The sequence below is a fragment of the Bremerella alba genome (genome assembly GCF_013618625.1).
GTDB classification, from domain to species: Bacteria; Planctomycetota; Planctomycetia; order Pirellulales; family Pirellulaceae; genus Bremerella; species Bremerella alba.
Genome location: NZ_JABRWO010000002.1, coordinates 230,686 through 288,356 on the forward strand (window position 1 = coordinate 230,686; position 57,671 = coordinate 288,356).

The window sequence follows — 57,671 nt, forward strand, 5'->3', positions numbered from 1 at the left end:
GGGCACTCGAACTGCACCGGCATCCGCACGTCTTGCGTTTCGGTGGTTAGATAAGCCAAACCGAAACGGAGCGAGTCGACACCAAACTTGTCGATCACGTCGAGCGGATCCACGCCGTTCCCCTTCGACTTGCTCATACGCTCGCCCAGACCATCTAAAATGGTCGGGTGAATGAACACTTCGCGGAACGGCACTTCGCCCATATTGTTGATACCGGCCAGCACCATGCGAGCCACCCACAGCGTGATAATATCGCGGCTGGTGATCAGCGTGCTGGTGGGGTAATAGTACGCCAGCTCTGGCGTTTGTTCTGGCCAACCGAGGGTCGAATGGGGCCACAGGGCCGAACTAAACCAGGTATCGAGCACGTCTTCTTCGCGCACGAAGCCCATGGCCTCGTACTTCTTGGCGAGGGTCTCGTCTTCGTCGGCGATGCACACATGCACCTGGGCGTACGGCATCGTCACGCGCACCGCGCCTTGGATGGTGCCGGTCTTTTCGGCGACTTCCAGCTCTTCGTCACGCTCGACCTGGAAGTTGGCCTTGCCGCTTTGAATGTCAGGATCGGCTTCCAACTTGGCGACTAGGGCGTCGTGCTCGTCTTTGTAAGCACATTCCTGCGACCAGATCGGAATTTGATGGCCCCACCATAGCTGACGACTGACCGGCCAATCGCGTTTTTCGCTCAACCAGTCGAGGTAGCCGTTGGCGTACCGCGTTGGGAAGATCTTCACGCGGCCGTCTTTCACAGCGTCCATGGCGCTCTGGGCCAATTGGTCCATCTTGATGAACCACTGATCGGCCAGGTACGGCTCGATCGGCGTTTTACTGCGATCGGAATAGGCCAGTTCGATCTTGCGATCTTCGACCTTTTCTAACAAGTTCAGCTTGTCGAGATCTTCGACCACAGCCTGTCGGGCCTTGGGGATGGTCAGCCCGATGTATTCGCCGGTCGTCTCGTTGAGCGTGCCGTCGGAGTTCAAGATGTTGATCATCGGCAACTCCTGACGACGCCCGACTTCATAGTCGTTCGCATCGTGGGCCGGGGTGATTTTCACGCAGCCTGAACCAAGCTCAGGCTTGGCCCATTGATCGGCCACCAGCGGAATCTCACGATCGATCAGCGGCAGCATGAGCTTGCGACCATCCAGGGCCATATCGCGCAGCTTGATCAACTGCGGCAGCATCGTCTCGCGGCGCTGAGTAATCTGGTCCAGCTGTTCCTGGATCGCTGGCTTATCTTTGCCGGCGGCTTCCTTCAGCTTCTCTTTCAGTTCGGCTTCGATGGTATCGAGCGCCTTGGCCGGATCGGGGTGCACGGCCACGGCCGTATCGCCGAGCATGGTTTCGGGCCGGGTCGTGGCGATCGTCACAAACTTCGGTTCGCCTGGCTGCGGGTCGATCACCGGGTACTTGAAGTGCCAGAAACTACCGTCGGTCGATTCGTGGAAGACCTCGTCGTCGCTCACGGCCGTTTGCAGGAACGTATCCCAGTTGACCAGCCGTTTCCCTTTGTAGATCCACTGCTTGGCGAACAGATCGTAGAAGGTCCGCCGCACAGCCCGGGCACACGTGTCGTCGAGCGTGAACCGGGTCCGCTCCCAGTCGCAGCTACTGCCCATGCGTTTAAGCTGGCCGAGAATGCGGGTCTCGTATTGATCTTTCCAATCCCAGATTCGCTTGACCAGTTCGTCGCGGCCCAGGTCGTGTCGGCTTTTCTTTTCCGACTCGAAGATCCGGCGTTCGACCACAGCTTGGGTGGCGATACCGGCATGGTCGGTACCGGGCATCCACAGCGTGTTGAAACCCTTCAGGCGTTTATAGCGAATCAACACGTCTTGCAGCGTGTTGTTGAGCGCGTGTCCCAGATGCAGCGCGCCGGTCACGTTCGGCGGTGGAATGACAATTGTGAATGGCTCGCGGTCTGGGTCGGGCTCGCTATGAAAGAATCCCTGCGATTCCCAGTATTCGTAGATTTTGGGCGAGATCGAAAAATCAAATCGGTTGGGAATATCCTGAGCGGAGAACGCCACCAGTATGACTCGCTATGCAATTAGTTTTCAGTGTTCAGTTTTCAATCCTCTCGCCCGCAGACGGGGGCGAGGGGACATGACCGGAAGTGGAATCCCTTGCCGATTCCAGCTCTGTATTGCTGACGTAACTTGTTCTATTGGTTCGTGGCTGCGACTGCGGAATCAACCGGCTTAATGCTTGCCACTTCGTCTTTGTGAAGCTTGTATTCAACGGCATCAACCAGGGCATTCCAACTGGCCTGAATGATGTTTTCGCTGACGCCAATGGTGCCCCAAACATCTTGCTCGTCGCTGCATTCAATCTGCACACGCGTGCGGGCAGCCGTGCCAGCTTCGCTGTTGACGACACGCACCTTGTAATCGACCAGTTTCATCTGGTCGAGGTTCGGGTAGGTCCCGAGCAGGGCCTTACGCAGGGCGGCACTCAACGCGTCGACCGGGCCATCACCTTCGCCCACCTCGTGCTTGATCGTCTCGGCAACTTCTAGCTTGATGGTCGCTTCGGTGGTCAATTCCAGGTCTTGATAATGAACGACATCTTCCACCTCGACATGGTACTTGAGCGTACGAAAGTGCGGGTTGAAGGTTCCCAGCGTCTTGCGAACCAGCAACTCGAACGACGCTTCAGCCGCTTCAAACTGAAAGCCTTGGTTTTCTAGTTCGACCACATTGGCCAGTACCTTATCCATGACCGCGCGGTCTTGCTCGATATTCATCTTGTTGGTCAGGGCCATGATGTTCGAGCGTCCGGAAAGCTCGCTGACCAGCACGCGGCGTTCGTTGCCGACCGCTTCCGGCGAGATATGCTCGTAGCTGGAAGCTGCCCGGTTAACCGCGTGCACGTGCATCCCACCTTTATGGGCGAACGCACTTTGGCCGACAAACGCCTGATTGTTGCGGCGATTGACGTTCGCCGTGTCGTAAACGAACCGCGACAGTTCCGTCAGATGCTCTAGGCCGTCACCGCCGAGGACTTCGTAGCCCTGTTTCTTCAGTGCGAGGTTCGCCACGCACGAGATCAGATCGGCGTTGCCACAGCGCTCGCCAAACCCATTGATGGTGCCTTGGATCTGCTGGGCTCCGGCATCGATGGCGGCCAGGGCATTGGCCACGGCCAGGTCGCCATCGTTGTGCGTATGAATGCCCACAGGGACGCCATATTCGCTTAACGCGTCGATCGCCGCTTTGGTCAGCTCGGCGATTTCTTCCGGCAGGCTGCCGCCGTTGGTATCGCACAGCACAACCATCCGTGCCCCGGCCTGAGCGGCGGCTTGAATCGTTTTGGCGGCGTACTCGGGGTTTGCCTTCCAGCCGTCGAAGAAATGCTCGGCGTCGTGGATTACTTCGCGCCCCTGGGCCGCGACCAAGCCGACCGAGTCCGCGATCATCGCCAGATTTTCTTCCAGCGTCACGCGAAGCACGTCGGTCACGTGGAAGTCGTGCGTCTTGCCGACGATTGTCACCACCGGTGCGCCCGAGTTCAGCAGGGCCTGCATGCCGGGATCGTCTTTGGCTTGCATCCCTTTGCGACGGGTCATGCCGAAAGCACAGACCTTAACCCGCTTCAGATCCATCTCTTGAACGCGGCGGAAGTACTCGGCGTCTTTCTCGTTGGAAAGAGGATAACCCCCTTCGATGTAATCGACCCCAATTTCGTCCAGACGCTCGGTAATGGCTAGTTTGTCCTGAAGAGAGAAGCTGACGCCTTCTCCTTGGGCACCATCTCGCAAGGTTGTGTCGTAGATTTCGATCTTTTTCATGGGGCGATCCGCTCTAGTGGCACCGACGCACGTGGCAAGCCTGCCGCATCGGTTCAACAAAAAAGCCCTGAAACCATTGTGGCGTCAGGGCTTACCTTTGAATCATTCGTGTTCGCAGTCCCTACGCCAAGGTTGTGGGGTCTCCCACAATGCTCATCATGCTTACTACGGTAATGACAGTAACGGGCTGCGACATGGTGTCCCCGAAGGGCTATTTGTAAGTTTATTGAAGTCGTAAGTTTAGGTGTGGCAATAAGAACTGTCAAGTTGTGCCCTGTCGAGAGTCCTCCGCCAGAAATCACCCAATCCCCGGAAGACACACCTCGATCACTTCAAGCTCGTTTCCCTCTAAAAAACGTCAGTAGGTAACAGTGTGTCGACTCTACGACCAGTTCCCAGTGAAGCACTTAGGCTTCACTGCCAGGCGGGCAGAATCACGCCATAAGTCCTTTAATACATTAACCTTAGTGATCAACCAGATTTTTCAGCAACGCATCATTCAGTGCTTCCGCCATACGCTTAGAAGTCGCACCGCCATTTACTGCCAAGGAGCAATTAACTATAAGTAGTATACTAATTGTTAGGTTATGCCCCATCCGTACAGCACCTACCCTTTGCCTAGCTGACAGGAGCCCCCCATGCGTTCCCTTTCCCCATCTTTCTGCGTACGCGGTGCGCGCCGGCGGGCTTCATCTCGTCGCTATGCTTTCACCCTGGTCGAGTTGTTGGTGGTGATTGCGATTATTGGTGTATTGATCGCGTTGCTTTTGCCAGCAGTTCAACAGGCCCGCGAAGCCGCTCGCCGGATGCAGTGCTCTAACAATTTCAAGCAAATAGGCTTAGCCCTGCACAATTACCACGATACGTACCAAGCGTTCCCTAGTGGATTCATGTACGACTCGACCAGCAACGTCCGCTGGTCGTGGGGTGCGTTGATTCTGCCGTTCATCGAACAAGGTTCGATGCACGATCAGATCGGCGTTACGAAACAGCGACTGACCGACTGCATCGGTGACGCGGACTGCCTGGCTTTGGTAAAGACACCTATCGACGGCTATCGCTGCCCTTCCGATACGATGCCTGACCAAAACCCATGGCCTACCTATGGCAGCAACAGCGAGAACATCGGCACGTCGAACTATATCGGCAACGAAGGCTTGGTCCACATCATGCAGGCCGAGAAGTCGCATGGCATGTTTCACGGTAACAGTGGAATTAAGATGCGCGACGTGACCGACGGTACCAGCAACACGATCTTCGTGGGTGAACGAGACGGAGCCGACGTCGATCTTACGGCGAGTTCGACTGGCCGTAACGCTCGCCGTGGAGGTGTTTGGGCTGGCACGATGAATGCATCGCGTAAATGGCCCAAGGGGGTCATGGACGTTCTAGCCAGCTTCGCCCAACCGATGAACCGCTCGACGGTCGCCGGTGCCGATCACAACGGCAAAGGGTTCGGCAGCCTGCACCCAGGTGGTTCGCAGTTTCTGATGGTTGATGGTTCAGTACGCTTTGTGCCGGAAACGATCGAATACCGCACAAGCGACTTCTACTGGGACAACCCCGATCCGACCCACTACAACACAGCGAACCTCGGCGTTTACCAACTTTTAGGCGTTCGCAACGACGGCCAACCGTTTGAACTTCCCTAAATAACAAACCCAAACATCCTAAGTTAGGAAGCTCTATGATATCTCGTTGGATAACCTTGGTGGCCTGTGTTGCCCTGCTGGGCAGTGTGGGTTGTGTTGGAAGCGATCCTTCTTTCGCCACGGTGGAAGGAATCGTCACCGTCGACGGACAACCGGCCCAAGGGCTGGAAGTCACCTTCGAACCTGAAAGCGGTCGACCGGCAATCGGTTTCACCGATGACCAAGGGCACTATGAACTTCAATACACGGCCAGCCAAGAGGGTGCCTCGCTGGGCAAATACCGTGTACGGATTGACGTTCCTTCCGGATCGGAAGCGAAAGTCAGAATCCCGATCCGCTACAATGCTAAGACCGAACTGAACGCAGAGGTCTTGCCCGGCAGGAATGAACTCAACTTTGAAGTTACGACGAAGCGTTAGTTCCGTTTAACCATAAAATAAGGCTACCGAAGAGACATCCTCGGTAGCCTTTTTTTGTTTCTTGATCCGTGTCGAAGCGGCGAATCTAAGCACTCTCTTCGTAGTACTCTTCCTCTTCGTCGTCTTCCTCTTCGTACTCCTCCTCTTCACCCTCTTCGTATTCCTCTTCCTCGTACTCGACTTCTTCCTCTTCGTATTCCGCCTCTTCGTCTTCTTCAACCTCTTCGTACTCGGCTTCTTCGCCGACTTCCTCTTCGTCTTCAACTACGTGAGGGCGGATCTTGTTCGAGCGTTTCGTCTTGGGGGCTGGGGGTTCTTCTTCGACGACGACCGTTTCTCCGCCGGCTGATTGCCCCGACTTCATCAGCTCCCATTCTTCTTGGGTGATCACAACCTCGCGGGCTTGCGATCCGTTGTACGGCCCCACGATCCCGTCTTCGGCCATGAAATCGATCAGCCGGGCACCACGTCCGTAGCCCACACCCAAGGCTCGTTGCAGTAGCGACACACTGCCGCGTTGTTCGGCGATAATCACGTCGACGGCTTGCTCGTACAGCTCGTCGCGTTTCTTCATTTTGGCCGGATCGGCGGTCGCGCCGTCTTCGACCTTTAGCTGCACAAGCTCTTTCACGAAGTCTTGTTCGCCCGTGCTGACGAACTCGACCACGCGGTTGATCTCTTCATCCGATAGATACGTACCTTGACCACGCATCAGGGTCGAGGTGCCTGGCCAGAGGAACAGCATGTCACCATTACCCAGTAGCTTGTCGGCCCCCATCTCGTCGAGAACCACACGGCTGTCCGTTCGGCTGGCAACCTGGAAGGAAATACGTGCCGGCAGGTTCGACTTGATCAAACCGGTGATGACGTCGACGGTTGGTTTTTGCGTGGCCAGAATCAGGTGAATACCGACCGCACGCGACTTTTGTGCCAGGCGAATAATGTGCTGCTCGACCTCTTTGCCGGCCGTCATCATCATGTCCGCGATTTCGTCCGCCACGATCACGATGTACGGCAAGTGGGTCGCGACGTTGTTGCGTTCGCCCTCGTCTTCGGCCCCCATGCGTTCCCAGATCTCTTCTTTTTCGAGCGCATTGAATCCGCTTAAGTGCCGCACGCCTACCTGGGCCAGCAACTGGTATCGCTCTTCCATCTTCTCGACCGCCCAAGCCAAAATGGCTTCGGCCTTCTTCATGTCGGTCACCACCGGGTGCATCAGGTGCGGCAGCGTGCGATAGCAAGAGAGCTCGACCATCTTCGGGTCGATCATCAGCATTCGCACTTCATCTGGGCGACGCGTCATAAGGATCGAGGTAATCAGCGCGTTCAAACAGACCGACTTACCGGTACCCGTACGACCGGCGATCAAAAGGTGAGGCAGCGAAGCCAGGTCAACCGCCAGCGAATTTCCCGAAACGTCCTTACCCAGGAAGATCGGCACCTTCATCTTGGCGATGCGGCCGCTGGCTTCTTCCATCACCTCGCGTAGGCGAACCATCTGGCGTTCGTCGTTAGGCACTTCGATGCCGACGGTATTCTTACCGGGGATCGGGGCCACAATACGCACGCTCGGTACCCGCAAGGCAATCGCCAGGTCGTCGGCCAGGCCGGTGATCTTGGAAAGCCGCAGGCCTGCTTCGAGTTCGACTTCGTACTGAGCGATGACCGGGCCAGTCTCGATTTCGACCACCTTCACATTGAAGCCGAAGTTAAGGAATGTCTTCTCCAGGACCTTGGCCTTCTTGCGAACTTCGCGTTCTTGCTCGTCGAACGAGAAGTCATCGCTTTCAATCAATAGTTCAATCGGCGGAAGCTCGTAGTTCTTCGGATTCGCCCCGCCATTGGCAGCGCTATCCAGTTCGCTCATGACGTTCTTGCGTGCCTCGTCCTGCTGCTGCTTTTTGCTGCTGCGGTTTCGGACTGAAAGAGGCGACTCTTCCGGCTTATCGACACGCGTGATGGGGACCTCTTCGTCGGCTGCTTCTTCGTCCTGTTCCTCTTCGACTTCTTCTTCGTACTCTTCTTCCTCTTCAACCTGATCTTCTTCGACTTCCTCGTCGCCGGCCGCTTCTTCTTCGAAGACCTCTTCACCGTCCTCGAACGCAATCTCTTTGTCGACATCGGTCTTGATCTGACGGCCGCCAATCTTGATGCGTACGCCTTGTTCGTCGTATTCGGCTTCTTCTTCGTATTCCCCTTCTTCACCATCAAGGCCGAACTCAGCCATTAGCTTGGCCTTGCGTTCTTCCTTCAGACGCTCGCGACGCGACTTCCAGGCAACGGCTCCGGCCTGGGTCTTTTCCTTGGCTTTAAGAAAGCTCCACACGGTGAGACGGACCAGCTCGTACTCGGTGCATAGCAACAAACCACATGCCGTCACGGCCATGCACAAAATGACTGCGCCAGTGGTGGCGAAGTGTTCGCTTAGAAACTGCTGACCGACCAGGCCCAAACGTCCGCCAGAGCTGCTGATCGGGCCTGGCGATGCCCCCGGAATGACAATCGTCACCAGCGTGGTAATGCCGGTGAGAGTCATCAGCCAGCCTATCAATCGTGCGGCCGGCGACGTGATTTCTTTTCGCATCAGCAAAATAACATCAAACGCGGCCAGGCTGACCACGGCAAAGTAGGCCCCGATCCCCAAGCTTACCAGCAGAAAGTCGGCGACCAACGCGCCCACGCCACCACACAGATTGTGTACTTCATGCGGTTGCGGATAGGCGACCTGATCGGGCTGATAGATGGCCGAGAAAGGTGCCGGCAGTTCGCCGATCGCATCATCCGCGCGATACGACAGCAGCGACAACACCAGAAAGATTGTCATCGCTGACAATCCAATGGCGAACAAGTCTCGCTGGATACTTCGTTCTTCGAACATGCACGGTGCCGGAAAACTGGGAGAGAACGATAGCGACCGGCCCAAGTTCACACTTGAGTAACAGCGCTCCACTGTCCTCCTTCGGCTTTGCTAGCGATTGAGCCGCAGTTCGTTTTGCGAACCTAAGCGCGATTCGCTAACACTCAGATCCGACATCTGCCGTAGATTCGATAGAATCGTTACAGATAGTCGTTGGCGAAGTTGCGAATCGACCGCCACCCGCCTTCTTTGCCAGGTACCAGCACCGCCACCAGATCGCCTGACTCGGTCATCGCCGCGACCTGCTCTGCCTGGTCAGGCGCGGTCACCTCCAGCAATTTCCCCTGGACCAACCGCACGATCGCCTCTTGATCGACGGTCACCTGGGCCAGTTGCGTGACCGCCAACGAGGTCGGTTGAAGCGCACTGACCAGCGTTGCTTGGCTTAGCTGATCGTCGGGGTGAATCGCATCCTCGATCTGAAAGTGCCCGATCGCCGTGCGTACCAGCTCGGACATGACCGCTTCGGTTCCCAGGTTGCGTGCAATGTCTCTTCCTAACGAACGCACATAGGTTCCGCTGCCGCACTTGATCCGCACGCGAAGCTGTGGATAGTCGTACGCCAGCACCTCAATGGCATGCACTTCAATCTCGCGGCTGGCCAGTTCCACTTCTTTTCCCTGGCGAGCCAGGTCGTAGGCTCGCTTTCCGGCAACTTTCAATGCCGAGAATGCCGGTGGCACCTGTTGAATGGTTCCCACATAGTTGGGCAACACGGCGTCGATCTCGTCGCGCGTGGGTTGTGGAGGATTGTCGAGCATCTGCACGGCGCCTTCGACATCTTCGGTTTCACTTTGCCTTCCCAGTAGAAAGCACGCCTCGTATGTCTTGGGCATTCGTTGGACGAACTCGATCAGCTTCGTCCCATGACCCACCGGGCAAACCAGCACCCCGGTCGCCAGCGGATCTAACGTGCCGGCGTGGCCTGTCTTGGCCGGCCGCACCAACCGCTGAATGATATTGACCACATCACGCGATGTCTTACCGGCCGGCTTGTTGATGTTTAGAATTCCGTGCATGCGCCTGGTACGCTCCGTCTTGCTGCTGGGGTGCGCTGTGATTTCTCTACCCATAGCTTATTGAAATGTGGCCCGGCGGTAAGGTAGCCAGCGTGCCGGGCAGCATGATCGGCCTGTTTTAGTCCGCCTCGATGCCGAATTGCCGTTCGGCCAGCTCTTGCAATTGATGCCGATTGAACTTGCCGGTGCCTGTCCGCGGCAATTGCTTGAAAAAGAGATAGTGAACCGGGTTCTTGTACGCAGCGAGATGCTGCCGCACAAACTGGCCGATCGCTTGTTCGGTCGAATCCTCGTGATCGTTCAACAACGCCACGCACGCAACCGGGACTTGTCCATCGTGCACATCGCTTACGCCCACCACAATCGACGCATGCACGGCCGGATGCTCGTCGAGCACGTTTTCGACTTCTGCCGGAGCAATGTTTGAACCGCGGCGAACGATCATCAATTTCTTGCGTCCCACAAACCACACGTACCCATCGGCGTCTTCGTAAGCAAGGTCGCCCGTATGGAGCCAACCGTCGCGAAAGAGCTCCTGCGTCGCGTCTGGATCGTTCCAATAACCGATGGTCGCCGAATTCATTCGCACGACAATCTCTCCGTGCTGGCCCACTTCACAGTCAGCGCCGTCGTCGCCTACGATCCGCAGTTGCGTTCCAGGCGTGGGAACCCCTAACGATCCCCACTTGCGATTGCCGTAGCGAGGATTGGCCGAGTAATAGCTGCCCACTTCGGTCATGCCGGCACCTTCCATGACTTCCCAGTCCAGCAGGTCGCAAAAGCGGTGATGCAAATCGGCCGGCACACTATCGCCGGAACCGATCGCGTTGTTCAGCGTTGGCAATGCTGTCCGGTTTTCTTCCAGGTACTCGATGAAATCAAGCAAGTCGCTGGCCAGCATGCCATACTCGGTAACGCCATGCTGGGCGATCATTTCAACTGCCTGAGCCGGCGTCGGCTTGCTTTCCAGAATGACTTCGCCGCCGGCTAACAATGCTGGCAGCATCTGCGTTTGCAGCCCACCGGCGTGACTGATCGACTTGCCAACCAGGACGATATCGGCGGGGGTGAAATCAAACAACCGTCGCGATTGATCGATCGCGCTGAAGGCCCCTTCGTGCGAGTGCACGACCCCCTTAGGATGCCCAGTGCTGCCGGAAGTAAATAGGATCAGTGCGGGGTCTTCGGCGGCAACCGAGGCCTCTTCGTCCAGTGAGCCTGCGGAAAGCAGCGACGCAAATAGCCTGCCCTCTTCGGCTGGCCCACTGGCAACAACCGACGCGATGCGCTGAGACTGTACTACCGGCCTCACCACATCGGTACGCTCGGCGGCATAGACCAAGAGGCTGGCCTCGGTGCGGGCCACGACATCAGCGATATCTTCGGTGACGTAACGATAGTTCAAAGGAACGGCGATCGCCCCCACGCGGTAGCAGGCCAGCGTCATCAAAACGGCTTCGTGGCCATTGGGTAGAAGCCAGGCTACGCGGTCACCTTGGACAATCCCCAACTCGCAGAGCCCTGCCGCTACCATCCGTATCTCGTGATCTAACTTTTCGTAGGTAAATACACGTTCGCCAGATCGCAGGGCCTTCTTCCCTGGCGAATTGTGAAGAGCCGTCGAAAGCAGTTGCTGAAGTGCGCGGTATCTAGCCATTTTCACTCCCATAATGGATCGCCGTGATGGCACTCGCGAGAATTGCCCTTAAGATAGCCCTGCCAGCAACCCGGTGCGAACAAATTTGTTGTAACCTAGTTACGCCGATGTCATCGTACAGCCCAACACGGGACTGCGCGCCCGCACCACCAACAACCTATGCCATACGAGAGATGCCATGCTAAGTAGCGCCGTTGCGATCAACCAATTTCAGCTCGCCGGATTTCAAAAGATCGCGGCCGACATCCCCGAGGCTGCTCTCTATCAGCCAGGGGCCGGGCACGCCCATCCGCCGGTCTGGATCATGGGTCACCTGGCACTGACTGGCGAAATGGGACAACAGTATTTTGGTGGTTCGGTGCAGCACTCTGAATGGATGCCGCTGTTCGCCCCAGGCAGTTCTGGCGAAGTCCCCGCCGAAACCGCCTTCACCAAGCAAACGCTCGTCGACGCCGTCACCAACGCCTACACGCAGCTACAGAAGTTTGCCCTCGACAACGCCACGCCCGAGATTCTTGCCCAGCCACACGGCATCGGCCTGTTCGACGGCACGCCGATCAAAACGGCCGGGGATACAATCACCCTGCTGCTGACCAACCACTTCGGTTTCCACCTGGCACAGCTTTCCAGTTGCCGCCGCGAAGCGGGCTTCGCTCCGTTGTTTTAATCACGGCGTGCCAAAACCGAAGCAAATTCAATGGGGTGCGAATCAAAAAGTGATTCGCACCCTAAGTCTTTTTCCATTCTCGTGCCGTGATCACTCGTCGTCTTAAGCTTGCTCAGTAATTGTCCTGCATGCTAAAAATAATTTCTAACCATCGCGACCAAGGTTCCTCGTTTTAACTCTTCTGTACGTGTTAGGTTTGCTTTACTCTCTGCGGTATTGTCTAAAATACGCCTTGTCACCGCTCCCACGATCAACCCGCACGCCTGAGGACGCATTCGCGCGATCAGGCAATTCAATTCCACCCCAACAACAGGCACCCGGGAGACATTCATGTCCAGCAACAAGCCGAAACCAACCACCACCGACGCCGGCATTCCCGTGCCCAGCGACGAGCACTCGTTGACCGTGGGCCCCGACGGCCCCATCTTGCTGCACGATCACTACCTGATCGAGCAGATGGCCAACTTCAATCGCGAACGCATCGCCGAGCGGCAACCGCACGCCAAAGGCTCGGGCGCGTTCGGCCACTTTGAAGTCACCCACGACGTCAGCAAGTACACCAAGGCCGCCGTCTTTCAGCCAGGTACCAAGACCGATACGCTCATTCGCTTCTCGACCGTGGCCGGCGAACGAGGCAGCCCCGACACGTGGCGAGATCCACGTGGTTTCGCGCTGAAGTTCTACACCACCGACGGCAACTACGACATGGTCGGCAACAACACGCCGGTCTTCTTCGTCCGCGACCCGCTGAAGTTTCAACACTTCATTCGCTCGCAGAAACGCCGCGCCGACAACGGCCTGCGAGACCATGACATGCAGTGGGACTTCTGGACCCTCTCGCCAGAATCGGCTCATCAGGTCACGTGGTTGATGGGTGACCGGGGCATTCCCAAAACGTGGCGACACATGAACGGCTATTCCAGCCATACCTACATGTGGGTCAACAACCAAGGAGAACGCTTCTGGGTGAAGTACCACTTCAAAACCGACCAAGGCATCGACTTCTACACCCAGGACGAAGCCGAAAAAATGGCCGGGCAAGATTCCGACGTCCATCGCCGCGATCTGTTCAACTCTATCAAAGAAGGCAACTTCCCCAGTTGGACGTTGAAGATGCAGATCATGCCGTTCGAGGAAGCGAAGACTTACCGCTTCAATCCGTTCGATCTGACCAAGGTCTGGCCGCACGGCGATTATCCTCTGCACGAAGTCGGCAAGCTCACGCTCAACCGCAACCCGACCGACTTCCACACCGAGATCGAGCAGGCCGCTTTCGAGCCCAACAACATCGTCCCCGGCATCGGCGTTAGCCCCGACAAGATGCTGCTAGGCCGCATGTTCGCTTACTCGGACGCCCACCGTGCCCGGATGGGGGTCAACTATAAGCAGATCCCGGTCAACCAGCCGCAGTGCCCTTTCCATAGCTACAGCAAGGATGGCGCGATGCGAACGCAAAACGTAACCGACCCGGTCTACGCCCCGAACTCGAAAGGAGGCCCCGCCGCCGATCCTTCGCGTAACCCAGAAACCGAAGTCTGGAGCGCCGACGGCGAGTTCGTCCGGGCAGCCTACACGCTCCGCAAAGACGACGACGACTGGGGCCAGGCTGGTACCATGGTCCGTGAAGTCTTGGACGACGCGGCTCGCGACCGGTTGGTCTCGAACGTCGTCGGCCACCTAAGCCAAGACGTCACCGAGCCAGTACTCCAAAGGGCGTTTGAGTATTGGAAGAACATCGACCCAGATGTTGGGGCCCGGATTGAAAAGGGCGTGAAGGGCAATTAGCTCTTCCGGCACCAGATGATTTCAACCCCTGGTCGTCTTGTTCGGCCAGGGACGGGGCGACTCCGCAATAATGCGGGCTACGTTCGCTTTCTTTCCAGAGCGATCATCGCGGTTTCAAGACGCTTCGCGTTTGTACCGATCGAACAACAGGATGCTCGCAATCAACGCCAGCATTCCACCACAAAAGAGAAGGCCGCCAAAGACCTGATTGTTCTTGTCGTTGGCTACAACTGAAGCAACCAACAGGGAACCAATGCAGATGGCGAACAGAAACCAAGATTCAACCATGGCCCATGCTCCAGGCTGAGACATATCGATCGAGCGTTGGCGTGGTTGGTTTTTCATTGGCGTTCTCGATGGAAGAAAACAAAGGAGGCGAAAGGGCTCTGGTGAAAACTTGAGCCTACTGAAGAATCATAACACGGGGAACTGAGCCAGCGTGTGGCACTGCCGCCCTCGGCAGTGTGGTGCGGCCGTCTCAGCATAATGCTCAACCAGGTCGATTGAAATCATTCCATGCGAATGAGATACTGACATCCGCTTCGTCTTCGCTTATCAAACGTTGACGCGACGTTTGTTCAGGCTCCCTGCTTCTTTAAGGTTCGTTTTGCTGCATGTTATTCTCCTGGTTCAAGAGTCGCTCTCGTCGAAGGATTAAAGAAGCCGCGTTTCCTGAACCTTGGCGGCAAATCTTAGTCGACAACTTGTGGCAATACGCACGGCTGACCTCCGACGAAAAAACGAGCCTGCACCAATCGATGGCGGTCTTGCTGCAGGAAAAAAACTGGGAAGGCTGCAATGGTTTTCATGTCGACGAAGAAACCAAAGTGCTTGTCGCGGCGCAAGTCGGGCTGCTGACCCTGGGACTAGAAGACGAGTATTTCGACAATGTCTTATCGATTCTTATCTATCCCACTGCCTACCGAGCGACGTCCCAAAGTTCGCCTGGTGCTGGTATTATCATCGAAGGGCAAAGCGATCGCCTGGGCGAAGCCTGGTACCGCGGCCCTGTGATTTTGACCCACCCCGATATCGTGGACGGAGCCCAGAGTACCCACGGAGGGCGCAATCTCGTCATGCACGAGTTCGCCCATCAAATCGACATGCTCAATGGTCGTGTCGCCGACGGTATTCCGCCCATCGATTCTCATGAAGAGGTCGAACGCTGGAACCACTGCTTTGAACATACCTACCAGCAATTGGTTGAAGATTGCCAGCGCGGCAGATCGGCCTTGGTCGACTGTTATGGAGCCACCAATAAAGCAGAGTGCTTCGCCGTCCTTTCCGAAACCTTCTTCCAACAGCCCCAGCGAATCGCTCAGAACGACCCCGATATGTTCCAAGCGTTATGCGGCTACTACCGACAAGACCCCCAACGTTGGCAAAACTGATTGCCAAACAACCCCTCCTGCCCTGCCTATTTAAGGAACTCGCCGCATGGTTCGTTGTTTGATTTTATGCCTGACCTTAGGGTCTGTCAGCCTCGCCGTTTCCCCGCTGTTCGCGGCAGATAATCCTCAGGCCGAAATAATCAGCGTCGAGAAGATCTGGGACCAAGCTCCTCATAATGCATTCACTGATTTGGTCCGTTTCCAAGACCGATGGTTCTGTGTCTTTCGTGAGGGCCAAAAGCATGTTTCCAAGGATGGTGCTTTGCGTGTTCTAAGTTCGGTTGATGGAAAGAACTGGAAATCGGCGGCGCTAATAACCTCGGACACTGCCGACCTACGCGATGCGAAGATTTCCGTCACTCCTGATGGGCGACTATGCCTTGCCGGTGCAGGTGCCCTGCATCAACCGGCCGCCGCTAAGCACCAATCGTATGTTTGGTACTCGGATGACGGCACAGACTGGAGCACTCCGACCGAAGTCGGCGACCCGAACTTCTGGCTTTGGCGAATTGCCTGGCACAATGGCAATGCCTACGGAATTGGTTATGGCACCTCAGGTGCCCGAGCCGCTCGTTTTTACAAGAGCACCGACGGAAAGACTTTTGAACAGGTTGGCCAAGACTTTGAGATCGACGGCTACATGAACGAGACCGGACTCGTGTTTCTTGAGGACGATACGGCCCTCTGCCTTATTCGCCGAGATGGCAAGCCCAACGATGCGTTACTGGGCACATCCAAACCACCCTATTCTGACTGGCAGTGGAAGAGCACAAACACCTACGTCGGCGGTCCACAACTCGTAAAGCTCGACGATGGCCGTTTCATCGTTGGCGGACGAAGCCGTACTCATGGAGCGAAAACTACTGTCTGGGAACTCGAACCCAAAACAGCCACGCTAACCCCCCTGGCAGACCTTCCATCCGGAGGCGATACGAGCTACCCCGGAATTGTCGATCACGATCGCAAACTGTGGGTTAGCTACTACTCGTCTCACGAAGGCAAAACGTCCATTTACCTTGCCAAACTAAAGCTGCCTGAAACGCCTTCGTCGAAGTAGCGAGAACCAAGGGTCAGAAGGTGTTCCTCGTCTCTTTTCGATTTCTCTTGACTCACTTCTTGGATGTTGTTGATAATATGGGCAATCGACGAAGCCTTTGTCTGCGCTCATTCCTTCTGCGAAAGGTTCTTTCTGATGAAAACGCGTTTTATGGTTGCCGGTTTGGCCTTACTGGCGGTTGCGGCGGTTTCCCTGGTCGCGGCTGAAATCGACCTCGAAGGGGTTAAGTGCATCATGAACCCCAAGGCGGCGGCTAAGGCCGACAAGTCGCTTGAATACAAGGGTGGCGAAGTCTTCTTCTGCTGCAACAATTGCCCCAAGGGCTTTACCAAGAAGCTGGAAGCCAAAGACAAAACCGTCATGGCTAAGGCCAACCATCAGCTGGTCGCCACCGCACAAGCCAAGCAGGAACATTGCCCCTTCACCGGCGGCCCGATGAACAAGGAACTGACGGTCGATGGAGCCACGGTTAAGTTCTGCTGCAACAACTGCAAAGGCAAAGCCGAAACCATGGACGGGGACGAGCAGCTGACCGCTTTGTTCGGTGAAGAAGCCTGGGAAAAGGCTGGCTTCGAAGTCGCCGAAGCGAAAAAGTCGGATACCAAGTAGTTGGACTTTCGCTGGCAACGATGCTACCCAATCGGTAGCATCCGGCGGAACTTCCAGGCCGTGCTCAGCACGAACACGACAAAGAACCCGATGGTTCGCACCGGTAAATGTGCGAACCACGGAGGCTTGGTCCCGCTCACCACGTTGCCATATTCGTCTTCTTCGTACTCGATCATCACACCGCAGTGCGAGCAGTGATCGCCCACGCCAATGCTGGACGAGAGGGCCCCGTCGCAGCCGGTACAATAGTATTGAATGTTCTCGTTTTTGCGGGGCGGTTGGTATAAGTCCGCTCCGCTCAAGTCCTTGCTCGGGGACTTACTCTCAAGCTCTTTGACTTCTGCTGGTTCTGACACCTTGTCAGGCATCTGCTGGCGAAGGTACTTTCGATCGTTCTCGGAAAAGACCGTCAGCGGTATCGAAACTTCTTCGTCGTCTATTCGCAGCACGACCATTTGATCGGCGGTCACATCAACCAGTTCGCCAGGCACCTGATTGCCGTGTGTATCCACCCAGGCTCTTGGCTCGTCTGCCTGAACGACGGCGTTCAAACCTACCCCTACCAAACCCAAAACAACCAGCGCACGGATGACACCCATCGATAGGCTCCGTTGTGAAGAAAGTCGGAAGACAACGACCCGACCGCCCTAGCAACAGGCGAAATACTTAGGCCACCAGAAGCCTATACTACAAATGGTGGGGGTGTCGCCAACTTGCAGGAAAGTGGCAATGGACGTGACTCACTGCCCGAGAAACCTTCCCAGCACGATGGCCGCTGCGGCCAGCAAGTCCATCGTTTTTGGTGTGTTAGCATTTCTTCACATCAACAACTACCGGGCATTCTCCGGCGCTAATATTCGCTCGCTTCGAGCTTCTGGTCGCGAGACGTTCCACGCCAAGCCCACGCGTTCCAACAAGCAGATCAAGCGGTACGACAAATCGAGTTCCCACCACCTTCGCCCGTGGGCTGCGGCAGTAGGCAAGGCATGGTGGTTGTTGTGCCATCCTTCGCCGTGCGACAAAAGGCCGACCAGCCAGTTATTGCGGCTGTTGTCGCTGGTTGAATAAGTTTGGTAACCCCACATGTGCGTCAGCGAGTTTACCGCCCACGTGACATGCCATACAAAGACTGTCCGCACGGCCACGCCCCACACAAGCAGGCTCAATCCCATTCGCCAAACCTCGGCCGGACCGCCGCTCAGCCAACCGATGAATGCTCCGATGGCGAAGATCACCACAACGTGGGCCATGAAAACAATCGTCCAGCGCTGCGATCGTTCTAACCACATATAAAACGGATCACGCATTAAGTCCTTCGCATATCGTTCCAAGTGCGAGAGCCGCGCGACGTCTCGGTTGGTCACCATCAGCCAGCCCATCTGCCCCCACATGAAATTGACCAGCGGGCTATGCGGGTCGTGGGTTTGGTCCGAGTGTTGATGATGCAGCCGATGCGTGGCGACCCAGCGGGCCGGCGTATCCTGCAAACAGCACACGCCCAGCACGGCAAAGGTATGTTCCAGCCAACGCGGGCATTGAAAACTTCGATGCGTTAACAAACGATGGTACCCCACCGTCAATCCCAGCATGCCAAACAGGTGATGTCCGATCAGCACCGAGGCCACCCCTGACCAGCTAAACAGCCACGGCCAGAAAGCCAATAGCGCCAGCATATGCATCCCGCCAATTCCGAGGACATACGGCCACCAGATTTTCGACGGAACAGCACCAGGCGGCTTTTCCTGACGCAAAGTCAAACGCGACACGCTGGCCATGGGCACTCCAATGCCATTTAAAAAGGGGATCCTCCCCCGCAATCGTCGCCCAAGATTGAATCTTGTGGATTACGACGGTACGAAATCGAAACTCGATCGAGCCGATGCCCGGAAATGAGAAGCAAGGATTCTAACCGCTGCGAAAGTATCCTGATAGCCAAGTTTATGCCAACCGCTTACCAAACCGGCCCATTCTTCCAAACCTATTGGCTCTCTCCTATCTTTCTGCCGTAACGGACATCAAAACCTTTTCGCACGGCTGGCAGTTCCTTATGATCGGGGCCAACCCATCGCTGGCCATCTTCACTGTCGACCCAGGACTGAACCTTGGACCCCAATCATTTACCTGTCGATGATTCCTCTGCTTATCATTACGCGCTAGACCAGTGCGTCGATCACTGGGGCCTGGTCCTCGAAAAGACCTCGCTCATTCGCGATGGCATCAATCATGTCTATGGCAGCGAAACCCGTGACGGGGCCCCGGTCATCGTGCGGATTTCCAACGGGGCCGTACGCACTCGGGCCGAACTTTCAGGCGAGCTGCTGTGGCTAGCCCATCTGCGGAAAAACGGCTGCACGGTAACCAACCCAATCGCGTCTCGTCGTGACGAACTGTTGGAAACCATCGAGCTCGACGACGCCGTCTTGCACGTGGCCTGCTTCGAGCGTTTCCCCGGCAAGCATCTCGAGAAGACCTCGACCGACCAGTGGAACGACGACCTTCTGCTCGACCTGGGTCGCCAAATTGGTCGTATCCATCGCATGTCCGACGCCTTCCAGCTGCCGCCGGATAAGGACCGCAAGCAGTGGTACGAAATCGACGAGACCACCTTCCCCGATCCCCTGCCGTCGGCATACAACCGGGAAGTCGTCGAAATCATGCAGGCCTTTCTCAACAACATCCGCCAGCGACCGGCGCAGCCACGGCATTACGGCCTGGTGCATCGCGATCTGCACGCTGGCAATTTCCTGGTCGACGCCGGCAAGATCGAGATCATCGATTTCGACCTCGGCTGCTACGGCTGGCGAACGATGGATTTCGCCACGCTTCTGTTTGCTCGTTATTACTTCCCCAGCATCAGCGTGCCGGACGCTTCGCCGAAAACAGCCGGCAAGTGCCTGGCCCTCCTCGTTCAAGGCTACCGCGAAGAGTACACGCTCGACGACCAGCAACTGGAAACGGTCGCCGACATGATCTTGATCCACAGCACGCTTAACTACGTCATCGTCCGCCCTGCGATCGAACACTGGCAAAGCGCCATCTCCGAATGCAAAAGCTCGGTCGCCGAAAGCATGACCTGGCTCGAACAGCTTTGGCTCCACGGACATCCGTTGGAACTCGATCTCAGCGAGGTCTAGTCGAAGCTACCGAAGCCCGTTCACCACTGCGCAGCACAAACCCGTCCCCTTTCCAATGTCTGCGAAGGAAAGGGGACGGGTTTGTGGGAAGTTTGCATCTAGGAAGCGCACGCGCGATCAAAGTTCCGATCGACACAGAACTTCAACAGACGATGCTTATCGGATATCGCTGCATAAAGGCACTCACCCTAGCCCTCTCCCGGCAAGGGAGAGGGGACAAAGGGGGCGCCGAGATCTCATGGGGGCCCGCGTTCTCTTGCGATCTTCGCCCCCGGCGCTACCTTCGCACTCGGTATGCTCGCGTCCGCAGGGGCATGCCCTTCGGCTTCGCGGCGCGTGCGATCAGGCGTCATACTCACGTCAACGTGGGCATGGCTGCGCCCGGTGCGTACCGGTTGACCGACCGGTTTCAGCATCGGCATTGGCTTCTTCTTCACCATGCTGCCGGACTGGTCTTCACTGGCGTGAAGCGTTTCCGGCACAAGCCGTGCCTGCCGCTGACGCCGCTTAAGCACCTTTTGCAGCCGCTTCATTTGGCTGCCTTGCAGGCCGAGCAATTTGAGGTGAAACGAAACCCACGCAAACGCGCGTTCCATTTCGTCGGCTGCAGGAACCTGGAGCCCGTCGATACGCCTACGCTGGGGACCGACCTGCGAAGGTTGTTTCCGGCGTTTCGTCCGCAGCGGCGGGGTCTCTGGCGAAATAGCCACGCCTGGCGAAGCTTCGCCCGAGACCAATTCGGCCTGCGTGGTGCCAGCAGAAGCCCCCTCCCCACCATCGCAATGGCGAGGAGAAACGTCCGAGGCCAGCAGCCCCGGCCTCGATGGTTCAGCCTGAGAATCACCGGCCTGCGGCGACTCGGTCCAACCCGGTACTTCCTGGGCAACGGCTGAGCCGTCCGGCTCATCGCGTCGCGAATGATCGACCAGAATCACCTTCCGCCCGACCACCTGGGCCGGTACTTCGACCATCGTCCCACAGGCCAAGCACGCCAAGGTTTGACCAGCGCGCAGCACCCCCTGCGGAGCATTCTCGGTCGAGAACGATCCACTCAGATCAGGTTGTGCGTTGGCTTGGAACATGGCAATACGACTAACAATTAAGGGTTCCCTAGCCGAAGACGGCGTGGGCATGAATCTCGGTTTCAAGAGAAGAGAGACCGAGGTAAAGAAACGACATTTGGGGAAGCGTCCCCGTGATGTACTTATGTATACCACACAGGGTGCGCCTATGTAAAGCGCGAAAATCATTTTTTTGAGCAGGAACGTGAACCGGCCTGGAAAAGAAAAGGGTGCCAAATCCGCATGGGCATCGTTATGCCGTTCCGCCACTGATGCCCTTGGACGACGATGACCCCAACTCGAAATTGTGGCATGGAACGGTTTGGGTTCTGAGATCCGGGGCACAGTTCTTTTGGGTTGCGATGCACCCCCTAGCAATTTGACTAAATTGCCCTGCCAACCTGGGGGATCTTCTAAATTCCCCCTTTTTTTCTGATTTGTCATAGTAAGCTTGCAATGAACCGTACGAATTCTTAACGAGGCATTGTCCCACGATGCGCTGTTTGAGAGCTGGATTTCCCGATTCGGGTCGCTCGTAAAGCAGGAAGTGGTGATCGATTATTTTTATGTGATAAAAATTCACTTTTTCCTTTCCCGGAAAATCAGCCGGACATTCCCTCATTCCCCCCTCCATCATCATTCCCTTTTAGGCAAGTTTCTTATGTCGCCCCATGAACCCCGCCGTGCCAGAAATGGCTTTACGTTGGTTGAACTGTTGGTTGTGATCGCCATTATTGGCGTCTTGATTGCGTTATTGCTGCCGGCCGTGCAGCAGGCTCGTGAGGCTGCCCGCCGCATGCAATGCTCGAACAACCTCAAGCAGTTGGGCCTCTCTCTGCACAACTATCACGACACGTTCGGCTCGTTCCCTTCTGGCTATATCGACATCAGCGACCGGGCTGACGTGGAAGACAACAAGGGACATTGGTCGTGGGCCGCGTTGATTCTTCCATTCTTGGAAATGGGAAATGTGCACGACATTCTGGACGTCGGCCCAACCTCCCCTTCCGTCGCCATGGATACGTATCAAGAGATCATGCAGGCACGCTACGACGCATTCCGTTGCCCTTCGGACACCGGCCCCGACTTCAGCAGCACGACCGAGTGTGCCGGCTGCTGCATTGAAAATAGCGGGTCGACCAACTTGGGCCACTCGCTGTCCAACTACCTCGGCATCAATAGCTCGGCTTTAATTCGTGCGCACCAGGCAACGAACTTCGGCAATGGTACTACCGGGGCGACCGGCATGTTCTATCGAGACAGCGACACACGAATGCGTGATATCACCGACGGAACCAGCAACACCGCGATGGTGGGCGAACGCTGTTATCGCATTGGCACGACCGACTATCTAGCCGGGGAATTGTTCGCGGCTCGCGACTATGATGGTGGCGGTCCGGCTCACCGAGACCGCGGGGGCATGGCCGATCAAGGGGCGTGCAGAATTCTGCTAACCACTTATTTCTCGCCGAACAAGATTTGGCAACATGCCGACAGCTATCCGAAAATGGACGAGTCTGGCTTAAGTAGTCAGCACCCCGGCGGAGTCCAGATCTGCATGGCGGATGGCTCGGTTCGCTTCCTTCCGGAAACCACTGCCAGCAATATCAGTGGAGAAACCGATACGATCATGGATTATCTCGGCAACATGGCCGACGGAAACGTGATCGGCGAGTATTAATCTTTGCCCAATCTGAGGCCCCGTGCCGGCATCTAAAGTGAACGATGTCGGCCCTTCCCAGAAATGACTTAGCTCACATCGCCGGACGCAGACGACTGCGTTTCGCGCCTGACTCGGAGACTGTAACACTTGAACGCCATTTGCCAAGAACTTTTGAAATCTTACGCACGAACGTCTAGCCTTATTCTGCTTGTGTTGGCTGCACTGACCATGGGCTGCTCTAAGCCGCCAGGCCCAGAAACGGGTTACGTATCTGGCGTCGTCACGCTCGATGGCAATCCTGTCGGAAATGCCATCGTGAACTTTGAACCGGTCGACGGACGTCCCTCGGTGGGCTTTACCGACGCCAATGGAAACTATGAACTGATCTACACCGCCAACCGAGATGGTGCCCTCTTAGGGAAGCATCAGGTTCGCATCACATCAGCCGAAAGTTCCGGTGGCGGCGAAGGGGATCAACCATTGGTCGTGGCAAGCAAAGAAACAATTCCGGCCAAATACAACCTAAAGTCGGAGTTAACCGCCCAAGTCGAATCCGGCAGCAACTCGATTGACTTCGAGCTGAAGTCGAAATAGCCAAGGTGGTTTACCTTGGCGGGTTTTTAAACTCGACTTAGAGATCAGCCATGCCCATCAAGTCGTGGGCATGGTACCTGGTGCCGCTGATCTCCCCTCTGTGCCATTCTGGCAAATCGTTTCTTTCTTACCCGTTATCCCCCGCCCCTTCTCTCTGCTAAAACATAGGGACACCCAAACCCCCAAGGACTTCAGCCACAGGAACCAAGCCATGTCGCGCACTAAGAGCCACGAAATTTTTGCTCGAGCCAAGCATTTGATGCCGGGTGGGGTGAATTCGCCGGCTCGGGCCTTTGGGGCTGTGGGGGGCGAGCCAATCGTATTTGAGCGCGGCGAAGGGGCGTACCTGTTTGATGTCGATGGCAACCAATACATCGACTATATCGGGTCGTGGGGACCGATGATTTTGGGGCATTTACACCCGGCGGTCCGCGAGGCGTTGCATGCGGCGGTCGATCAGGGGACCAGCTTTGGGGCTCCGACCGAACGCGAGAACGGGCTGGCCGAACTGATTATCGAGTTGGTCCCTTCAGTCGAACAAGTCCGCCTGGTTAATAGCGGCACCGAAGCAACCATGAGCGCCATTCGCCTGGCGCGTGGTTTCACCGGACGAAACAAGATTGTCAAATTCAGCGGCAACTATCACGGGCACGTCGATAGCCTGTTGGTGGCGGCCGGAAGCGCGGCGGCCACGCTGGGCGTACCGAACTCGCCAGGCGTAACGCCGGGCACCGCCGAAGACACGATTGTCTTGCCGTACAACGATATTGCTGCGCTCGACCAACTCTTCGAGCAACACCCCGACGCGATCGCCGGGGTGATCTTCGAGCCGGTCGTCGGCAACATGGGCTGCGTGCCACCTATGCCAGGCTTCCTGGAAAAGATCCGCGAACACTGCACGCATTACGGCGCCGTGATGATCATGGACGAAGTGATGACCGGCTTCCGCGTCGCGATGGGCGGAGCTCAGCAGTTGTACGGCATTACGCCGGACCTGACGACGCTCGGCAAGATTGTCGGTGGCGGGCTGCCGATCGGGGCTTATGGCGGCCGGGCCGATATCATGGGGCACATTTTGCCAGCCGGCGAAGTCTTTCAGGCAGGCACACTAAGCGGCAACCCCTTGGCAACCGCAGCTGGGATTGCGACGTTGAAAACGTTGAAAGAGACCGATCCATACCCCAAGCTCGACGCGCGAACCAAAACGTTGGAAGAGGGTTTCAAAGCCGCCGCAGCCGAAGCAGACGTGCCGACGGTCACCGCGCGGGTGGGCAGCATGCTGACTCTCTTCTTCCACAACGAACCGGTCCGCTGCTGGGACGACGCCGCGAAGTGCGACACGGCCCGCTACGGGAAGTTTTTCTGGGAGATGATCGAACGGGGCGTCTACTTGCCGTGTAGCCAATACGAAGCACTGTTTATCTCGGCAGCCCATACCGACGCAGATATTACCAAGACAATTGAAGCCGCGAAACAATCACTCGCTGCGTTGAAGAAGTAATCAACCTATTAGGGGTGGTAAGCCTGCTCTTTGCTGGGATCAAATTTCCAAGGGGTGGCCCAGAGTTTTATCTCTGGGTGGCCGAAGGTCACAAGCGGCTAGTGTTGCGTGCTGGATACCAGTGGCCGGACGCCTTTTTCATTCGAGCCGGGTCCATGAGCCGCTTGTCGGCGATGCCGACCCAGAGATGAATCTCTGGGCCAACCGGTGCCTGGTTAGATCTTCCCTTGGCTTTAAGCAGATGCGGTTCCAAGGGGTGGCCCAGAGTTTTATCTCTGGGTGGCCGAAGGTCACAAGCGGCTAATGTTGCGTGCTGGAAACCAATGGCCGGACGCCCTTTTCATTCAAACCAGGTCCATGAGCCGCTTGTCGGCGATGCCGACCCAGAGATGAATCTCTGGGCCAACCGGTGCTTGGTTGGATCTTCCCTTGGCTTTAAGCAGATGCGGTTCTAAGGGGTTTCGCTTTCCAGCTTTTCTTCTGCGGCGCTTTTCCGGTAGTAGTTGGGGCTCAAGGACCAGAAATCGTCGAATCTGCCTGCTAGGAAGTCGACGATGCCGACGCGGCCGACGGCCTGGGCGGTAGGAGCCCATTCGTTTTCGTCGACGACTCGCACCCCTTCCGGGAGATAGGCGAGCTTGTTTTTCAGGCCAGGTCCGGTAATCGATTCGCCGGGGCTCAACGAGGCCAAAAATGCTTGATCATCCACGATTTGCGTCGACTGCACCTCGACGTAATTGCCATTGTCGTTACGGTCGTAGGCGGCGTGAAAGAGTTGCTTCCGCTGGGCGTCCATGACCACGTGCAAGCGCGAGACGTTGTCGTCGCAGCGCTGGGCAATGGCCCTCAAAGTGTTTACGCCGACGGTCGTTGCCCCTGAAACGTAAGCGATGGTCTTGGCAGTCATTACGCCGATGCGAAGCCCCGTAAAAGAACCAGGCCCCTGGGCGACGATCACCAGCTGTAGCTCAGCTGGCTTCCAACCCACCTCGTCGACAAGCTCCTGAAGAAGCGGTGTGATGGCCTGCGTGGTTTGCAAGCTGGGGTCAAGCCACTGTGAGGCAACCAAATCGCTGCCCATAAACAAAGCGAGCGAGCTTTGCCGAGTCGAGGTATCGATAGCAAGCGTCTTCAAGCGTTGAATCCCTGAACTGATTCGTGGAACGGATCGAATGGGTCGGGCGGTCTATCTTACCGTGGGAAACTCAGAAATTATTTTCTGAATGGCCAGATGTCACAAGCGGCAAATATTTACTGCCGAAACAGCTGTGGCAGGTCACCCTTTTACCCCAAGCTTGGCTGACGAGCCACTAGTCGGCCATGCCAGATGCCCACGGACGAATCTTTGGGGCACCCACATCTTCCGGTTTTCGACCTCGGACCGTCAATTCCTTCATGCCGCCGGCTGGAAACCAGCACCATTCTTGGTTTAAAAATGCGGATTACCTGCATAATAGGCTCCGTAGCAAAGTTTTTGAGACGGAACCTATCGTGGGTACCATTGCATTGGAATGGTTGGCGACCGAAGGTTGATTTCGCCGATCTTACCTGATGACGGTCCGGCAATCGAGCTGGCAGGCACTTTGGGGCAAATGGGGGGAGGTGCCACCATTGTTTTTTGGTTATCTTGACCGCCGGTCGCTTGCCACCTAAATTTATATCCTATATCAGGTTGCGACGGCTTCCCTAGAAACTGACCCGTTGTCAGGCAAAACCCGAATGTTTTGCTTGCAGACGGCGGGATCGACTCCAGACCTTGAAAATCGGAAAGGTAGTCGGGCGTGAAACGTGCCCTCATCAGCGACATCCACGGTAACTTGGAAGCCTTGAACGCGGTCTTGGACGACATTCGCCAACAAGGAATCAGCGAGATTTATTGCCTGGGTGATGTCATCGGCTACGGCCCCAACCCGGTCGATTGCTTGGACATGGTGCGCCGCAAGTGCGCTATGTGCCTTTTAGGCAACCACGACCAGGCCGCTTTGTTTGACCCAGAAGGTTTCAATCCGGTCGCGTTCCGCGCTATTTTGTGGACACGTGACCAGATCGATAACTCGTCGGGCGGCGCTGCCGCAGTGAACGAGCGGTGGGACTTCTTAGGGGAACTTCCGCGAACGCACGTCGAGCCGAATCGACTTTATGTGCATGGTTCGCCGCGTGATCCTACAAACGAGTACGTCTTTCCCGAAGACGTTTACAACCAGCGGAAGATGGAAAACCTGTTCGAGCGCGTCGAGCAGTTCAGTTTCCAAGGCCATACGCATATACCTGGCGTGTTTACGCCGAGCCTAGAGTTTTTTGGCCCGGACGAGTGCGATCACGAGTACCGCTTTGGCGACGAGAAGGCATTATTTAATGTCGGCAGTGTCGGCCAGCCGCGCGATGGCGATCCGCGGGCCTGCTATGTGATCCTCACGGATGAATCGATCGTGTTCCGTCGCGTCGGATACGATCCCGAGGTTACGGCCAAGAAGATCTACGACACGCCTCAGTTAGACAACATGCTAGGTGACCGGCTGCGAGACGGTCGCTAACGATGTTCGGCCCTACTGCTTGGCCGAACGAGCATTCAGCAAGATCGAGACAACGATGAAAACAGCAGTTGTCAGCGACATTCATGGCAACCTCGATGCCCTTCAGGCCGTTCTGAAAGATATCCAGTCGCAAGAAGTCGAGCGTATTTATTGCCTGGGCGATGTGGTCGGCTATGGGCCGAACCCGCGCGAATGCGTCGACATCGTCCGCACGTTCGACCTATGCATCTTGGGCAACCACGATCAGGCCGCTTTGTTTGACCCGGAAGGTTTCAGCCACGGTGCCGAACAAGCGATCTTCTGGACCCGGAAACAGCTTGAAAGTGGCGAGGACCAAGATTCGACCCTTGGTCGTTGGCATTTCCTGTGTGGCTTGCCGCGAACGCATTCCGAAGATCAGCGTTTGTTTGTTCATGGATCGGCCCGAAATCCGCTCTGTGAATATGTTTTCCCGGAAGACATTTACAATCCGAAGAAGCTCGAAAAGATCTTCGCGCTGATTCCGAATGCTTGTTTTCAAGGACACACGCATGTCCCTGGCGTGTTTTACGAGTCGGCCCAATTCATGAGCCCGACCGATTTCGAGAACAGCACCTATCGCTTTAACGGCGATAAAGTGATGATCAACGTGGGAAGCGTGGGCCAGCCACGCGACGGCGATTCGCGTAGCTGCTACGTGATTGTCGACGAGAAAACGGTCGAGTTCCGCCGCGTTGAATACTCGATCGATACCGTGGCAAAAAAAATCCGAGCCATCGACGAACTGGACGACTCCCAGGGAGAACGTCTCTACGAAGGGCACTAGTTCGCCTTCTAAAGGTGCTTGAGATTCGTGTGCGGATGCCTGCCACCAAGGTTCGTTCTGTTCGCAGAGTACCTCTGTCGCCAAGGGTGGCCCAGAGATTCATCTCTGGGTGGCCGCAGGCCACAAGCGGCTAGTGATTCAAGCCGGAACCCAGTAGCCGGACGCCTTTTTCACTCCAGCCCAGTCCATAAGCCGCTTGTCGGCGGTGCCGACCCAGAGATGAATCTCTGGGCCAACCATCAATCGGCAAAACCATCAACCGTTTGATTGGCAAACCACCCGTTGATTGGTAAACCCTTCTCAACGGGGAACCACATCTTTTTGATGCATCACCTGCCCCAGTTCTCGATTTTCTTTTCGCAATAAACTGCCTAACTCGCCCGTTTTTCGGCAAATGTCGCGTATCTGCCGGCGAAGAAGCCTAGTGGCGTTTCCAAGACCGCACTTAAACGTGAGAATAGGGCGGATTGGCTGACCCCCGACACTGCGCGGACAAGGAGGGAATCAACCTCTTTGAAACAGGCTTTCCGCAGGTTGTCCCCGTCCCCTGTCATTTCCGAGTGATTGGGTAGCTTCATTTTTGGTATTCATCGCAAGGACCTTCGCTCGTGGAACGGCGCCACATTACGTTCATCTTTCTTGCCGCTTCGCTGCTGCTGACTTTCAACCTCTTGAGCAATATGAATCAGCCGGAAGAAAAACCGGATGATGGCCGAGAAGAGATTGTCGAGGTCGATGCCGACGCGAATGCACCCAAGGAAGGTAACCCCGGGGACGCGAACGGTCCTCCCGTGGAAGAAGACAAGGTCGCCTACGACCGTCAGTTTGCCACGCTTGGCTCGGTTAATCCGGAAGACGGATATCGCATGCTGGTAACGCTCGATTCGAAGGGGGCTTCGGTTCACCGCGTTGAATTGAGTAACCCCAGCTATCAAAGCTACGAGCACGACGACGACGGCGGCTACCTCGGTCAATTGGCATTCGACGAGACCGACGGCAACGGCGTGAAAGTCAACGTCATTGGTCCCGGAACGCCGGCTGCTCTGGCAGTAGCCACGACCGAAGGCGTTGAAAATGGCTTGAAAATCGGGGACACGATTGTCGCCGTCAACGATCAGCCCATCAGCGATATCAACAGCTTTCAAGAAGTCATGCGGGGTACCAAACCGCGCGGCGAAATCCAGGTGACCGTTAAGCGTGCGGCGGCGACCGAAGGGGAAGAACCCCAGAAGATCACCTTTACTGTCGCCCTTCGTAAACACCCGATCGAGGTGATCAAGCCTGACGTTTCCACCATCACCGGTGGCAATGGCCTACCGCAGGAATTTGTGCACCCGCCGGCGTATCTCACGACGCTCGCCCAGGTTGGTACGCTGACGGCTCGTGAAGGTTCTGCCCAATACAAGAGCCTGGCCGAGATCAAAGGGTTGCCTTCGTTGATCCACGGCAACTGGCAGACAAAACAGATTTCAGAAAACGAGGTTCACTTCGAGATCACGATTTTCCCGAGCGACCTGAAGCAACTGGGCGATAACCGGAAGCTTCGCCTGGTCAAGAAATTCAAGCTGACCAAGATCACCGACGAGATGACCGACGCGGATGGATTTCATATCGACTACGACCTCGAAATTCATAACGATTCGGAAGACATACTCAGCGTTGCCTACAAGCAGCTAGGTCCTACCGGGCTGCCGCTAGAAGGTTGGTGGTATGCCCACAAAATCAGTCACGGCTTCGGAACCGCTGGCGTCCGCGATGTGACTTGGGAATCGGAAGACGGCAGCGATTACAAGTTATTCACCGTCTACAACCTCGTTGAACAGGCCCAGAAGGAAGGCGCCGACCCGCAGACGCCGCTGTACAACTCGGACAGCAACATCAAGACGAAGTACGCTGGCGTTGATGCTCAGTATTTCAACAGCTCGCTGCTTTTAGATCACGAGCAAAGCTCGACCTCGATCGACCTGGCCCAGGCTACCGGTGCACCGATTGCCCCAATCAATGAATCGTACGAACCGAAAACCGACTGTACGTTCACACTGCAAAGCCGCGCCTATCCGATTGGCGGCGGCCAGATGGTCAACCAAAAGTTCCGTATCTTTGCCGGTCCTAAGAAGACGGAAGTGCTGGCACACTACGGGCTCGGTAAAGTTGAATACTACGGGTGGTTCAGCCCGGTCTCCTCGGTCTTGCTGATCGTGCTGCATGCGTTGCACTCGGTGCTGCATAACTATGGTTTGGCGATTATTGTGCTGACGCTGATGGTTCGTGGTGCGATGCACCCGATCAGCCGCAAGCAGGCCAAGAACATGCAGATTCAACAGGCCCTGGCACCTGAAATTAAACGCATCAGCGACCAGTACAAGGACGACCCCGAAGGTCGTCTCAAAGCCCAGCAAGACCTGTTCAAGAAGCATAAGTTCAACCCGGTAGGTGGCTGCTTGATGATGTTCATCCAGTTGCCGATCTTCCTGGGGCTTTACCGAGCTTTGGCGGTCGACTTCCAACTGCGGCAAGCGCCGCTGATTCCCGGCCTGGCGTGGTGCTCGAACTTGGCTGCTCCGGATCAACTGCTGTACTGGGGCGACTGGATGCCAGAGTTCCTCTCGCGTCCGACCGGTTTCCCGAGCTTGGGGCCTTACCTCAATATCTTGCCGCTGATCACCGTGGCATTGTTTTTGGTGCAGCAAAAGTTGTTCATGCCGCCACCGCAAGATGAACAACAGGCGATGCAGCAGCGAATCATGACCGTCATGATGGTCTTCATGGGCGTCATGTTCTTTAAAGTCCCTTCGGGCCTGTGTCTTTACTTCATCACTTCCAGCCTCTGGGGCATCGTCGAACGGAAGCTGCTTCCCAAGCCGAAGAACATCCCCGTGGTGATCGAGGCGAAGAAAGAAGCCATCAAACAGCCGAAGATCCGTCAGGCGAAAAAGAAGAAGTAGCTTTCAGAGGGTGCCACTGTTGGACGAACCAGCAGTGGCACTGAATCACTTTATTTATGGGTGTTCATCGGTGCTGTCCGTGGTCACTCTTCTTCTCGGGGGCTAATCCGACTTAAGTCGAAAGGACAGAGTCGTTGGACCTGGAACAAACGATCGTTGCGATTTCGTCCGCGCCGGGCATTGGCAGCCGATCGATCGTCCGCTTAAGTGGCGAGGACGCCGTCCGCATCGCGTTGAGTATCACGACACAACCGAACGAGACGTCATTCAATACCTCGCAGGTCGTGCCTCGCGAGATCTGCCTACCTGGCGAGCGAAAACTGACAGCCGACTTTTGGATCTGGCCCACTTCGCGCAGCTATACGAAACAGCCGCAGGTCGAGATTCACCTGCCGGGAAGCCGAGCCATCGCCGATCTGGTACTGCTCGACTTGCGCCGCGCTAACGCCCGCCTGGCCCAACCGGGCGAGTTCACCATGCGGGCCTTTCTGGCAGGCCGACTCGATCTGACCCAAGCCGAAGCCGTGCTGGGTGTGATCGACGCCAACGGCGAGCAGCGTTTTCAAGCGGCGCTGCGGCAGCTATCCGGCGGACTGTCTGGCCCGCTACAAGCCGCGCGCAACGACTTAATCGAACTGTTGGCACTGTTGGAAGCAGGTCTCGATTTCGTCGAAGAAGACATCGAGTTCATCGAGATGGAAGAACTGCGGATGCGTGTTACCCAGATTCACGATTCGCTGGCAAAGCTCCGCGATCAAATCCGATCGCGGACGACAAACCAGTCGATTCCCAAGGTGGTGCTTCTCGGTCTGCCCAATGCCGGCAAAAGTAGCTTGTTCAATGCGCTGGCCGGATCGGACGAGGCCATCACCTCTCCAATCTCTGGGACGACGCGTGACTTCATCACCCGGAAGGTCTGTTGGGAGAACATCGATCTCGAGTTAGTCGATACGGCCGGACACGAAGCGTTCGAGGATGGTGATGTAATCCGAAAATTCATGGCCGACCAAACCCGATTTGCCACTGAAGATTGTGACCTCGGAATCCTATGTGTCGATGCCGAAGTAGGAATAACGGATCAAGATCGTGAACTCTGCGCAAGAATCCCGGTCGATCAGTCCCTTATGGTCGCGACGAAGTGTGATACGCCCGAACCAGTAAGCCCAGAATTTGCCGCGCATGCGACCAGTGCCAGAACAGGTAGTGGTGTCCCAGGCCTCCAAAAGGCAATCGTAGCGAAACTTACGGAGCTACAGCTTACCGCAGACGCAATGGTGCCCAGTTCGGCAATCCGCTGCCTGGGGGCCATCGAACAGACGCTTGGGGCGCTTACCACCTGTTTGGATGGCATCTCGGGATATCAATCTGAAGAGTTGATTGCTTCTGAGATTCGTTACGCCATCTCGCAGCTTGCCGAAGTGGTAGGTGCTGTCTACACCGATGACATTCTGGACGTCATCTTTTCCCGATTTTGCATTGGAAAATAGTCCGAATATCTTGGTTTTCTGTGCCGGGTTTTATTGCATAAAGTGTACCTAATCGCTAAGTTGACAACATAGGCAACACGTGAGGGGTCTGTACCTAGCGTGCTGTCATGGTTGAGATGTCGCCAAATCCTACCACCTTGGTTTCCTTTCCAGCCTTTCCTTTTTTAGTCAATCACCGCTTCTTCGGCCCGGCCCGCTTTGTATTTCTTTCTTGAGCACCCGGCCCACTAGAAGCGACGGATTCGCAATTCAACGAGGAGATTAGTACATGCGTTCCAACCAGAATCGTCGTAACTTCATGAAGCTGACGGCAGCCGCCGGTGCTGGCTTCTGGGCTGCTGCTGGCGTGCAGGCCCAAGATACGAAATCCCCCAATGAGAAGATCAACTTCGCCAGCATCGGTATCGGTGGTAAAGGTTCGAGCGACTCGAATGATGCTGGCCGCGCTGGCAACATGGTAGCGATTGTTGACATCGATAAAGAACGTCTGGAACAAGCGGGTGCCCGCTTCCCCGGCGCAAAGAGCTACACCGATTACCGCGAAATGCTGACTGAAATGGGCGACAAGGTCGACGCCGTTACTGTCAGTACCCCAGACCACTCGCACGCTCCGGCTTCCGCCATGGCGATGAAGATGGGCAAGCATTGCTTCACGCAGAAGCCGCTGACCCACAGCATCTGGGAAGCACGTCGCCTGGGCGAAATCGCCAAGGAAAACAAAGTTGTTACTCAGATGGGTAACCAAGGTACTGCCGAACGCGGTGTTCGTCGTGCTGCGGAACTGATCCAAGGTGGCGCGATTGGCAATGTGAACGAAGTTCACGTTTGGACCAACCGCCCAGTGTGGCCGCAAGGTGTCGCCAAGCCAGAAACACAGCCAGTTCCTGAATCGCTTGATTGGGAAATGTTCATCGGTCCGGCTCCTTACCGTGAATACGCCGATGCTTATCACCCATTCAAATGGCGTGGTTGGTGGGACTTCGGTACCGGTGCTTTGGGCGACATGGCTTGCCATACGTTCAACATGGCCTTCATGGGCTTGAACCTGCGTGACCCAATTTCGGTCGAAGCCGAATCGTCTGGTCACAACGGCCAAACCTATCCGAAGTGGTCGGTCATCAAGTTCGAGTTCCCAGAACTCGCTGGTCGTGCTCCGGTTACCATGTACTGGTACGACGGCGGCAAGCTGCCTTCCCCAGAACTGACCAAGGACCTGCCGCTGAGCAATAACAAGCTGTCCAGCAGTGGTAGCCTGTTGATTGGCGACGCCGGCAAGATCTACTCGCCAAACGATTACGGTGCCAAGTTCAACTTGCTACCCGAAGAAAAGTTCAAGGACTACGAAGGTCCAGAAGAATCGATTCCGCGTTCGCCGGGTCACTTCAAGGAATTCGTCGACGGCATCAATGGCGGTCCAGAGCCTATGTCGAACTTCCCGAACTACGCTGGCCCACTTTCCGAAACCATCTTGCTGGGTAACCTGTCCGTCTGGACCACCGGCGAATCTGGCAAGGGTAAGGTCATCGAGTGGGATGCGAAGAACCTGGAAGCTAAGAACGCTCCGGAAGTCGCGGAAATCATCAAGCCGAAGTACCGCGAAGGTTGGGCTGACTTGATTTAGTTCCGATCCGCGGAATGATTGTTGCAACGAGAAAAAGCGGAGCCGTCCCCACGATGGCTCCGCTTTCTTATGTACTGGTCGGAAGAATCTGACGAATCGTTTGCGGGATTTGTCCATGATCTTATATGATTGACATGCGATCGATAATTCGATCGACTCCCGCTTAATTCCTACCGAGTGACGCGATGCCTTTACCCCCTTCCGCAACAAAGACGGTTTCCGACGCACAAAGTGCCGCGTCTCAAACCGAATCCGCCTTTGTGCATTACGACCGTATGCAAACGGCGGAAGAAGATGCGCTGCTTATCCAGGCATTGCAGTCCAACGATCGCGAAGCGCTGGGCACGTTTGTGCAGCGACAACAAGGGTTTGTCTTTGGCTACCTCCGCTCGCGGATGGTCGACCCGACCGACGCTGACGACCTATGCCAGGAAGTCTTTCTGCGGTGCCTGGCCGGCAAAGTTCGCTTTCGCGGCGACGTGCCGGTGCGGCCTTGGCTGATAGGCGTGGCCCGCAACGTCCTACGCGAACACATTCGTCGCCACAAGCGCCGGAAGGAAGTCGAATGGACCGAGCTTTGCTTGGAACTTGACAGTTTGACCCAAGACGACAGTTCGGACTATCGCGTCGTGCACGGTTGGCTTCATGCGTGCATCGAGACACTCGGCAGTTCGGCCCACGAAGCGCTGAAAATGCATTACTTCGCACGGCTCAAGATGGCTCAGATTGCCGAAAAGATGCGGCGTAGCGAAGGGGCCGTCAAGCTACTCGTTTTCCGTGCTCGCCAGGCCCTCAAAGTGTGCGTCACACGAAAGTCGCAAAACGCCCCGGATGAATGAACAAGACCTGATCGTACTCGTGCAAGAGAGCCCGATCGACGACCTAACCCTGGATCAGATTCGCCAACTCCGCGCTCAGCTGTCGGAATCACCCCAACTGCGCGATGCGCTGTCTGAACGTCTTCAGATGGATCACCATCTGGTCGACGCGTTAGGGGCCTCCGGCGACACGCCCGATCAGTTCGTGCAGAAGGTAATGCAGCGCAAGCAGCGTCAAAATGCTGGCTCGCGTTGGGTGTTTAGCCTGGCGATCGCCTTGCTGCTGGTCGCAGCCGTCGGCCTGGGTGTTTTCTATCAGCTTCAAGCAGGGGCATCTGCTACCGACATCGCAGCGACCGACGACTCGGAAACGCTCGACCATGCCCCGGCAGACGCCGAGAAGTCAGAGCGTCCTATCAAGCGCGAGCCCGAAGCTGCCCCAGATCCGAGCACATCCGATAAGCCTGAGGAAGTTCCCGCAACGGACACCGTCGAAACGGAAGACCAGTCACGCGAGCCAGAAACGACCGAGCAAGACTTGCCGGAAGTCGAGCAAGCCCTCGTTCCCCGTGACGTGGCTCCTTTAACGTTCGCCCATTTAACCTCCCTGCCGGAAGCCGATCGGCGCGATTCATTAACGCGATCGCAGTACGATTCGTGGCTGACCAAAGCTTCCGACAAACTTCCGGCAGAAATCCAAGAGTTTCGCGACGGTGATCGTCCGCAAACTAAAATGAAGGGCTGGTTTCGTCTGCGTGGGCAGCTTCCTTCGCAAGCGGCACTGCGGTTCGAGATGTCCGATATCCATCGTGTGCGGTTTCATTTCTACTGCGGCGACCAAGGGGTAAGCGTCGTCCGGCATCAGCACGATTATTCTCCTTGGTATGCCTATGCAATGACCCCTGGCGACGATGGCATCCAACCGAAGAACCTGCGTCTGCAAGCCAACGACGGCTACCGCGAGCATCGCGGACCGGCACGGCACTATCGCCCGGTAGCGTTCTATTACGACGACGCGACAAGTGAACTGGTCTTCTACCGCGGCGACGTGGAGGTGATTCGTACGCCGCTGCCGTCGGTGCCCGATCGTATCTACATCGAGGGCGAATCGATCATTCGTCGGATGAACCTCTGGCCTTTGAAAGACCTGCCGCAGGGGCAAGCCGAGTACCCGCAGCAAGTCGCGATCGAGCAAACCGCCGACCTGTCCTGGCAGTCGAAATTGGCCGAGCAGACCACCCTGGAAAAGAACCAGGATGGCACGCTTTCCCTAGTGAGCAACAACCCCAAGGACCATAGCTGGGCTTGTGTGCCGATTCCCGGTTATGGCATGCGGATGGTCGAACTTGAACTAACCGGCGTCGATCACTCGCACGGAGTCTTTTTGACGCAGCCAGCCAAGACGCCGGATGAAGGAAAGATGGCGGAGGCTCCGGCCCCGAAGGATGGCCTGGTCTTCAACCGGAATCGCAAGACGGATGAACTCTACGCGCGCTTTTCACACATCTGGGATTCCGGCCATCAGGTCGACCGCGATCCACTGGATCATCCGGCAACGCAGGTAGGCGACCATGTTTGGATTCGCCTACTCGCCGGTGGAGGCCAAGTCCGCGGCTGGATCAGTCTCGACGGCCAGCACTGGGCCTTGCTCTCTAGCGAAGACAACGACACCAAAGGGGTCTACAACCACATTGGCATTTCCGCCGCTAAAGTCGAAGGAGATCACCGCCTTACGATTAAGAAGTTGGTCGTGCGCGAGCTTCCCGGGCTCACGGGTCTCTTTCCCCAACCGCACTGGGAAAAGGTCGAGCAAGTAACCTGGCAAGAGTTGGGCGAATCTCCCTATGCCGAAGAGCCATTTATCTTACCTGACGGATCGAAGCTGCCGGCCGACCTGGCAACGCGTTTGCGCCGTTATGGGTGCACCGGCGCATCGTACGAGCACATGACCGAACTATGCGAAGAGGCGATTCAAGCAGCCCCCAACAACGCCCAAAAGCGGCAGGTCATTCAAGACATGCTGGCCCTGACCAGGACCTGGCCATTGGGACATAACGAGCGGCGATTCATGGGGTGGTGCGAAGAGCAGCTAGGCAAGCTCTTTGAAGAGCAGCTTCCCACCGCAGAGCGACAAAACTACGCTGCATTTCGTCGCGAACTGTTGAACCAGGCGTCGATCAATCGCGATGCGATGGGATACTTTTCGCAAGAGCGTTTCAATGCCGAAATGCTGATGGCGATTGAACAGGGGCGCTGGAACGACATCCTCGACAACTGCGAAGCGATGCGTCGATATTACCCGCACGATCCCCGCAAGCTGCGAAGCGAGTTCCCCATCATCAACTGGGCAGGCGGCATTGCCGTGCGTCATTCGGGCCGGGCCAATCAAGCCGCCGATTACCTGACCGAAGGACGCTCGACCACGTTGCTGGTCGAAGACCTGAGCAAGGAAGCGTACAACATCAGTGCCGAACTCAACGCCGCGCTCGAAAGCGACGCCATCGCCGATGCTTGTCGCTTGATCACGCAAATTCCAGAGTCTGCCGCGGAAGGCCTGGCCCCTTCTGGCAGCGACCCCGATCACCTCTTCTCGGTGACGGCGGCCATTCAAATGGCCGTGCAAAATCACGAGGCCCTGCAAGATCAGATGGAGAAAGAGCACTCCGATCTGGCCCAATTGCGGGTGAACTCCGCGATTCAGCGCGGCGACCGCAAGATTGTCGAACTGGTGACACTGCAGTTCTTCGACACCCAGGCCGCCGCCGAAGCGCATCTGTGGTTGGGCGATCAAGCCACATCGGCCGGCGACTTTGCCTCTTCGCTGCAGCACTACATTAAAGCGGCCCGCTCGGCTGACGGACCATTGAAGTCTAAGGTCGATGCCCGGCTGTTGATGCTGGGTCACATGCCGTCAGGGGATCAGGCCGAACCAACCGAGCCGATCTCGATTGGTTCGACGACCCTCACAGCCAGTTCCTTGATCGACCAAACAGGCGTAATCCGCACAGCCCAGACAGCCCAGCAAGAGGTTGCCCGGACAGATGCTGCTCTAGGGGCCCATGCCAAGTGGCCAGAGATGGCTTCGATCAACCCGACCGGCTTCACCCTGAAAGGATCGTGGGGGCGCGAATCAGGACGAGTTCCATCGGCCGTGAAAGAAACGAATTTCGATTGGCATGGGCAGGCCCTGGGCATGACGCTGTTAGGAGACCAAGCGTATATCTGCAATCGATTCGAGATCGCAAAGCTCGACCTGAAAAATAAAAAGGAAATCTGGACGCGATCGCAGCGTGATAAGGACCGTGGTAAAGCGCACGACTACCCTTACACGCGCTGCGTCCCTTTGATTGTTGGCGATATGGTGGTCACGCGGATGCTGCATGAGAAAGGGTTCGCCCTGTATGGATTCGATCGAGAATCGGGCGACCAACGTTGGGTGACCAATCTCGACGACCAGATGGTCTTGGCCACCGATCCAATTTCGGTACAAGGCCGAGTCCTCATCGTTACGCTTCGCGAGGTCTCTCAGTCCACTTTTGCTGTGCGACTTTCGCGGGTTGATCTTACCACAGGCGAAATTCTCGACAGTCATCCGCTGTTTCGCATTCGCGATACATGGTTCGACCGGGGCATTGGCAACGTCGTCGCCCATCGCGAGCAGCTCTTGATCGATCTGGGAGGAGCGTTGGCATCGTGTGATATCTCTGGCCATTTGCAGTGGGTCCGCAAGCAGTTGACCTTTCCGCAAAAGATCGACTCACGTTGGTCAGGTCAGCAGCTGAGCAACATCGAGATTTTCGGAAACCAGGCCATTTCGTTCCATGCCGGTGCGCTTCGCCTGGAGTGCTTCGACGTGGCCACCGGTACGTTGCGCTGGACCATACCGGCCACCAACGTGCAATCCATTGAGTTATTGGACGACGAGACGCTGCTGGTCGAAGAGACCGACCGTTGGCTTCTCGTGTCGGAAGCGTCCGGTAAAGTGGCCTCGCAGATAGCAAAACCAGAGAATCTGCTATCGTGGCACCGAACGCAAGACGCGCTAATTGGCCTGACCTACCACAAGCCTGTCGAAAAAGATGGTAAAGCGACCCTTCAAGTGGTTCGTGTCGATGTTCTCTCTGGCGAAGTCCAGCCGCTTCAATCGACCGAAGTCGCAGGCAAGGAACTTCCGGCCGCTGGCCCCTTTTTCTATGGAGCGGAGAAGTGGTTCCTCTGGTTTCACGAGGACCAGAAAAAGGATGAACGTCAGGTGATGGTGGTCGAGTAGGCCTCAGCAGTTTAGCGATCATTCGAGGCGTTCCGCGGTAATTCTTCTGAAATTTGCTCACTCGGCGATTTTTCCTGAAACGATCCCTTTCCCTATGGCATAGCTAGTCAGAGATGACGCTTAGCACGGCCAATTTCCCAACGGGTCGGCGAGCGCATGAAACTACTGGCGCACCCCTTTTCCTGGGCCAGGCTATGTCCTTTTCCCGAATATTGATCTTCTCGACCCTCTTAGTGCTCAGCGCTACCGGCGGTACGCGCGCCGTGGCTGAAGGAGAGTGGGAAGTCACTCCCGAAAGCCGTCAGGCACTCGAGCAGGGCCTGAATTGGCTTGCCGAAAACCAGGGCCCCAATGGGGACTGGGAATCGGACGATCTGGGCCTGGTGGGCATGGGGGCGCTTGCGTTTATGGCCGACGGCCACGCCCCAGGCCGCGGCAAGTATGGTCAACCACTGGATCGAGCGATCAACAAAATCCTCTCCAGCCCCCGCCCTTCCGGCTTACTGAATATCGCCGACGCGCAGCGCGACATGTATAACCACGGGCTCACAACGTTCGTTCTGGGGCAAGCCCACGGAATGACCCACGACACGCGGATTAATCCAGTACTAGATCGCGCGCTGAAACTGATTGCATTCACCCAGGCCGAAGATGGCGGCTGGGATTATCGCGCAGTCCGCCGAGACAATGGGCACGACCTGAGCCTGGCCGTGATGCAGGCCAAGGCCCTACGCAGCGCAATGGATACCGGCATCGAAGTTGCCCCCGAGGTGGTCGACCTGGCCATCGGTAGTGTACGCGAACACTACAGCCCCGAAGGCGTTTCTCGCGATGCGGCCGAAGCCGAACAGAAAAAGTACCCAGGGCAGTTCACTTACACGCGTCACGGCGGCAAGGCCTCGCTGGCCATGGCGGCCGCAGGGGTCGTTTGCCTGCAAGAGTTCGGCCAATACGATGACTGGCGAATCGCGAAAAACATGGAAGTCATTCACGCCGAGATTGCGAAGCTAAAAGAAAAGAAAAACAAGGGCAACGGGCGACTTCCCTTTGATGCCTATACCTTGTACTACGTCGGACAAGCACTGTATCAGACCGGTGGCGAGGATTGGAAGCGTTCTTACCCGACCCTCCGCGATGCGGTCATTGAATCGCAGTTCAATCGCCCCGAAGATCTGCGATATCATGGAATGTGGCACGCCGGTGCCCATGTCAACAACATGCCTGGCGACTTATACGGTACGGCGGTTGGGTGCTTTATCCTGGCGATGCCCAATCGCTATCTGCCGATCCTGCAAGAAGGCCGTATCGAATCGTTCCAACAAGATGCCGGCCGCTAATCACTAAGTCACGTTAGCACAGACACCAAGAGTTCATGTTCCCATACTTCTTAGCTTCTGGATTCGCGATTGCCGGTGCCATTGTCATGGCCGGACCGGCACTGATTCACTTGATGAATCGGAATCGCTATCGCACGGTCCACTGGGCCGCGATGGATTTTCTGCTGGAAGCAATGCAGTCGAACCGGCGTCTACTGCGAATTCGCGACTTGCTGCTGATGGCCCTAAGGGCGCTCGCGCTATTGCTGTTTGGTTTGGCCCTGGCACGTCCATACTTTTCCAGTGCCGATTCAGCACTGCCAGGGACATCGAAGCCGCCCCACGCAATATTGGTGCTCGATAACAGCATGAGCAATTCGCTTGAATCGATCTCAGGCTCGGCCCTCGAGACCTCGCGTCAACAGGCCAAGCAGTTCCTCGAGAAGCTTCCCTCGGCAAGTCAGATCTCGGTGATCGCGCTCAGTGGTGCCCAGTCGCGACGCATTTCCGATCCGTTCACTTCCCGCACCGACGCCGCCGACGCGATTGATAAGATCGTCGCGACCGATGGCCCTGGCGAGTTGACCCACGCGCTCAATCAGGCTCGCCGCCTGGCAGAACAAACGCCGTCGCTTTCTCCTTACGTGGTTGTCTTTGGCGACCAGCAAGCATCGCAGTGGCAGCGTCTCGCTCGCGGCAATCCGCCTGAGGAAGAGATGCCGGTGATTCTAGTCGGCACCGATGCCAGCACGCCTGGTAATGCCTGGGTGGAAGAATTCGGCCTGCCGGATGGGATGGCTGAAATTGGCATGCCGACACGTATTGTCGCTCGCGTTCGCTACCAAGGGGACGAGCCACGATCGAATGTCGCGGTCTCGTTCAAAGTTCGCGACAACGAAGTGGAAACCAAGTTCGCAGACTTCCCCGAAGGCGATTCAGTTCAGACGTTAGCGTTCGACTATGTCTTCGACGCGATGGAAGTCGACCCAGGCCGCATGTCGTCGATTCCTTTAACCGTTTCCATCGCCGGAGACGCACTTCCGGCCGATGATTCACGTTCGCTCGTCGTTCCGTTGGTCGCTTCGACGCCGGTTGTTTTCATCGATCAGTGGAGCGACACCGAAGAGTCCCCGGCACTAGGTCGACTTGGCGAAACATGGATCCTGCGACAGCTATTATGCCCTCAAACCGACTCAAGTCGCGAAGAGCAGCACCTCATCCGCCCCATTCACCTTTCGCAGCGTGAAGCGGAAGGGGAACCCCTGAAAGCGGCCTTGCGAGAAGCTCGCCTGACGGTGATTGCCGGTATTGAGTCTCCCTCGGTCGAACTGGTCAGCATGCTCAGGTCGTATGTCGAACAAGGGGGGCAACTTGCCATTGCCGCCGGAGGAGACTTTGATCCGCATGCGTGGAATGATGTCGCCTGGCAAGGGGGCCGGGGTATTCTTCCCAAACCGCTAAAGCCATCGGCGGTCGGCCAAAGCTTGAGTGAATTTTCAGACGACCTGCAGCCGTTTCGCATTTCCGGCAAAGGACTTCTCGATCACTCTTATTTTCGTCTGGCCGATCTAGAAGAGACTCAGCTGATTGATCTCTACACCGATGCTCTCTTCTTCAAGACCGTCGTCCCCACGGACGAAACCAACACACTTGCGACCAGCAATACGGCCAGCAGCATGCCGCCGCTCGAAGAAAAGTGGCTCTCCTGGACGCCACCGGTCTCGACGATCGAGCGGCCAGACGACCAGTCGGATAGCCCAACCGCGAGCATCCCGGCCACCACGATCGCCCAGTTTGATAACGGCATTGAATTTGTGATCGAGCGGCATGTGGGTTCTGGCCGGATCGTATTTTTTAGTTCCGGTGTCAGCTCGCAGTGGTCGACCTTGCCCAGCACCAATGCGGTCTTGATCTTCGATCGCGTACTGAGGAATCAACTCGCATCGACGTTTCAGCGTTACAACTTCGACGTGGGTGAAACGGCTTTGCTACCGATTCCGCCTGGCGTGGGTGACTCGAGCATTCAACTGATTGCCCCAGATAGTGGTATCGTCCGCTCCGTTTCTCCTCGCTTTCTCAACGAAGAGACCCGAGGCGTGCTGATCGACAATCTCGATTCGGCTGGTGTTTATTGGCTATCCGACGGAGAACCCAGCGGAACACCAGGAGACGCCGCAGAAGGAAGATCGCAGTTTCGCATCCCGATCAGTGGGACGCCTACTGCCTGGGAATCGCAGCTCACACGGCTCGATGAAGAGCAATTTGCCGGGCTCAATCTGCCTCCCCAATATCGCTGGCAAGACAGTTCGGAAGTGGTCGGCGGAAGCGGACTGCCGATGTCAGGCCATGCGTGGTGGCAGTGGTTGATCGGACTGGTCATCGTTTTACTTATTGTCGAAATGACCGTGGCGGCGATGCCGTCGTGGTTGGCCTGGATCGTGAATCGTGGCTCCACCTCGCCAGCGACCTCTTCGGCCTCATCGTGATTGAAACGGAATGATTTCAAAAGTACTAGGTTGGCTTCTCGGGATTAGCGACGTCGAATCGGTCGATGGCGTCAGCTTCTCTTTTGCTGCGCCATGGGCGGCGGTCGACCCAACCTGGCTGCTTATCGGCTGCCTGGCGGCGATCGGTTTCACGGTTTGGTATTACACGCGCATCCAATCCGGTCTCAGCCGACTGCCGGCCGCAGCTTTGGCAGCAACACGGGCGCTGATCCTGGTCATGCTGGTGGTGACGCTGGCCGATCCCACGGTTCGCTTGACGGCCAATCGCATGTTGAAGCCGGTGCTCTATCTCGTTTTCGACGGCACCGAGAGCATGAACATTCGCGACAATCTCACGCCGGACGAGCTGACTGCCTTAACCACTGCGGTTGGCAACGCAGGCACCGGCAGCGAAGTCGCCCCCCCTGCCCTGACCCGGCAACAATGGGTGAAAGCATATCTCGAAAAAGCAGACAACAACCTGATCGACCAGCTTCGCGATCAACACGACTTAGAGCTCGAGTACTTCCTTTTCGATGGCGAATCGACCAGCTTAGCACGGCGAGTGAGTGCCGGCAGCGACGACGAACCTTCCTCGCCCCAAGCAGTTTCCGCTGAGTTAACCACCAACGGTAAAGTGACCGCACTGGGTGAACTGGTCACCGACCTGGGCAACCAATCGACACGACGCTTGGGCGGCGTGCTCATGTTCAGCGATTTCGCCCACAACTCCGGCACGGCTCCGCTAGGTTCAAGTGGACATAACGAACCGACACCGCTCGAGCGACTCGGCGTTCCCATCTATCCGATCGGAATCGGAGCCGTCTCAACACGTGATCTGCAAGTCGAGATTCAGCCTCCGCTGAAAATGAAGAAGGCCGAACGCTCGACCATTACCGTCCGCGTCAGCCAATCCGGCGCCGAAGGTGAATCGGCTCAGGTCACCGTCACGGCCCGTCCCATGCAAGGCGAGTCGGTCGCCGAAGCGAGTGGTCAAGACATTGTCGTGGGCACCCAAACTGCCGTTTTTGATACGTCGATTCAATACCTTGAGTTTCCCTTCATCCCCCAGCAGTCAGGCCGCTTCCTGATTTCCGCTTCGGTCGATGTTTTGCCGGGCGAAGTGAGCGAGCAAAACAATCAATCGTCGCGAGCCGTCAACATTGTCGACGACTACATCCGTTTGACCTACATCGAGAACGAACCGACCTGGGAATGGCGTTTCGTCAAGGAAGTTTTTCATCGCGATCGCCTGGTCGGCATGGAAGGTTTCCGCACTTTCCTGCGTTCGGCTGACCCCAAAGTGCGTCAGGCGAACGAGATGTTTCTTCCCACGCTCACGCCGCAGCGCAGCGAGTTCTTTGCCAACGACGTCATCTTCCTCGGCGACGTTCCGTCCGAAGCGCTGAACCAACGTTTCTCACGCATGCTCAAGCAGTTTGTCGGACAATTCGGCGGTGGCCTGGTCATTGTTTCCGGGCCCAACAATGGCCCCTCCGAGTTAATCAATTCCGAGATCGCCGACATGCTGCCGGTGAAGCTAGATCGTTCCCTGTCCATTCGCGCGGCAAAGCCCTTCCGCATGGAGATCACCCCTTTGGGCAAGCAGGCCGATATTATGCAGCTGGGCGACAGCTCAGGCGATGCACTGCAACCGTGGGACAACCTGGGGGAACTTCCTTGGTACCAGCCGGTGTTGGGCGTTCACTCACAAGCCAACGTACTTGCTCAGCATCCGACCGATGTGTGTGCCGATGGCAAGACACCGCAGCCGCTGATCGCAACCCGCCGTTATGGCAACGGCGAAGTCATTTATATCGGCTTCAACGAACTTTGGCGGCTTCGCCGAATCTATGGCGAACGATATTACCGTCAGTTCTGGTCGCAGATCATTTCGCGACTCGCACTCAGCCACGCATTGGGCAGTCAGAAGCGATTTGTCCTCTCGATGGACCAGCCAGAATACCAGGTCGACGACCGGGCACTGCTGACTGTGGAAGCATATGACGAGAACTTCGATCCTTTGACGATGGATGACCTTCCCGCCGAAGGCCTTCAGGCCCAAATATTTTTAGGGGACGAGCCCGGCGCAGAGCCTACGCTGATGCAACTGAGCGAATCGCGTCCTGGCCGCTTCGAGGCCCGGGTTCCCGTTTTTGAGGCCGGAAGATTTACGGCTCGCGTCTCCGACCCGATCAACGGATCGCCCAGTGAAATCCGCTTCGATGTCGTGGGGGCCACGGCGGAGCAGCGAAACCCGGCTCGTAACCTGGCACTTCAAAAGGCGATGGCAACTTCGACCGGTGGCAAATCCTACGAACTTCAAGACGCCGGTCAGCTAGTCGACGACATCGCGGTGGAACCGGTCATTGAAGAGATCTCCCGTAGCTTCCCGATTTGGGGAACGCCCCTGTGGTTCATCATCGTGGTGACTCTCTTGATGACTGAATGGATTGCCCGAAAGCGAGCGAACCTGGCATGAGCACCTCGAAACTAGGCAGTCTGAAAACACAACTGCGACGCCTGAGAAATGCCCGCGATCGAGTCCGCCTGGGCTTGACGCTAACGTCGTCCATTTTCTGGATCTCAGGCACGTTGCTGTTATGGTTTTTGCTCGACTTCGGATTCAACCTGAGCCCGCTGCATCGTGGATTGATGATGCTAGTGAGCGTTCCAGTGCTTGCCTATGGCCTAAGTCAGGCGATGATCGCACTGCGTGGCTGGGGAACGTCGATTATCAACACGGCGATATCCGTCGAACATACGCACGGGATCGATGGCGACCTGGTCGCGGCCTTGCAGTTTGAACAAGGCCAGGCCATCGGCTCGACCGAACTACAAGCGGCCGTTGTTGATTACGTCGCCGAAATGAAGGACGAGATCGATATCTTTGAAGGGTTTGAGACGCACCATCTTTCAAGCCGATTCTTTGTGGTGGGGCTGATCGCAGCGATGTTTGCCGCATCGTGTGTTTTCGCTCCGCGACACGTTTCGGCTTACTTCCAGCGACTAACCCTGGCCAATGTCAGCTATCCGACAAAGACCTTGATCGCGTCGATATCGATCAATGGACACGAGGTCGACCTGAGCGACCCGGACCAGCGTATCCCGGTCGGCTACGGAAGCGGGCTCGCCATAACCATTGAGTGCCAAGGCGTCTTGCCGAAGACCTGCCGCCTGACCTTGGAAGATGAAAAGGGAGAAGCCACGTCGGCCACCCTCGAGCCGACCGATGACGATACCGGCAAGTACGTTTATTCGATCCCACGACTGATTCAACCGATTCAGTACCAAGTTTTTGCCGGCGACACGGAAAGCCCCCTGTTGGGTATCGAAATTATTACGCTACCGGCGCTCAAGGTCGAGCTTGCCGCGACGCCGCCTGACTACGCGAAGAACATTCAACTTGCCAGTCATTCCTCGTCGACCCACATGGCCGTGCTGGCCGGGAGTGATGTCTCGTTGAAGGTGCTGGCCGATCGCGATTTGGTTGCCCCTGAGTTGACGCTCCTTCGCGGCGCATCGCAATCGACGACCAAGCTTACCCCCACCGCACAATCGGAGAATGCCTGGCGGCTCGATGACCAACAGGCATCACTACAGGACATTCAAGAGACGGTCACGTACGAGCTGAACGCGGTCGATCATTTCGGCCTGTCACCAGCCTCGCCCATACGGGGGACCATCCGCGTTGTGCCAGACCGGCTTCCCAGCGCGTCGCTGCAAACTATTCACCATATCGTCTTGCCGACCGCATCGCCTGTGCTGCGTTACCGCGCGTCGGATGACTTCGGTCTGGCGAATCTCACGTTTCACTTAAAGATTCATCGCGGGCAGACGGCTCCCCGTGTGGTGGAAGTTCCTCTCCAACGATTGACCGCGAGTCAGCCGCCGCAGACCTCCCTTGAAGGTGAGTTTCCACTTGATCTCTCACCTTGGGCACTGGAAGTCGGTGACCGAGTCGAAGTGACGCTTCTGGCCACCGACTTTCGCAACAACGCCCAAGAGATGCCAGGGCAAAGCGATCCCGTGAATCTGGAAATTGGTGACGAGAGCACCGTGTTGGCTGCGATAGCCGAAGCCGACAAGCAATCGGAACAAATGCTGAGCGAATTGATCCAACAGCAATTAGGCTTGGGAGAAACCCAATGATACGCTTGATTTTTGCCAGCTTGATTTTTACCGCCGCGATGTCGACCAGCGTCGTGCAGCCATGCATTGCGACCGCGCAAGACACCGAAGTCGGCACGCTACGTCGAAACCAATACACCCAGCAGCAGGCCCAGGCGTTGACGCGGCAGTTGGTCTCGCAGGTGCTCGACCTACAGGCCGCGCAGCTTAAACAAAATGGCCTGACGAATGTCCCCATCTATAGCGATATCGTGCAGATGCGGGAAAACCTGGACGAACTGATCCGCAACGAAATGCAGGGAGTCGTCCAGAAATTGATCTTGGCCCAGGAAGTCCAAGGGAAAGAACGCGTCACCGCGATTACCGAAGCACGCGACGAAGTACGTAAAGTTCTGCTGACTTTCATGGCAGAGCGTCAGCGACTTTACCGCCGCATGCGACTAGCTCGATTGAACGCGCAAGTTCGTGAGTTGATCGCCATTCAAGAGAATGTTTCCACGCAAACCCGATCGCTGCAACAGTTGCCGATAGAATCTCGCGACTCGGCCGCTCTAGCGAATCTCTCTCGGCAAACCGATGCCGTGATGATGTTCCACCATCTGGAAGAAGCCCTGCTCGATATGCGTGGCTGGGGTGGGTCGCTGGCGAACTCGGCCATTGCTGGGCAACAGATCCTGAAAGAAGAAAACGCTGCGAACGAAGTCCAAGGGGCATTGGCCAGCATTCGTGATGGCCGATACTCCGGGGCCAATGTCCATCAAGATGCGTTCATCGCGGCCCTCTATAAGATTCTGGAGGACCTTCAAAAGGCCCAAGGGCTGGCCGATAACAGTCTCGAAACGGCGATGAACGAAATCGAGAAACTTAAAGATGAACAGCAAACGGTCAAAGAAGAAACCAGCCAGGATGAGCTAACCCCAGAAAAAGCAGACGAACTCTCGCAGAAGCAAGAAGCGATTCAAAAGAAGTTGGAAGAGTTGGCAAAGGAAATGACCAGCCAGCCAGAGAATGTCGAGCCTCTCGAAGAGGCAAGTCAGTCCGCCGCAGAAGCAGTCGCCGAGCTGTTTGAAGCCGATCAAGAAGCCGCGATCGAGAAGCAAGAGGAAGTCATTGCGAAGCTTGAGACGCTGAAAGAACAACTCATCGAGCAGGCCGTTCCAGCCAATGTTGCCAGCGCCGACGAACGGGAAGAGCAAATCGCCGCTCTAGAAGAAGCTAAGCAAGACCTGGAAAACGCACTCGAGAAACAAAACGACGCCCAGCAGCAGCTCCAGAAGACCCCGGAAGATGCCAGTGCCGTTGCCCAGATGCAAAAAGAAGCGGGGCAAGAGCTAGACGCCGCCGCCAAGACCGAAAACCTTCCCGATGCTGTCAAACCGATGATCGCCGAAGCCAAGGCTACGGCCAACGAAGCCGCAGCTGCCGCTGAGAAAGCCGCCGCCGAGAAAACAAACTCCGACAACCAACAGGCCGCGACCGATGCGCAAGAAAACGCAATCGATACGACCCGTCAGGCACTGGAAAACGTCTCTTCAACCCTTGCCGATGCCAAACGTCAGCAGTTAGCCACCAAGATCGGAGAACTGGCCCGTGCGGCCGAGGCCCTTGATCGAGCGGCCGCCGCCCAGCAAGAGATTTCCCGAGACGCCGCCAAGGTTGCCAATGATCCACAGCAAAGCCAAAACCAAGACATGGCGGCGGTCGCCGAAACGCAAAGCGACATCGCCGCCGTAGCCAATCGTGTCGCAGAAGGAACCAAGAACACGGCTCCTCAAGCGGCCGATGCCATGAAGCAAGCCCAAAGCCAAATCGACAAGGCCAGCGACGCCGCGAAGCAGATGGCCAAGCCGCAGCAATCGGCTGAAGCAACCGGCAAACAAGCCCAAGACCTGCAGAATCAGTCGCGTGAAGCCCAGCAGAAACTCAACCAAGCCGCCAAGGCACTTCGTGAAGCCGCGAAGGAAGCCGCCAATCAACTCGCTCAAACTGCCGGCGAGCAACTCGATCAAATCGACAATGCGGACGATGGCTTAAACTCGATGCCCCAGCAGAAAGATCCCGCTAAGGCGCAAGCCCAGATGGAAGCGTTAGCCAACGAGGCAGGCATGATCTCTCCGGAAGCAGCCGCTCGGTTGCGGAAACCAGGGGAGAACGCCGCTGGCCAAAATGAAATGGCCATGAACGATGCCCAAACGCCGGCCACCCCTAACAACGCAAGCGAAGACGGAAGCAACGACCAGGCCCCATCCAATGCCAACGCTGGCGAAGAATCTGCTTCCTCCATGGACGGTGAATCAGGCAACCAGGAGGAAGCTTCTGGCGATGCTCAATCGCCGATGGATTCCAGCCCGATGGGCAACGACTCTCCGATGCCAACGCCTCAGCAGCGGCAAGAACAGGTACAGCAAGCGCGTGCCGAGTTAGCAGGTCGTCGTCAGCCAATTGCCGCCGATAAACAGGCCGCCGAAGAAATTGCCAGCCTTCTAGATAATCTAGCCGGCTCAAGCGAAAAGATTCAGGAACTATCCGAGCAGTTCATGGCCAACAATGCCCAAGCAGCCGCGGCTGAAAACAACATGGGCGAAACACCCGAGGCCGCCGCGGAAGGTTCCTCGGCCGAGCAACCCATGTCGTCCGGAGAAGATATCGCCGACAACAGCGACTCCAGTTCTCCGAGTGAGGGAGAACCAGGCTCCCCGGCCAGCGAGAACCCGATCGCCTCTCAACTCGCCGAATCGATGCAGCAGTTTGCCAACTCGCAGCGTAAGGCTACGCAGCTTGCCGCCAACGCCGCCCAACAAGGTCAGATCGCCAATCAGCCGGTGCGGGAAGCCCTGCAAACGGCGTCGCGACTGCCTGTGCCGATGTCTCCGATGAATCCGCCAGCAGACGCTGCCATGGGCGATCCTGCCGACGCGTCGGGTTCTCCTCAGCCAGAAGACCTCGCGGGCGAACCTAGCGAAGCAGGCCAAGAGGCCAGCAGCGATGGAGAACCTTCCCAAGGCTCGCCGATGTCCGGCAGTGAGGCCCCGCAAAGTGGTAACTCCTCGCAAATGGCTTCCCAGCCATCACCTTCCCAGGGAAGTCCGGGACAACCACCTTCGACTGACATGGGGAACTCGATGGTTTCGCCGACACCACAAGTAACCGCTCAAGCCTTGGCCGGGGCCGAGGTCATGGAGTCGCTCTGGGATCAAATGCCAGAACTGATCGCCGATGGCCAATCGGAAAGCGGCGAAGTCGCTTCGATCGATCCGCAGGGTATGGCCGCCCCAGCATCGGCGATGCTCGACAACCCCAATGCTTCGCAACCGGCGTCCCCGACCGACGCGATGGCCCAGAACGCGATGCAAGGTCAGCCTGCCAATAGCCAGGCAACCAATTCCCAAGCGAGCAATTCCACCGAGGGAAGCGAAGCTAACACCGAAGAAAGTGCTTCATCCGGTGGTACCAGCAACAGCAACCCGGCCGCTCGGACGTTTGAGAAAGAACCGTGGTTTACGAAACTTCCCCCCGGCGTTCAGCAATCGATTCGGGCCAGCGTCCGACGTTCGCCCCCGCCTGGTTACGAAGAACGGCTTCGTCGTTACTTCGAGAATGTTGACTGAGCGACCATCCTCCAACCCTTCAAATCAACCATCGTCCTTCGAGTTTTTGAGGCACCCAGTTATGGCATCCGATCCGATTTCCCCCAGTGACGTCGCCGCCGTCCAAGAATGCGAAAACGCTTATGGCAAGCTTCGCGACGAATTGGCCAAGGTGATTGTTGGTCAGTCCGATGTAATCGAGCAAGTTCTCGTCGCCATGTTTGCCCGCGGACACGCTCTGCTAGAAGGGGTGCCAGGGTTAGCGAAAACGCTGCTGGTCAGTTCCCTAGCCGAGTCACTGCACCTCAGCTTCAAACGCATTCAATTCACGCCAGACTTAATGCCCAGTGATATCACCGGGACCGAGATCATCCAGGAAGATCTGGAGACCAAGAAACGCCGCTACGAGTTTCTCGAGGGTCCGATCTTTGCCAATCTGATTCTGGCCGACGAAATCAACCGTACGCCCCCCAAGACCCAAGCGGCCATGTTGGAAGCGATGCAGGAACGCCAGGTCAGTGCTGGCGGTACGATTCGCAAGCTTCCTAGTCCCTTCTTTGTATTGGCCACGCAAAACCCGCTCGAGCAAGAGGGAACCTACCCGATGCCGGAAGCACAGCTCGACCGCTTTCTGCTTCACATTCGGGTCGATTACCCCAGCGGTGCCGAAGAATGGGAGATCGCCCGCCGCGTGACTTCCGGGGCTCAGGAACAGATTTCCTCGTGCATGAGTGGCGAGCAAATCGTTCAGTTTCAAGATCTCGTGAAGCGCGTTCCCGTAAGCGATCAGGTGTTGGGTTATGCCTGGGCACTCATTCGCGCGTCACGTCCAGGAGCCCCAGAAGCTCCTTCGTTTGTCAATCAATGGTTGGCCTGGGGTGCGGGGCCGCGTGGTCTGTTGACGCTGGTTACCTGCGCTAAAGCCCGAGCCATTTTGTATGGGCGTTATCATGCCAGCATCAGCGACGTACAGGCGATGGTCAAGCCAGCCTTGCGGCATCGGCTGGCAGCAAACTACTCGGCTCAGGCCAACGGCTACACGAGCGACAAGCTGATCGAAATGTTGTTGGAAGAAGTCTCGTCCGAGAAAACTTACGCCTGTCCGGCTGCTTAAGTTGTTGAACCTCATTGAGAAGGTGTGCCAGTGAATAGCGGCGTCCTATCCCGATATCTCGACTACGAGTTTCTCCGTCAACTCTCTGGGCGTTCGCTCGAACCCCGAGGATTGGTGAGCGGAAACCTGGCCGGTGCGCATAAATCGCCGGCGTCTGGTTTTGCTGTCGAGTTTTCAGGACACCGCGAATACGTTCCCGGGGACGACCCCAAACATATCGACTGGCGCGTCTTTTTCACACGTGACAAGTACTTCATCAAGCAGTACGAAATGGAGACTAATTTCGTCTGCCATTTGATGCTCGATATCAGCAAGTCGATGCGATACGGCGACGAAGCTTCGCAGAAGATGCTGTTCGGATCGCGGTTAGCAGTCAGCTTGGCTCACAGTATTGTTCGCCAGGGCGACAAGGTTTCGTTTACAACGTTCGATACGAAGATTCGCGGACACATTCCGGCCAGCAATGCACTGCCCCAGATCATTCGGATGTCGCAGCATCTTGATGAAACCGAGGCCGAAGACACAACCGATTTGCATGCCTGTTTGTCAGAGTTCAGCCAACGGATGGCACGGCGTGAAATCGTGATGATCTTCAGCGACTTTTTCGGTGACCTGGAAACACTCGAGAACGCGATCCAGCGAATTCGCTTCAACAAACATGACGTGGTATTGGTTCAGGTCATCCACGATCACGAGTTGAACTTCAACCTCGATGGCATGACGCGCTTCGTGGGCCTGGAAGTCGACGCCCAACGAATCGCCCAGCCGGCAGACATCCGCTCGGCCTATTTAAAAGCAGTCGGGCGTTTTAATGCAGAGCTTACCGATATGGCAACTCGCAACAACTGCGATCATGTCTTGGCGTGTACCAAGGACAATCCCGGCGCCATTTTCTGGGAATACCTCAACCAGCGAAGCCTGCAGAACCGTCGTATCTAAAGCGCCACGAATTTTCTCAAAACTTTTTCTTACGCCGGCGATCGTCCATTTTTAGGGCAATTAAGCCGCACGACGGGAATTCCTAGACCCTCAGTGGGCACTTTTAGGGACTTTTTGCCTAAGGGTGCAGAATGTCGCGTTGACATCAATGGCAAGATAGTCATCATTAAGGTAACACTCGTTGGCGGTTGCGTCACCGGTTCCCAGGAAGCTTGCAAGGGGCAACCCATGATGCTGTCTTCCTGGGGAAGATTCCACTCTGTTAATTCTAAGATTAGGTAGAGCATAAAAACGCTCGGAGAATCACGATGAAATTCTCGTTTCGCCTTGCAGAATTGCTAAATCACTCGCCAGATCCTAAGAAACGTCCTGGCACCATTAAAGCAATCTGCGACTTCACCGGATTGGATCGCCACCAAGTTTCTTCGTTGCTTAAGAACGAAGCGAAGTACATCCCACTTTCGGCGCTTGCCCAAGTGTGTGACTTCTTGATTAAACATGGGTACGCGGAAGCCAATCAGCTTCCCGGCGCGTTGTTCGCGGTCGAACCAGAAAACTTCTGGGAACTGCTGGCACGGCGTAAGCGTGTCGAAATGTGCCTCGGCATTCGTGCCGACGAGAACTGGGCCGAAGGTGCCTGGGTGGTTGCTTCCGACACGATCCTGCAAGGTCAACTACTCACCGGCATTTCCACCCTGGGTGGCACGGCCAAGTATCGCCAGCAAGAGTTTCCGCGCGACATGGTCTCGCTCAGCGGCGACGGCTACATGATACGGGACACGCCCATTCCTCAGCCGGAAGACCTTTTCCAGACGCTTGTCTGGGCACCAGGTCAGGCGGACGAAGAAGAAGTACATCGACGCGGTCATGAAGTTTACTCCAGCTTCCAGGCCGTCGATGGCGACAAGGCTCTTATCAGCCTGGGAAGTATTCGGAGCAATCCGGTTATCGAGCTGGGACTCGCCTGCGCGTTCAATACCGAACCGTTCATCAGCCAGGATGAAGTCGAAGATCCGAGCCAACGAGCCATTCCGATCTATCTTCGTCACCGTGAAAAGAACGCCCAGTTCCCTGGTTCCTGTTGCGGCGGCGATCAGTTGTCCAAGAGCTACGCTCCTGAGACGCCCGGCTTCTACTACGAGAAAGAAGATGGCAGTTGGGGCTGTTGCAAGTGGGACGAAACCACTTATGAGCCGGCTTACCTGATCTACGTCTATCACGAGTCGCAAGGGCGTCTGGAAATGATGCTCGGCGGTTACTCGGGACGTGGCACACGATTGCTCGCGAAGACACTGTCGAGCCGACCGGAAGAGTTCTGGCCGCCCGTTTTCACCGGCAACGGCACGCAGATTGGCGCTTATGTCATTCAGTACGAACTGAAGAAGCAGAAGAAAGCCCGCAGCGTTCTGGTCGCCGATTACTCGGCCACCACCAAGATCATTCCGATCGACCCCAAAGCGATCCAGCGACGCCTGACCATCTAAAGGTCTCACGCGTTACCGATATAAATCAAGGCCGCCCATGCGATAAAGTATGGACGGCCTTTTTCATGGAGTGGCGCCAAGTCATGGGTCACTTGGCGGCTTTGCGAATTCTGGCATAAAGACCAGTTCCACCTATGCGATAGGCGGGCTATTAGGGCAGCTCGCGGATCTTCAAACCACGGAACTCAATCGGCGAGCCTTCCGATTCCAGGCACAAAAAGCCTGTCGCAGGCGAACAGCCTGTGCCGCCGGAGACTTCTTCTCCGTTGACCCACAAACGAACTTCGCCATTGATGGCCCGGACGTAATAATGATTCCACACGCCGATCCCCTTGCTAAGCTCTTTGGTAGGGAAGCTGCGTGTTCCGTTGGGTGCGGTGGGTGGAAAGGGGGTCATCTTAGCTGCACCAACCGGGAAAACATCACCGTGGCACGTGAACCAATCGGCCTTGCGTTTGCCATCTTTCTCGTACCGTTCTTTGTAACCCAGATCGAGCACTTGGACCTCAATCCCCTGAGGCAGTCCTGGACCGGTTAGCTTCTCGAGCGAGCTAGGAATCGTCCAGACGAAGATGCCGCTGTTTCCGGCCGACTTCAAATGTCGCCACTGGCATACCAACTCGAAATTAGTGTACTCTTTCACGCTACGCGTCACACTGACAGGCTTGCCGGTGCACTCGATCAGGCCATTCTCGTGGAACGTCCACGTATCGTCGTTGCTGTTGACTTTCGTAAAGTCATCTTTGCCCAGCGTGACCCAGCCTGGCCCTTCGCCATTGATGAAGGCCTGGGAGACAGCGTCTTCCGCCCATAGGCTGGTCGCACTAAACATGGTCAGTACCATGGCCACGACAAGGCTCAACAGTCGAATCTGCATTACTTCAATCCTTAGACACGTTGTTTAGTTGTTGGTTTGTTTCAAGTTGTCGGCTCTAGATGCTCCAACCGTCACGATACGATTTGGTTAGGAACTTGGCTGCCTCGGGGGCATTGGTAACCTGAAGCTTTTCAGCGTCCCACTCTAGCCTCTTCCCTGCCCGATGGGCCACGTTCCCAAGAAGATTGTGTTCGATCAGAGCACCCGAGTAGCTAAAGTTGCATAGCGACTCGCCACCAGTCTTGGCCGCCTGGATCCATTCGGCGTAGTGCCCCAGGCTCGGCGCGATTCGATCCTCAGGGGCCGCGTAATCTTTGAACTGATCACCCGGAGACAAGACCAACTTACCGTAGTCTGCCACCAAGACGCCTTGTTCGCCAATGAACGCGACACCGATGCCCCATTTGTTGATGGTCGTATCGTCGCCCACCAAGGGTTGCAGATAATCGCTGCGACGTTTCATGCCTTCAGGACCGTGGTACCACACAACCTTGGTTGGTTTGGCCCAGTTGGCGTTGCCCTCGCGGGCCGGGTGTTCCCAGGTGATGGCCTGCCACGGAGGACAAGCGACATCGTCCGCGTCTGGTCCTTCCGAATAGATCGTCGTCGGGTGTTTCAGATTCAACGCCCAAAATGGCAGATCGATCAGATGGCTGCCCATGTCACCTAACACACCATTGCCGAATTCCCAACGGCGATTCCAGTTTAGATTGCCGCCTTTCCAGTACGCCTCGTTGTAAGGTCGCATCTCGGCAGGCCCCAACCAGGTCTCCCAATTGAAGCCGGCAGGAATGGGCTCTTCCGGCAGAATCGCCGTCTCGACAGGATTGATCGTTCGATTGCACCACACGTGTGCTTCGGTCACCGGGCCAATTGCCCCAGCGGCGATCAGTTCTACCACGCGTCGATAGTTCTCGGTCGCGTGAATCTGCGTTCCCATCTGCGTGGCGAGAGAACCCTTCTTTTCGTCATACACCTTTTGCATCTGCCGAGCTTCTTCAACCGTATGCGCCAACGGCTTCTCGCAGTAGACGTGCTTACCGGCCTTCATCGCGGCGATCGACGCCAATGCATGGTGATGGTCAGCCGCGCTGATGACAACCGCATCAATTTGTTTGTCGTCGATCAGTTCGCGCCAGTCGCTGCAGATCTTGGCCTGAGGGTAGCGAGACTTGGCTTGTTTCAGGACAGCTGGATTGGTATCGCACAGAGCATAGATGTTCTCGCCGGTGACGCCGCGGGTGTTGGCAGTACCTCGACCACCGGCGCCAATGATTCCGAGATTCAACTTCTCTGTCGAAGGCGTCTCTTGCGCGCTAACATGCACAACAGGCCCCAAGGCTACAGCTGCGGCGGCTGTCGCACTGGAAGACTTCAGGAACCCGCGGCGGTTGAGCCTGGAGTTAGTCATGAGAATTCCTTAAGGTGGGATCGATCGGTGGGAAGTTTGACGAGAAACCTTGTGGCACATCCAATCAACTGGATGGCACGAGATATCGCCTGTGAGCCCATCTTAAGACGAACGGCTGGTGAATTTAAGTGATTCCTGGGGAAATTCCCAAAATATCGATTGAGCCTAATCCGGAACCGAGCGGATAACCAGATTGCGAATCTCGGTCATATCGTGCATGGCGAAGCGAACTCCTTCGCGTCCGATACCACTTTCCTTGACGCCACCGTACGGCATATGATCGACCCGCCAGGAAGGGACGTCTCCGATGATCACACCGCCAACGTCCATGGTGTCCCAGGCCTTCATGATCTTTTGAATGTCGCGTGTGAAGATGCCGACTTGTAGCCCGAAATCGCTGTCGTTGGCCATCGCCAAGGCTTCGTCGAAGCTATCGAAGGGAGCCACTACGGCAAGTGGTCCGAAGACTTCTTTCGAACACACTTTTTCGCTTTTGGGAACATCGGCCAGTAAGGTGGGCTGCACCAGAATCCCGTCGCGGGTACCGCCTGCCAGCACCTTGGCGCCGGCCTTCTTAGCCGACTCGATCCAATTCTCGAGCCGCTCGGCATCCGATGCCGTAATCATGGGACCGACAAAAGTTTCCTTGCCCATCGGATCCCCCACCTTCAGCTTCGCGATCCGCTCGCACAGAAGTTCTACCGTCGCGTCGTAGACACTTCGATGGATCAACACACGCTGCACACTCACGCAGCTTTGGCCTGATTGGTAGAAAGCCCCGAAGACGATCCGCTGTGCGGCGTCTTCCAGGTTGGTCCCTTCGTCGACAATACAAGCCGCATTGCCACCCAGCTCAAGCGTGACTTTCTTCTTGCCGGCTTTGGCCTTCAAGCTCCAACCGACATCTTGCGAGCCAGTGAAGCTGAG

General features: G+C 56.4%; 39 protein-coding genes (2 of these 39 only partly in view). 26 read left to right on the forward strand and 13 right to left on the reverse strand.

What is annotated here, in order from left to right; genetic code table 11:
- Both HOV93_RS04120 and cimA read right to left on the reverse strand, forming a co-directional pair.
- On the reverse strand, positions 1-2,036 hold the 5' portion of the coding sequence (locus tag HOV93_RS04120; protein WP_207395513.1) for a valine--tRNA ligase. It extends 1,123 nt beyond the left edge of the window; only the first 2,036 of its 3,159 coding nucleotides appear in the window; its start codon is at positions 2,034-2,036; its stop codon lies off the left edge, out of view.
- Positions 2,037-2,167: 131 nt separating this feature from the next.
- Positions 2,168-3,793 (reverse strand): citramalate synthase, encoded by a 1,626-nt coding sequence (gene cimA / locus HOV93_RS04125; RefSeq protein ID WP_207395197.1) that lies wholly within the window; start codon positions 3,791-3,793, stop codon positions 2,168-2,170.
- A gap of 638 nt (positions 3,794-4,431) precedes the next feature.
- On the opposite strand from cimA, the gene HOV93_RS04130 reads away from it, so the two are divergent.
- Positions 4,432-5,445 carry a DUF1559 domain-containing protein gene (locus tag HOV93_RS04130; protein ID WP_207395198.1) on the forward strand — a complete coding sequence of 338 codons (1,014 nt, stop codon included), beginning with the start codon at positions 4,432-4,434 and terminating at the stop codon, positions 5,443-5,445.
- A gap of 35 nt (positions 5,446-5,480) precedes the next feature.
- Positions 5,481-5,864 carry a hypothetical protein gene (locus HOV93_RS04135; RefSeq protein WP_207395199.1) on the forward strand — a complete coding sequence of 128 codons (384 nt, stop codon included), beginning with the start codon at positions 5,481-5,483 and terminating at the stop codon, positions 5,862-5,864.
- A gap of 85 nt (positions 5,865-5,949) precedes the next feature.
- Here the strand turns inward: HOV93_RS04135 and HOV93_RS04140 are convergent, their stop codons facing one another.
- The 3 genes from HOV93_RS04140 to HOV93_RS04150 all read right to left on the reverse strand — a co-directional run bounded on the left by HOV93_RS04140 (position 5,950) and on the right by HOV93_RS04150 (position 11,457).
- A complete protein-coding gene (locus tag HOV93_RS04140; protein WP_207395200.1) occupies positions 5,950-8,742 on the reverse strand; it encodes a DNA translocase FtsK in 2,793 nt (930 codons plus the stop codon).
- A 179-nt stretch (positions 8,743-8,921) separates the two neighbouring features.
- A complete protein-coding gene (truB, locus tag HOV93_RS04145) occupies positions 8,922-9,800 on the reverse strand; it encodes a tRNA pseudouridine(55) synthase TruB (protein ID WP_207395201.1) in 879 nt (292 codons plus the stop codon).
- Between the two features lie 118 nt (positions 9,801-9,918).
- Positions 9,919-11,457 (reverse strand): class I adenylate-forming enzyme family protein, encoded by a 1,539-nt coding sequence (locus HOV93_RS04150; protein WP_207395202.1) that lies wholly within the window; start codon positions 11,455-11,457, stop codon positions 9,919-9,921.
- Between the two features lie 178 nt (positions 11,458-11,635).
- Here HOV93_RS04150 and HOV93_RS04155 point away from each other — a divergent pair, with 178 nt between their 5' ends.
- Positions 11,636-12,124 (forward strand): hypothetical protein, encoded by a 489-nt coding sequence (locus HOV93_RS04155; protein WP_207395203.1) that lies wholly within the window; start codon positions 11,636-11,638, stop codon positions 12,122-12,124.
- A 330-nt stretch (positions 12,125-12,454) separates the two neighbouring features.
- Positions 12,455-13,909: a catalase gene (locus tag HOV93_RS04160; protein WP_207395204.1), complete on the forward strand. Its 1,455-nt coding sequence runs from the start codon at positions 12,455-12,457 to the stop codon at positions 13,907-13,909.
- A 114-nt stretch (positions 13,910-14,023) separates the two neighbouring features.
- Here HOV93_RS04160 and HOV93_RS04165 read toward each other — a convergent pair whose 3' ends face one another.
- The gene (locus HOV93_RS04165; protein WP_207395205.1) at positions 14,024-14,254 is read right to left on the reverse strand and encodes a hypothetical protein; all 231 of its coding nucleotides are present in this window, start codon (positions 14,252-14,254) and stop codon (positions 14,024-14,026) included.
- A 269-nt stretch (positions 14,255-14,523) separates the two neighbouring features.
- On the opposite strand from HOV93_RS04165, the gene HOV93_RS04170 reads away from it, so the two are divergent.
- The 3 genes from HOV93_RS04170 (at position 14,524) to HOV93_RS04180 (ending at position 16,966) form a co-directional block, all read left to right on the forward strand.
- A complete protein-coding gene (locus tag HOV93_RS04170; RefSeq protein ID WP_207395206.1) occupies positions 14,524-15,300 on the forward strand; it encodes a M90 family metallopeptidase in 777 nt (258 codons plus the stop codon).
- Positions 15,301-15,346: 46 nt separating this feature from the next.
- Entirely contained in the window at positions 15,347-16,357 is a 1,011-nt protein-coding gene (locus tag HOV93_RS04175) for a sialidase family protein (RefSeq protein ID WP_207395207.1), read from the forward strand.
- Positions 16,358-16,492: 135 nt separating this feature from the next.
- Positions 16,493-16,966, forward strand: a complete 474-nt coding sequence (locus HOV93_RS04180; protein WP_207395208.1) for a hypothetical protein — start codon at positions 16,493-16,495, stop codon at positions 16,964-16,966.
- A gap of 23 nt (positions 16,967-16,989) precedes the next feature.
- Here the strand turns inward: HOV93_RS04180 and HOV93_RS04185 are convergent, their stop codons facing one another.
- Together HOV93_RS04185 and HOV93_RS04190 are read right to left on the reverse strand one after the other, a co-directional pair.
- Positions 16,990-17,565 carry a hypothetical protein gene (locus tag HOV93_RS04185; RefSeq protein WP_207395209.1) on the reverse strand — a complete coding sequence of 192 codons (576 nt, stop codon included), beginning with the start codon at positions 17,563-17,565 and terminating at the stop codon, positions 16,990-16,992.
- A 231-nt stretch (positions 17,566-17,796) separates the two neighbouring features.
- The gene (locus HOV93_RS04190; RefSeq protein ID WP_207395210.1) at positions 17,797-18,741 is read right to left on the reverse strand and encodes an acyl-CoA desaturase; all 945 of its coding nucleotides are present in this window, start codon (positions 18,739-18,741) and stop codon (positions 17,797-17,799) included.
- 327 nt (positions 18,742-19,068) lie between these two features.
- Between HOV93_RS04190 and HOV93_RS04195 the strand changes: the two genes are divergently transcribed.
- The gene (locus HOV93_RS04195) at positions 19,069-20,100 is read left to right on the forward strand and encodes a phosphotransferase enzyme family protein (protein ID WP_207395211.1); all 1,032 of its coding nucleotides are present in this window, start codon (positions 19,069-19,071) and stop codon (positions 20,098-20,100) included.
- 236 nt (positions 20,101-20,336) lie between these two features.
- Here the strand turns inward: HOV93_RS04195 and HOV93_RS04200 are convergent, their stop codons facing one another.
- Positions 20,337-21,182 (reverse strand): hypothetical protein, encoded by an 846-nt coding sequence (locus HOV93_RS04200; protein ID WP_207395212.1) that lies wholly within the window; start codon positions 21,180-21,182, stop codon positions 20,337-20,339.
- Between the two features lie 640 nt (positions 21,183-21,822).
- On the opposite strand from HOV93_RS04200, the gene HOV93_RS04205 reads away from it, so the two are divergent.
- From HOV93_RS04205 to hemL, 3 genes are all read left to right on the forward strand, one after another.
- The gene (locus HOV93_RS04205; RefSeq protein ID WP_207395213.1) at positions 21,823-22,842 is read left to right on the forward strand and encodes a DUF1559 domain-containing protein; all 1,020 of its coding nucleotides are present in this window, start codon (positions 21,823-21,825) and stop codon (positions 22,840-22,842) included.
- A 153-nt stretch (positions 22,843-22,995) separates the two neighbouring features.
- On the forward strand, positions 22,996-23,418 hold the full coding sequence (locus HOV93_RS04210) for a carboxypeptidase regulatory-like domain-containing protein (protein WP_207395214.1): 423 nt from the start codon (positions 22,996-22,998) through the stop codon (positions 23,416-23,418).
- 211 nt (positions 23,419-23,629) lie between these two features.
- Complete coding sequence (gene hemL / locus HOV93_RS04215) at positions 23,630-24,919, forward strand: glutamate-1-semialdehyde 2,1-aminomutase (protein ID WP_207395215.1); 1,290 nt, start codon at positions 23,630-23,632, stop codon at positions 24,917-24,919.
- A 451-nt stretch (positions 24,920-25,370) separates the two neighbouring features.
- Here hemL and tsaB read toward each other — a convergent pair whose 3' ends face one another.
- Positions 25,371-26,054: a tRNA (adenosine(37)-N6)-threonylcarbamoyltransferase complex dimerization subunit type 1 TsaB gene (gene tsaB / locus HOV93_RS04220; RefSeq protein ID WP_207395216.1), complete on the reverse strand. Its 684-nt coding sequence runs from the start codon at positions 26,052-26,054 to the stop codon at positions 25,371-25,373.
- Between the two features lie 646 nt (positions 26,055-26,700).
- Between tsaB and HOV93_RS04225 the strand changes: the two genes are divergently transcribed.
- The 15 genes from HOV93_RS04225 to HOV93_RS04295 all read left to right on the forward strand — a co-directional run bounded on the left by HOV93_RS04225 (position 26,701) and on the right by HOV93_RS04295 (position 54,456).
- A complete protein-coding gene (locus tag HOV93_RS04225) occupies positions 26,701-27,453 on the forward strand; it encodes a metallophosphoesterase family protein (protein WP_207395217.1) in 753 nt (250 codons plus the stop codon).
- A gap of 55 nt (positions 27,454-27,508) precedes the next feature.
- Positions 27,509-28,258, forward strand: coding sequence for a metallophosphoesterase family protein (locus HOV93_RS04230; RefSeq protein ID WP_207395218.1), 750 nt, complete (start codon positions 27,509-27,511; stop codon positions 28,256-28,258).
- 608 nt (positions 28,259-28,866) lie between these two features.
- The gene (locus tag HOV93_RS04235; RefSeq protein WP_207395219.1) at positions 28,867-31,203 is read left to right on the forward strand and encodes a YidC/Oxa1 family insertase periplasmic-domain containing protein; all 2,337 of its coding nucleotides are present in this window, start codon (positions 28,867-28,869) and stop codon (positions 31,201-31,203) included.
- Between the two features lie 134 nt (positions 31,204-31,337).
- Positions 31,338-32,690, forward strand: coding sequence for a tRNA modification GTPase (locus HOV93_RS04240; RefSeq protein WP_207395220.1), 1,353 nt, complete (start codon positions 31,338-31,340; stop codon positions 32,688-32,690).
- Between the two features lie 268 nt (positions 32,691-32,958).
- Positions 32,959-34,311 carry a Gfo/Idh/MocA family protein gene (locus HOV93_RS04245; RefSeq protein WP_207395221.1) on the forward strand — a complete coding sequence of 451 codons (1,353 nt, stop codon included), beginning with the start codon at positions 32,959-32,961 and terminating at the stop codon, positions 34,309-34,311.
- Positions 34,312-34,496: 185 nt separating this feature from the next.
- On the forward strand, positions 34,497-35,150 hold the full coding sequence (locus HOV93_RS04250; protein ID WP_207395222.1) for an RNA polymerase sigma factor: 654 nt from the start codon (positions 34,497-34,499) through the stop codon (positions 35,148-35,150).
- Positions 35,143-39,399: an outer membrane protein assembly factor BamB family protein gene (locus tag HOV93_RS04255; RefSeq protein WP_207395223.1), complete on the forward strand. Its 4,257-nt coding sequence runs from the start codon at positions 35,143-35,145 to the stop codon at positions 39,397-39,399. The genes HOV93_RS04250 and HOV93_RS04255 overlap by 8 nt, the downstream gene beginning before the upstream one ends.
- A 194-nt stretch (positions 39,400-39,593) precedes the next feature.
- On the forward strand, positions 39,594-40,736 hold the full coding sequence (locus HOV93_RS04260) for a squalene--hopene cyclase (protein WP_207395224.1): 1,143 nt from the start codon (positions 39,594-39,596) through the stop codon (positions 40,734-40,736).
- Between the two features lie 35 nt (positions 40,737-40,771).
- A complete protein-coding gene (locus tag HOV93_RS04265; RefSeq protein ID WP_207395225.1) occupies positions 40,772-43,201 on the forward strand; it encodes a BatA domain-containing protein in 2,430 nt (809 codons plus the stop codon).
- A 10-nt stretch (positions 43,202-43,211) separates the two neighbouring features.
- A complete protein-coding gene (locus HOV93_RS04270) occupies positions 43,212-45,683 on the forward strand; it encodes a hypothetical protein (protein ID WP_235989805.1) in 2,472 nt (823 codons plus the stop codon).
- Entirely contained in the window at positions 45,680-47,353 is a 1,674-nt protein-coding gene (locus HOV93_RS04275; RefSeq protein WP_207395226.1) for a DUF4175 family protein, read from the forward strand. The genes HOV93_RS04270 and HOV93_RS04275 overlap by 4 nt, the downstream gene beginning before the upstream one ends.
- Positions 47,350-50,940: a hypothetical protein gene (locus HOV93_RS04280; protein WP_207395227.1), complete on the forward strand. Its 3,591-nt coding sequence runs from the start codon at positions 47,350-47,352 to the stop codon at positions 50,938-50,940. The genes HOV93_RS04275 and HOV93_RS04280 overlap by 4 nt, the downstream gene beginning before the upstream one ends.
- A 61-nt stretch (positions 50,941-51,001) precedes the next feature.
- A complete protein-coding gene (locus HOV93_RS04285) occupies positions 51,002-52,033 on the forward strand; it encodes an AAA family ATPase (RefSeq protein WP_207395228.1) in 1,032 nt (343 codons plus the stop codon).
- 30 nt (positions 52,034-52,063) lie between these two features.
- Entirely contained in the window at positions 52,064-52,972 is a 909-nt protein-coding gene (locus HOV93_RS04290; RefSeq protein ID WP_207395229.1) for a DUF58 domain-containing protein, read from the forward strand.
- Between the two features lie 308 nt (positions 52,973-53,280).
- Positions 53,281-54,456 (forward strand): helix-turn-helix domain-containing protein, encoded by a 1,176-nt coding sequence (locus HOV93_RS04295; protein WP_207395230.1) that lies wholly within the window; start codon positions 53,281-53,283, stop codon positions 54,454-54,456.
- A 151-nt stretch (positions 54,457-54,607) separates the two neighbouring features.
- On the opposite strand, the gene HOV93_RS04300 is transcribed toward HOV93_RS04295, so the two are convergent.
- From HOV93_RS04300 to HOV93_RS04310, 3 genes are all read right to left on the reverse strand, one after another.
- Positions 54,608-55,333 (reverse strand): 3-keto-disaccharide hydrolase, encoded by a 726-nt coding sequence (locus tag HOV93_RS04300; protein ID WP_235989807.1) that lies wholly within the window; start codon positions 55,331-55,333, stop codon positions 54,608-54,610.
- 55 nt (positions 55,334-55,388) lie between these two features.
- Positions 55,389-56,744, reverse strand: a complete 1,356-nt coding sequence (locus tag HOV93_RS04305) for a Gfo/Idh/MocA family protein (RefSeq protein WP_207395231.1) — start codon at positions 56,742-56,744, stop codon at positions 55,389-55,391.
- A 165-nt stretch (positions 56,745-56,909) separates the two neighbouring features.
- Positions 56,910-57,671, reverse strand: partial view of an aldehyde dehydrogenase family protein gene (locus HOV93_RS04310; RefSeq protein ID WP_207395232.1) — the 3' portion only. Its footprint extends 675 nt past the window's final position; the window shows 762 of its 1,437 coding nt (coding positions 676-1,437); its start codon lies off the right edge, out of view; the stop codon is at positions 56,910-56,912.

Coding starts and splice junctions, on each gene's coding strand:
- HOV93_RS04270 (WP_235989805.1), top strand. CDS start 43,212: ATGATTTCAAAAGTACTAGGTTGGCTTCTCGGGATTAGCGACGTCGAA.
- HOV93_RS04250 (WP_207395222.1), top strand. CDS start 34,497: ATGCCTTTACCCCCTTCCGCAACAAAGACGGTTTCCGACGCACAAAGT.
- HOV93_RS04285 (WP_207395228.1), top strand. CDS start 51,002: ATGGCATCCGATCCGATTTCCCCCAGTGACGTCGCCGCCGTCCAAGAA.
- HOV93_RS04180 (WP_207395208.1), top strand. CDS start 16,493: ATGAAAACGCGTTTTATGGTTGCCGGTTTGGCCTTACTGGCGGTTGCG.
- HOV93_RS04200 (WP_207395212.1), bottom strand. CDS start 21,182: ATGTTCCAAGCCAACGCACAACCTGATCTGAGTGGATCGTTCTCGACC.
- HOV93_RS04205 (WP_207395213.1), top strand. CDS start 21,823: ATGTCGCCCCATGAACCCCGCCGTGCCAGAAATGGCTTTACGTTGGTT.
- HOV93_RS04150 (WP_207395202.1), bottom strand. CDS start 11,457: ATGGCTAGATACCGCGCACTTCAGCAACTGCTTTCGACGGCTCTTCAC.
- HOV93_RS04130 (WP_207395198.1), top strand. CDS start 4,432: ATGCGTTCCCTTTCCCCATCTTTCTGCGTACGCGGTGCGCGCCGGCGG.
- HOV93_RS04165 (WP_207395205.1), bottom strand. CDS start 14,254: ATGAAAAACCAACCACGCCAACGCTCGATCGATATGTCTCAGCCTGGA.
- HOV93_RS04175 (WP_207395207.1), top strand. CDS start 15,347: ATGGTTCGTTGTTTGATTTTATGCCTGACCTTAGGGTCTGTCAGCCTC.
- HOV93_RS04135 (WP_207395199.1), top strand. CDS start 5,481: ATGATATCTCGTTGGATAACCTTGGTGGCCTGTGTTGCCCTGCTGGGC.
- truB (WP_207395201.1), bottom strand. CDS start 9,800: ATGCACGGAATTCTAAACATCAACAAGCCGGCCGGTAAGACATCGCGT.
- HOV93_RS04155 (WP_207395203.1), top strand. CDS start 11,636: ATGCTAAGTAGCGCCGTTGCGATCAACCAATTTCAGCTCGCCGGATTT.
- HOV93_RS04265 (WP_207395225.1), top strand. CDS start 40,772: ATGTTCCCATACTTCTTAGCTTCTGGATTCGCGATTGCCGGTGCCATT.
- HOV93_RS04170 (WP_207395206.1), top strand. CDS start 14,524: ATGTTATTCTCCTGGTTCAAGAGTCGCTCTCGTCGAAGGATTAAAGAA.
- HOV93_RS04275 (WP_207395226.1), top strand. CDS start 45,680: ATGAGCACCTCGAAACTAGGCAGTCTGAAAACACAACTGCGACGCCTG.
- HOV93_RS04160 (WP_207395204.1), top strand. CDS start 12,455: ATGTCCAGCAACAAGCCGAAACCAACCACCACCGACGCCGGCATTCCC.
- HOV93_RS04190 (WP_207395210.1), bottom strand. CDS start 18,741: ATGGCCAGCGTGTCGCGTTTGACTTTGCGTCAGGAAAAGCCGCCTGGT.
- HOV93_RS04230 (WP_207395218.1), top strand. CDS start 27,509: ATGAAAACAGCAGTTGTCAGCGACATTCATGGCAACCTCGATGCCCTT.
- HOV93_RS04300 (WP_235989807.1), bottom strand. CDS start 55,333: ATGCAGATTCGACTGTTGAGCCTTGTCGTGGCCATGGTACTGACCATG.
- HOV93_RS04140 (WP_207395200.1), bottom strand. CDS start 8,742: ATGTTCGAAGAACGAAGTATCCAGCGAGACTTGTTCGCCATTGGATTG.
- cimA (WP_207395197.1), bottom strand. CDS start 3,793: ATGAAAAAGATCGAAATCTACGACACAACCTTGCGAGATGGTGCCCAA.
- HOV93_RS04280 (WP_207395227.1), top strand. CDS start 47,350: ATGATACGCTTGATTTTTGCCAGCTTGATTTTTACCGCCGCGATGTCG.
- HOV93_RS04185 (WP_207395209.1), bottom strand. CDS start 17,565: ATGGGTGTCATCCGTGCGCTGGTTGTTTTGGGTTTGGTAGGGGTAGGT.
- HOV93_RS04305 (WP_207395231.1), bottom strand. CDS start 56,744: ATGACTAACTCCAGGCTCAACCGCCGCGGGTTCCTGAAGTCTTCCAGT.
- hemL (WP_207395215.1), top strand. CDS start 23,630: ATGTCGCGCACTAAGAGCCACGAAATTTTTGCTCGAGCCAAGCATTTG.
- HOV93_RS04260 (WP_207395224.1), top strand. CDS start 39,594: ATGTCCTTTTCCCGAATATTGATCTTCTCGACCCTCTTAGTGCTCAGC.
- HOV93_RS04245 (WP_207395221.1), top strand. CDS start 32,959: ATGCGTTCCAACCAGAATCGTCGTAACTTCATGAAGCTGACGGCAGCC.
- HOV93_RS04295 (WP_207395230.1), top strand. CDS start 53,281: ATGAAATTCTCGTTTCGCCTTGCAGAATTGCTAAATCACTCGCCAGAT.
- HOV93_RS04255 (WP_207395223.1), top strand. CDS start 35,143: ATGAATGAACAAGACCTGATCGTACTCGTGCAAGAGAGCCCGATCGAC.